Consider the following 57,671-nt stretch of genomic DNA (forward strand, 5'->3'; position numbering starts at 1 on the left):
TTCAGGAAGACTTGCAAATTCATCTTGTGCGGCTTTGTACATCTCGATAATTTTATCGTATTGCTTCCCTACAATTGCCTCAAAAAGTCCCTCTTTGTCGCCAAATCTGGTATAGATTGAACCTGTTGTTGTGTGTGCTTCAGTAGCAATTGTTCGCAGTGAGGCATCGACATAGCCTTTGTTCAGAAATTCTTTTGTGGCACAGGCTATTATGTTTTCGTAAACGCCCTCAATTTGCTTTGCCAAATGAAACACTCCTTAGTTTATCTTAACATTTTGAACATTCCCGGACCATCCCAGTAGCACGGTCTTTGTTCAAATCCAAATTTTTCATAAAAAGCAACAGCTTCTTTAGAACTGATAAGTTCAAGGCTTACTGCCCAATTTTTAGGCATAGAATTGCGTATGTAATCTTCAAGAAATTGCATTAACGCTTTTCCTACACCCTTACTCTGATATTCTGGAATAACGGCATAGTCTTTTATATAGAATGACATACCGCCGTCGCCGATAATTCTAACCATTCCGACAGGTTTGTCACCGTCATATGCAACAAATTTTGCATATGAATTATTTAAGGCGGTTTCGATTTGGTCAATGCAAGGCGACTCCCAACCTACCGACCTGTACAAACTTTCAAAAAGTTTTGGCGTAAGAGTTTCGAATGAAATTGTGTAAGCTGCCTTGTTTTCAGTCACAGTAGTCACCTCTAATTCATAACATTGTTATGTAACGCTGTTATGATTATATAATTAAAATACTCGCTTGTCAACATTTATCAGCAAAAAATAAAAGCACCGCAGAAAAAAATCTACGGTGCAATTTAAAGATTCGGTTAAAAATCAGTTTTCTCTTCCGAGAAGGTAGTCAACAGACACTTCAAGAATATCGGCAAGTGCAACAAGCTCAACATCTGTTACGAAACGAATCTGACCTTCAAGCTTTGAAAGTCCTGATGCGTTCATATCGACGCCGTTAACCTGTAATTGAGCAAGAAGCTCCTTTTGCTTCATACCTTTCTGCTTTCTTACAGCCTCAACCCTGCTTCCTACGAGGTTTCTGTCTCCAAGTTCCTGTTTTCTTAATCTCATTTTTACTCTCTCCCAAATCGTTTTAATTCTTTTTTAAAATTCTTTAAAAACATTGTGATGTTATTATAATACTAAAAAGGAAAAAAAACAAGGGTTTTTTGTAAATAAATTTAAAAAAATGAAATTTTTTCATAAATTTGGTTACAAATTGAAATATAGTAGTTATAATGCACTTATAAATAGGCGTACTTTTAATAATATTATACAATTAGCACAACGCATAATTCCGACTGAGAAAGAATAATTTTCCTTAATTTCCTGAATAGAATTAATATTTATGAAATGGTTCTATATCAGAAATAACAATTACAAAATATTACAAACAAGAAATCTAAGTTTCAAAAAGAAAAAGCCCTTAATAAAAAGAGCGTTTTAATCTTATTTTTAATTTATTTATGCTTTAAAAGTACCGTTTTCAATGTCTGTAATCATTGACACACGGTTTTCGTGTCTGCCGCCTTCATAAGGTGTGTTAAGGAAGATGTCAGCAAATTTAACAGCATCTTCTTCGCTTGTAACTCTGCCGCCCATACAAAGGATATTTGCGTTATTGTGTCTGCGAGTCATTTCAGCACAAAATTCGTTTGAAACAACTGCGGCTCTGATTCCCTTTACCTTGTTTGCGGCAATTGAGATACCGATGCCTGTACCGCAACAGAGAATGCCTGTTGAGCATTCGCCCGAGGTGATTGCAGTTGCTACCTTGTAGGCGTAAACCGGATAATCAACGCTTTCTTCGCTGAAAGTGCCGTACTCTTTGTATTCAAGTCCTTTTTCATCCAGATATTTTTTGATTGCGCAGATAAGGTTATATCCGCCGTGGTCGCATCCGAGTGCTATCATTTTGTTCTACCTCCAAGTTTTTTATTAAGCTCACGCTGTGCCTGAGGCAAGCGGAGATATACCGGCATAAGCTCTTGTGCCGAAACGGTTTTTCCGTTATTAATCATTTTAAATGCTACAAGTGCAGTTGAAGACGCTCTCTGATATTTAAGATTTACGGGAGCAGACTCTGCATTTTTAATTTCATTACCGATGTATTTACAGGTAATATCGGTACCGTCACCTGCTATGATGATTCTTCCGTCAACAGACAGCAGTTCGTTTTTTAAGTCATCAAGCGATAATGCTCTGTCATCACAAAGTCGGGTAACAACTCCGTTTTTAATTTCAAACAGTGCATTGTATACCTGTGAACAGCGTGCGTCCATTACGGCACATACAATACAGTCGGTTGAAAGGAAATTATAAGCCATACTCTCAAGTGTTGAAACCGAAACACACGGTATATTATTTGCAAAAGCAAGACCTTTTACTGCCGCAACACCGATTCTTACTCCCGTGAATGAACCCGGACCTGCGTTGACTGCAATTGCATCAATATCTGATATTTCCGTTTTTGTATTGTTCAAAAGATGTTCAACCATAGGGATGAGCGTCTGACTGTGGGTAAGACTTGTGTTTATGAAAGTTTCACCGATCAGCTTGCCCTCTTCTGAAAGTGCAACAGATGCGGCTGTTGCAGATGTGTCAACAGACAGAATTTTCAAATTTCAACACCTTCAATTTCAAAGATTCTTTCGTCATCGCTCTCCCCTTTTTCAATCGTTATTCTGATTGCATTTTCGGGAAGTGCGCCTTCTATATTTTCACTCCACTCAATTACGAGAATGCCGTTGTCAATGTAGTCAAAAAATCCAGTTGAGTACAAATCATCCCATGAATTAACCCTGTACATATCAAAATGATAGATATTGTACTTTCCGTTGTATTCGTTTACAAGGGCGAAAGTAGGGCTTGACACACCGTCATCAACACCGAGGGCTCTTGCCAGTCCTCTTGTAAAGGCGGTTTTGCCCATACCGAGTCCGCCGAAAAGGGCTATTACTTCTGTACCGTGGAGCTTTTTTGCAATTTTTTCGCCGATTTGCTCAGTTTCATCGGCGCTGTGAGAAATCAATTTAATCATATCAGAAAAGTCCGCTGATTTTGCCGTTTTTGTCAATATTAATTTTTTCTGCGGCAGGAACTTTCGGGAGTCCCGGCATTGTCATAATATTGCCTGTATAAATTACTGCAAAACCTGCACCGTTTGAAATTGTTACATCTCTTACTGTGATTTCAAAATCCTTTGGAGCACCGAGTTTTGTAGGATCATCTGAAAGCGAATACTGTGTTTTTGCCACACATATGGGAAGTTTGTCTCCGCCGAGTGCCGCAACTTCCTTGATTGCTTTTTCTGCGGCTGTTGTGTAGTTTACCTTTGACGCACCGTAGATTTCTTTTGCAATCTTTTCAACTTTTTTCTTGAGTGTGAGGTCGAGTGAATAGAGCGGTTTAAATGCAGACGGCTTTTCACAAGCCTCCACTACCTTATTTGCAAGCTCTACGCCGCCTTCTCCGCCTTTTCCGAATACATTTGAAAGGGCAAAGTCTGCACCTTTTGAAATACAATATTCTTCAATGTATTTGAGTTCTTCATCTGTATCTGTACCGAACTGATTAATCGCTACAACTACAGGAACATTGTACTTTCTCATATTGTCAATGTGAACACCGAGGTTTACAATGCCTTTTTTGAGTGCCTCAATGTTTTCATTTGAAACCTCTGACTTTGGAACGCCGCCGTTGTATTTTAATGCACGGCATGTTGCCACGATCACAATTGCCGACGGAGCAATGCCGGCATATCTGCACTTGATGTCAAGAAACTTCTCAGCACCGAGATCCGAGCCGAAACCTGCCTCTGTAATACAGTAATCGGCAAGCTTTAATGCAAGCTTTGTTGCTCTTATGCTGTTACAGCCGTGAGCGATATTTGCAAAAGGTCCGCCGTGCATAATTGCAGGAGTACCCTCAAGCGTCTGAACAAGGTTAGGTTTGATTGCATCCTTGAGAAGTGCAGTCATTGCTCCCTCTGCTTTCAAATCTTTGGCATAAACGGGTTCACCGCTGTATGTGTATGCAACAAGAATGTTGCCGAGTCTTTCTTTAAGGTCGGAGATATCATTTGCAAGACAGAGAATTGCCATAACTTCCGATGCAACTGTAATGATGAAGTGATCTTCCCTCGGAACACCGTTCACCTTACCGCCAAGACCGATTGTGATATTTCTTAATGCACGGTCATTCATATCAAGACAACGCTTGAAGAGAATTCTTCTCGGATCAATGCCGAGTGTGTTGCCCTGCTGAATGTGGTTGTCAAGCATTGCGCAACAAAGGTTGTTGGCTGCTGTAATTGCGTGCATATCACCTGTGAAATGAAGGTTGATGTCCTCCATCGGAAGAACCTGTGCATAACCGCCGCCTGCGGCACCGCCTTTAATTCCGAATACAGGACCAAGCGACGGTTCACGGAGTGCGATGATTGCCTTTTTACCGATTTTAGCCATTGCCTGACCAAGACCTGCAGAAGTGGTGGTTTTGCCCTCGCCTGCCGGTGTTGGGTTGATTGCTGTCACGAGGATGAGCTTTCCGTCAGGATTGTCCTTTACACGGTCTGCAAGTTCATCAGAAAGTTTTGCTTTGTACTTTCCGTAAAACTCAAGCTCATCAGCAGAAATCCCAAGCTGATTTGCAATTTCTGCAATAGGCTTTAATTCTGCACTCTGAGCAATTTCGATATCAGATAACATAATATACCTCCGAATCAAATTCATGTTTTTATTATTATAACAAAATGCGAAACTTGTATTATTCTGTATTGAAATTATACTTGATATTGAGAGCGTAATTTAATATAATTATAGGGTAAAATTAATTTCAAAGGTTGTTTTGGGTGAAAAAAGTTATTACTAATATTTATGAATATTTCAGACAGTGTGACGCAGTGTTGTGGCTGTTGACCTTGACCGCTGTTGCGTACAGTTTTCTTTTGATTGCGAGTATGCAACGATCGGGCGAATACAGTTATCTAAGAACTCAGATTATCGCTGTGTCTGTCGGCCTTGCGGCATCGGTGTTTATATCAATTGCCGATTACAGATTTCTTATACGAAAATGGTACATTGCCGCAATAGTGGGAATTGTTCTTGCCGGACTTGTGTTTGTGTTCGGAGTTCAGGTTAGCGGAACAGATGATACGGCATGGATTAATCTTCCGGGCGGATTTTCAATTCAGCCGTCTGAGTTTATAAAAATCTGTTTTATCATAACTTTTTCAAAGCATTTGTCGTGGCTGAGAGAAAGGAAAATGATTGAAAAGTTTTCGGGAGTACTTTTCCTTGCACTTCATGCAATGATACCAATGGCAATTATTCATATTCAGGGTGATGACGGTACAGTTCTTATATTTGCACTTATGTTTTTGGTTATGACATTTGCGGCAGGTGTTCAACTGAGATATTTTGTCATTTTCGGAGGATTGCTTGTGTGTGCAATTCCGATTATATGGAATGTGTTTATGAATGAAGAACATCGCAACAGGGTTCTTGCTTTGTTTGACCTTGACGGGAATGCACTTACAAATTACGGTTGGCAACAGTATCAGGGTAAGGTTTCAATTGCAAGCGGCGAAGCTTTCGGAAGCGGACTTTTTAACGGACAGCGTGTTGAACATTCAATCGTCCCCGAACAGGAAAACGATTTTATCTTTACCGTTGCAGGAGAGGAACTCGGATTTGTCGGATGCATGGCGCTTTTGCTGATTTTGTTTTTTATTATATTAAAAGTGATTTTGAATGCAAAAAATTCAAGTGAATTTGAAGGCAAGTATATCTGCTACGGTGTGTTTTCAATGATAGCGTCGCAAACAATTGTAAATATAGGAATGGTGCTTGGATTTCTTCCCGTAGTCGGAATAACCCTTCCCTTGTTCAGTTCGGGAGGTACTTCGGCTTTGAGTACGCTCATTAGTCTTGGTCTTGTACAGAGCGTGAGATATCACAATACTGACGATATGAACAAGGCTTTTGTAAGGCGAGGCAGTTCAAATCGAATCAGAATGTAATTAAATACAAATAAACTAAACCGCAGACATCAAAATGCCTGCGGTTTTTATGGGTTATTTTTCGCTGATTGTGATATTAGCCTTGTAGCTTCCGCTTACCCAACAGGTGTCAGTACCGCTGAGTTTGAAAGTAACAGGCATCTGAACCGAGCCTACTGTTCCGCTCTGATCCGAGGTGTCAATTACGCCTTCAATATCTGAGCTTTTAAGGCTTTTAAGTTCCTTTTCACTGCCGATAACGGTAACATTCATACTTGTCTGTGTTACATCGGCTTTGTATTTTGAAGAAAGACCGCTTACTTTAAATGAATCAACGGTAAAGGTTTTCTTGGACAGACCGCTGAGGTCAAGTACAAGCTTTGCGGAGGTTGAGTTACTGATATTTTTGCAGTCACTCGGAATGTTTATCCCCTGCGTATCGTACTCATAACGCTTGTTTGAAAGTGTTGCAAAATCGATTGACTCAAGCTTTACGCTGTCAGTCTTGTCAAGCACTTCTTTTGGACCTGCAAGCAGAATATTTGAAGGCTCAACCGTAAGCATATCATCGTTTAAATCAAGACCTTTGGGTTTGTTAATAAACTCAGGAATTACATTTACCGTCTTTTCGGGAAGAACGGAAATTGTAGCCTCAACATCCGTAAACTCCATTGTAAGAAGCTCGGTGGAGATTTTATTTCCTGCTTTATCATAAAGCACAATATTTGCGGTCGTTGTGGTCGGCGCATTTAGTGTACTGTCAAGTTCTGCCGATGCCGAAACCTTTGCAATTTTGGCAATCTCTGTTTGAGGTCCTGAGATTGTGATATTCTTTGATGCAAGAGAAGTTGACGCATAGTACCCGTCGGCAACCTTGTAAACAACATTTTCCTGAATCGGAAAACTTGTTTCACGCTGATAATCAACAATTACATTGACATTTGACGGCGTAACGGTTGAGATAATCTGAAAGTTGGCACTCGGGTTGGCTTTTACGGCTGAAAGCGAAAGCTGATAAGTTCCTGCCGAGTCAATTCCGTTTGTAGCACCTGTAACAGTAATATCCTTTGTTCCGATAGAACCGAGAACGGCTCTGCTGCCTGTTACGGTTACCGTGGCAGTCTGCTCCGCATCACGGAATACCTGCAACCCGTTGTTATCGAGCTGGTCAGGCAATTCAATCTGAATGGGAATATTGCTTATTGTTACGGTTGTATCATTTGTTGTACCCATACTCATATAAACCCATGTTATTGTTGAGATTACAAGGGCGAGTATAATCAGAAATTTGTTATTCTGAAACAGTTTGTTGAGAGAGAGTTTTTTCTTTTTCATTTTTCAGCCTTCTCTCTTTTTGAACTTTTCGGGTTCTTCTGAAAAAACTTTTTGGGCGGTTCATCATCGTCATAGCCACGATCATAGATGAGAAACTGTTCAAGCTTTTTGATTAGTTCTTCTCTTGTAAACTCACGGAGCAAAATACCGTTTACCGCAAGAGAAATTACACCTGTTTCTTCACTTACTATAAGGACAACAGCGTCGCTTTGTTCACTGATACCGAGTCCTGCTCTGTGTCGTGTACCGAGATTGATATCTACATTACGGTTTGATGTGAGCGGTAAAATACATCCTGCTGCAAAAAGTTTTCCGTCACGGATAATGCTTGCACCGTCATGCAATGGTGCTTTGTTAAAAAATATATTGCCGAACAGAGCTACTGATGTTTCGGCATCAATAATTGTGCCTGTAGCGGCTATATCGGAAAGCATGGTTTCTCGTTCAAACACAAGCAAAGCACCTGTTTTTGAACGAGAGAAAAGAACTGCTGTGTCAGCCGCATCTACGATTGACTTTTCTACAGCCTTTTTCCATTCATCACCTTTGTGGTGCTTAGTAAATATTTTTATATATTTTTTATAGGTGTTGTTGCGTCCCATCTGTTCAAGAGCCTTTCTGATTTCCGGCTGAAAGATGATAGCAATAACAACAACTGCTGCCTCGAAAAATGTTCGCAACAGGGATGAAAGCATAACAAGACCAAACAGAGATGAAAGAAAATACACTACCAGTAGCATAATTACACCTTTGAGAAGCTGAACTGCTCTTGTTTCCTGAATAAGCTTGAACAGTCCGAAAATCAACAGTGCAATTGCAAGAATATCGACAATATCTCTTAGCTGTATAGTCTTGATAATGGAAAGAATGCTGTTAAATATTTCCAATCTGCTTTCCCCTTCCTTTATTTTTAAATTCCTCGTTATTATTCTAACATACTTTTGTTATTAATTGCAACCTTTTTAAATTGTTTTTTTCTGTTTATTGTTCTTAGAAATACGACTTACGGCATTTGCAAAATATACAACATCATTTTTTGTTGTAAATGCCGATACAACAGCTCTTACGGTTCCTGTATCCTGAGTGCCGAAGCTTTTGTGTGCAAGGGGCGCACAATGGAGTCCTGCTCTTACGGCAATGTTGTAGCTGTCATTAAGAATTTTTGCAACTGTTTCACTTTCGGTATTTTTAATATTAAAGGAAATTACAGGAACGCTGTGACTTTTCTCAGGCATTTTGGTGTATAATATTACATTTTCCGCTTTTTCAAGTCTTTTGTATAGCATTTGTGCAAGACTTAACTCGGAATTATATATTTTGTCTGTTTTTTTGTTCAGGACAAACTTTATTCCTGCATTAAGCCCTGCTATTCCCGGAAGATTCGGTGTTCCGCTTTCGTACTTGTCGGGGAGAATTTCAGGCTGATTGAGGTTTGCGGAATCACTTCCAGTTCCTCCCTGAATAAGACTGTCCGGAGTTGTTTCGCTGTTTATAATAAGCAAGCCTGTTCCCATCGGTCCGTAAAGCCCTTTGTGACCTGCGGTGCAGAGAAAATCAATGCAACTGTCAGAAAGGTTTATATCTGCTGTTCCTGCACTTTGTGCGGCATCTACACAAAAAAGGATGCCGTTTAATCTGCAAAGAGCGCCTATTCTTTCTATCGGAAGTTTGATGCCGAATACATTTGAAGCATGGGTACAGATTACAAGTTTTGTGTTAGATTTGAATTGTTTTCTGAAATTCTCGATTGTTTGTTCATCATCATAAGGGACACATTCGGCAACAGAGTATTCAATCTTATTTTTCTTGAGTGTTTCAAGCGGTCTGACGACAGCATTATGCTCAAGTGATGAAATTACGGCATGGTCGCCCTGTTTTAATATGCCTTTAATAACTGTGTTCAAAGCCGTTGTGCAGTTAAGCGTGAATATTATATTTTCGGGATTTTCCGAGCCAAAAAGTTTTGCGGCATTATCTCGGCAGGAATACATTATTTCAGATGATTTTACCGACATTCTGTGACCGCTTCTTCCCGGATTTGCTCCGTAGTCGGACATAGCTTCGTTAATCGCTTTTCTTACGGATAAGGGTTTCGGAAAGGTGGTTGCACCGTTGTCAAAATATATCATAAGGTATCAACAGCGGCTGTTCCTTTGACAGCAATACCGTTACTCCTGATAATTTCCAATGCCCTTTCAAAATTTCCCGGGACATAAAGGCTGTATCCGCATGATTTTCGATTGAGGTGTATAGGAGTTCTTACAAGCCCTGATTTAATATTGTTTTTTAAAAGTAGGTTACGGCTCTTCATGGCAAGAGTTACCGAGCCGAATATTATTAAATTATTTTCCATAACTTCCACCCTTTGTTAAATCTTTGTGACATCTCAAAACAATATATCACACTACATATTATGAAAGTAGTCAAAGTTTGGACATAAAAGAAAGCACGGCTTTTATGCCGTGCTTAAAGGTGTTGTTTTTCAGTTCATTTTTTCAGAAAGAAGGTTGCCCATGTTGTACATACCTGCTTTCTGATCTTTAAGAAATACTGCCGCATTAACAGCACCGACAGCGAAAACTTCTTTTGACTGAGCCTGATGAGAGATTGTTACAACCTCATCGTGACCTGCAAAGATAACTTCGTGTTCGCCTACAATTGTGCCGCCTCTTACGGAATGAATACCGATTTCGTTCTTTGAACGCTTTCTGCGGTAGCTGTGTCTGTCATAGACATACTGCGGATCTTCGTCAAGCTGTTCCGAAATTCCGTCTGCAATCATAAGAGCTGTTCCGCTCGGAGCGTCGAGCTTGAGATTATGATGCTTTTCAACGATTTCAATATCGAACTGGTTTCCGAGAATTTTTGCAGCCTCTTTTGAAAGCTCAATAAGAAGATTGATGCCGAGTGACATATTACCTGAATAGAAAACAGGAATTGTCTTTGCCACATCTTCGATTTTTGCAATCTGATCTTTAGAAAAGCCTGTTGTGCAGATAACACAAGGTACTTTGTTATCAACTGCATACGAAAGCATACCGTCAAGAGCTGCAGGATTTGAAAAATCAATGATTACATCAGGTGTTTCGGTTGCCTCGTCAAAAGTCTTGAAAACATCAAAATCATAATTACTTTCACCGAATGCGTCAACACCGAACAAAACATTGCAATCCTCACGGCTCTGAACAGCCTGTGCCACAAAGCAGCCCATTTTACCGTTACAACCGACTATTGCTGTATTTACCATTTTTATTCCCCTTTAAACTTCTTAATTTCAAACGAATCAAAGGTTGATTATTTAACCTTCTTGCTTAAAAGGTCATACTTCTCCATGCAATCCTTGAGGTCATGGTAACCCTGAACGCTCATGGGTACGAGCGGAAGTCTGCATTCGCCTGCTTCATAGCCGAAGAGGTTCATGGCAGTCTTTACGGGGATCGGGTTAACATCGCTGAAGAGTATATGCATAAGCTCAAGATAGTGGAAGTTAAGCTTCTGTGCCTCTGCAAAGTCATTGTCAAGACAAAGCTGACAGATGTCATGCATTTCCTTGGGGCAGATGTTTGCGAATACAGAGATAACACCGAGAGCGCCGAGTGACATGAAAGGAACAGTCTGGTCATCGTTACCTGAGTAGATGTCAAGATTGTCACCGCAAAGTGAACGGATGAGAGCAACCTGAGAGATGTCGCCGCTTGCCTCTTTTGCGGCAACGATGTTAGGATGCTTGCAAAGCTCCTGATAAGTCTTTGGCTTGATGTTACAGCCGGTTCTTGAAGGAACATTGTAAAGAATAATCGGAATATCAACCGAATCTGCAACAACGTTGAAGTGTCTTACAAGGCCCTGCTGAGATGTTTTATTGTAGTAAGGAGTTACGCAGAGAAGTGCGTCAACGCCTGTGCTTGCGGCAGATTTTGAGAGCATAACGGCTGTTGAGGTATCGTTACTGCCTGTACCTGCAATAACAGGAATTCTGCCGTTTGTCTTTTCTGCAACGAAAGAAATTGTTTCGCAATGCTCTTTTTCCGAAAGAGTTGCCGCCTCACCTGTTGTACCGCATACAATAATTGCATCAGTACCGTTTTGAACATGAAATTCTACGAGATCGCCGAGAACATCGTAGTTTACGCTTCCGTCAGACTTCATAGGAGTGATAAGTGCAACACCTGAGCCTGTAAAAATGTGGTTAGACATAATTTACCTCCGTAAGTAATCAGTCCATGTAGCCCTCAGCACAAAGGAGCTCTGCAAGAAGAACTGCACCGCCTGCTGCGCCTCTTAATGTGTTGTGTGACATACAAACGAACTTGTAATCATATTGAGTATCAGGTCTTAATCTGCCAACCGATACTGCCATACCGTTCTCAAGATTTCTTTCAGATTTAATCTGCGGACGGTCGGGTTCTGTGAAGTAGTGGAGAAAATGCTTTGGCGCACTCGGAAGATCAAGCTCCTGTGCTCTGCCGCTGTAGTTTGACCAAATGTCAATAATTTCTTCGACAGTAGGTTTCTTTACGCCGTCCTTAAATGACATAAATACAGCTGCTGTGTGACCGTCAGATACGGGAACACGGATGCACTGTGATGTGATTGAAATATCATCGGTTTTAACAATCTTGTCGCCTTCAATCTTACCCCAGATTTTAAGCGGCTCCTGCTCTGACTTCTCTTCCTCACCGCCGATGTAAGGAATAACATTATCTACCATTTCAGGCCATGTCTTAAATGTTTTGCCTGCGCCTGAAATTGCCTGATATGTGCAGGCAAGAACCTTGTCAACACCGAGTGCCTTTAAAGGATGAATTGCAGGAACATAGCTCTGAAGTGAGCAATTGGACTTAACTGCAACAAAGCCTCTTTTTGTGCCGAGACGCTTTCTCTGAGCGTCAATAATCTTAATGTGATCGGCGTTAATTTCAGGAATAACCATAGGAACATCATCTGTAAAACGATGAGCGCTGTTGTTTGATACGATAGGACATTCAGCCTTTGCATATCTGTCTTCGAGATCACGGATTTCATCCTTCTTCATATTAACTGCGCAGAAACAGAAATCAACCTGTGATGCAACCTCTTCAACATTTTCAGCGTCAACAATAACCATATCCTTGTACTTCTCCGGAAGAGGAGTAGTCATATGCCATCTGCCTTCAACTGTTTCACCGTATGTTTTGCCTGCACTTCTCTTACTTGCGGCAAGAACAGTAACCTCAAACCACGGGTGATTCTCAAGAAGAAGTGTAAAACGCTGACCTACCATACCGGTAGCGCCGATAATACCGACTTTATACTTTTTCATAATAATTCCTCCGAATTAAACAAATTTTAAAAAAGCGGTTGCCTTATTCAAACAAATATTATATTATATGAAGAGATGTCTGAAAACACGACTGTTTGTCGATTATGCAAACTGCTCATAATAAGATAATATATCATTTTAAAAGGGTAATGTCAATTATTTTGAGAATTTTACAGGACAAATACTTGTGTTTTACAAAGATTTTTGACAGAACAGCTTTTAAAAAGCAATTTTAGTTCTTGAAAGGAAATAAAATGAAGACGAGTGATTTTTATTACGATTTGCCTAAAGAGCTTATCGCACAGACTCCGCTTGAACCGAGAGACAGTTCAAGATTGCTTGTGCTTGACAGAGAAAAACAAACTCTGGAGCATAAACATTTTTATGACATTATTGATTATCTTAACGAGGGTGACCTTCTTGTTGCCAACGATTCAAGAGTTTTGCCTGCAAGAATTTACGGTATCAAAGACGAAACAGGTGCAAAAGTTGAATTTCTGCTTCTGAAACAAATTGCAAACAATCGTTGGGAAACACTATGCAAACCCGGTAAAAAAGCAAGAGTAGGCACAAAATTTTCGTTTGGTAACGGGATTTTGCGTGCAACAGTTGTTGATGTTAAGGATGACGGCAACAGAATAGTTGATTTTGATTGCGAAGAGAATTTCTTTACCACTCTTGACAAAATCGGTCAAATGCCTCTTCCCCCTTATATTACTGCCGAGCTTAAAGACAAGGAACGCTATCAGACGGTTTACAGCCATGAACTCGGTTCTGCGGCAGCTCCGACGGCAGGACTTCACTTTACAACCGAGCTTATGGACAGAATCAAGGCTAAGGGTGTAAAGATTGCGTATGTTACACTTCATGTGGGACTCGGTACATTCAGACCCGTTAAGGTTGATGATGTTACAAAGCATAAAATGCACAGCGAGCATTATGAAGTCCCCGAAGAAACCGCAAAGCTCATAAATGAAACTAAGAAAAACGGCGGACGGGTTATTGCAGTCGGCACAACATCCTGCAGAACGCTTGAAAGTGTTGCGGCAATGTACGGAGAAATCAAACCCTGTGAGGGATTTACGGATATTTTTATTTATCCCGGATTTGAATTTAAGGTGCTGGACGGGCTTATTACTAACTTTCATCTTCCCGAAAGTACACTCATTATGCTTGTATCCGCTTTTGCGGGATATGATTTTATTATGAATGCATACAAAGAAGCTGTAAAGGAAAAGTACAGATTCTTCTCTTTCGGTGACGCTATGTTCATATCATAGGAGGATTTTACGGATTTATGTTTAAGGTAATTAAAAAGGAAGGCAGCGCAAGACGAGGCGAATTCGTTACGGTTCACGGTACGGTTCAGACTCCTGCCTTTATGAATGTTGCAACATGCGGTGCAATCAAGGGTGCTGTTTCTGCGCTTGATTTAAAGAATATAAAATGTCAGGTTCAGCTTTGCAACACCTATCATCTGCATCTTCGTCCGGGTGATGAAAAGGTTAAGCAAATGGGCGGACTTCACAAATTTACAAGGTGGAATGGTCCTATCCTTACCGACAGCGGCGGATTTCAGGTGTTCTCTCTTGCAAAGTTGAGAAATATTAAAGAAGAAGGCGTTTACTTCAATTCTCACATTGACGGTCGCAAAATTTTTATGGGGCCTGAGGAGAGTATGAGAATTCAGTCAAATCTTGCATCTACAATTGCGATGGCATTTGACGAATGCGTTGAAAACCCTTCTCCATATGAATATACAAAAAACAGCGTTGAAAGAACCACAAGATGGCTTAAAAGATGCGTTACAGAGATGAAAAGGCTCAACAGTCTTGATGATACAATAAATAAAAACCAGATGCTGTTCGGCATAAATCAGGGCGGTATCTATGACGATTTGCGCGTCAATCATATGAAAGAAATTGCAGAGCTTAATCTTGACGGCTATGCAATCGGAGGTCTTGCCGTGGGTGAGCCTGCAGAAACGATGTACCATATCATTGAAGAGGTTGAGCCGTTTGCTCCGAAAGATAAAATCAGATATCTTATGGGAGTCGGAACTCCAGTGAATATTCTTGAAAGCGTTGCAAGAGGTGTTGATCTTTTTGACTGTGTTATGCCGAGCAGAAACGCAAGACACGGTCAGCTCTTCACTTGGGACGGAGTGCGTAACATCAATAATGCAAAATATGAAACAGATGAATCTCCGATTGATGAGCATTGTGACTGCCCTGTTTGCCGAAACTTTTCAAGGGCATACATAAGACATCTTCTCAAGAGCGGTGAGATGCTCGGAATGCGACTTGCTGTTTTGCACAACCTCTATTTTTACAATAATCTTATGGAAGTTATCAGAACTCAGCTTGATAACGGTACATATATGGAATTTTACGAGAAATATCGCAACATTTTAGGCGTGCGTATCTAATATTTTTTCAAAACAGAAAAAATACTTGCAAGATGTGATTAAAACTGATATAATCAATACATTGTATGAAAGGAATGACGAAAATGACAAACTTTTTACCTGTAGTTGCAGAAGCAAGTGCAAGCGGCGGAAGCGGAAATCAGTCATCAAGTATGATTTTTATGGTCCTCTTCTATGTTGCTATTTTTGCAGCTCTCTATTTCTTCCTCATCAGACCTAACTCAAAGAAGAAAAAAGAAGAAGCTCAGCTTCGTAACTCTCTTGAGATCGGTGATGAAATTACAACAATCGGCGGAATTATGGGCAGAGTAGTTGCCATTAAGGACGACGAAGACGCTATCATCATTGAAACAGGCTCTGACAGAGTTAAGATGAAGTTTAAAAAGTGGTGTATTTCTACTGTTGACACAGTTAAGGAACAGTCACAGCAGGCAGGTCAGCCTGAAAAGAAAGGCTTCTTCGGTTTTGGCAAGAAGAAAGATTCTGACGAAACTAAAGCTACAAAAGAATAACTTTTTGAATGAAAGTTCTTTCCCCCGAACCCCCGAATATATTTGTAACAGAATATATTCGGGGGTTGTTTTATGTCTGATAAAAAACTACTTGCAAAGGCTGTTTTGTTTTCATCAGTATGCGGAATACTCATACTGGTAATTTTGATGTGTTTGCTTGCAGCCGTAATGATGTCATCGGGAGTAATTTCAGCAGATATACTTGTTTACTGTACGGTTGGCATGGTCGGTGTTGCAACGCTGATGTCGGGAATAATATCATCAAGAATTACAGGAAGTGCAGGTCTTGCGGTGGGTTCGCTGACAGGATTTTTTATTTTTCTTGTCATAACCTCTATTGCATTGATTTTTAACGGTGAGCCTATAACGATATTAACCCTGCTAAAACTGATGTCATCCGTTCTGGGAGGAGGAATAGGCGGAATTATCGGAGTTAACAAAAAGGAAAAAATAAAAATCAGATAAGATCGAGTAAGATATTTTACTGAAATTATGTTTTCGGCAGTTCGTTTAGGCGGACTGCTGTTTTTATGTCAGATTTAATTACAAATTAGAATTATTTTTTAAAAAATTGAAATATCTATGGTAAAACAGCTCGTAATATGGTACAATAATCCGGAGAATGAGATAGTGAGGGTTAATGACCTTGATTTAGATATAATATGAAAAATAAGGAAATGTTTAAGGAGTGTTAGTATGGCAAAAACGATTAAATTGCCGGCAGATTTAAGGGATTGGAAGGTTACTTCATTTGTTGGGGAAGACAACGGCTGTGAAGTTTACAAGGTATCAAGAAAGATTGATAAAAATACTGCTCAAAATGCGATTCTCAGACACGCATTTGTCGGCAAAAGCAATTATACCGATGAACATGCCGAGTATTTTACCGAAGAGGCTGATTTTATTGAATCGGTTAAGGAGCTTGACGGTGTTTCAAACTATCTGGATGTTTATGTTCAGGATAATCAGAACAAAAAAACCTGTGATTTGTACATATTTACAGAAGAACTCACAAGTCTTGAAGAACTTATGAAAACCAAAACTTTCGCTGAGGATGAAGTTGTTGATTTTGGTATTCAGATGAGTGAAATGCTTGAAACTTTGGAAGCAAAGAATATTTTTCACGGTAATATTTCGCCAAAGAATATTTTTGTAACCGCTGACGGAAGGTATAAAATCGGCGGATTTACAGATTTTGAAGGCAAGATTACGGATACCTCATTTGTTGCGCCTGAGGTTTACAAGCAGGAAAATGTTGACTATACAACCGACATTTATTCTGTCGGAATAATTATGTATGCAATGTGCAACGGCGGTAAAATTCCGTTTGAAAGTGATTCATGCGACAGAAAGAATGCCTGTGAAGAAAGATTTTCGGGCAAGGCTGTTACCGCTCCGTCTGAGGGTGACGAAAAACTCAAGAGTGTTATTGTAATTGCATGTCAGCCGAATAATGCAAACCGCTGGAAGAATGCAAGCAACATTAAAAATGCTCTCACATCTATCAAGACTGAAATAGGTACATCCTCCCCTGTTCCGAATCCCGATGTTGTTGTTCCGGAAAATACGGATTTTGACGGAAATGTATTTGAAGAATATGATTATGATGAATTTGAGGATACAGAGCCGACTGAACCGCAGGATAATTTTGACGATAAGGATGAGGTTCAGACAGTTGAGGACGCTGTTCTTGATAATGAATTTAAAGGTGGCGAACAGCTTGGCATTGCCGAAGTTTTAGCCGGTGAAGAATCACTGCCTGTTGACGGTAATGCTCCTGTAGATTCAGATGAAGTCAGTGAGTCTGATGCTGATGAAAACGGCGGATTTGAGGTTGTTGATGTTACAGACGCAGTTGATGAGCCTGAAAATCCTGAGATTAAAACTGACGAAGTATCAGAAGAAAAACAGCCTGAATTTGAAGATATCAGTTCCGTATCAAGTGAAGATGACAAGAAAGAACAAACTGTTACAGATAAAAAAGCTGAGGAATTTGAAGATGTTTCAAGCAACAGCGAAGTAGCTCCGGAAGTTCTTCCTCCTGTTACAAGCGTTGAAGTGTTTGACGATTACTCCGGTGCAGATCATAAAAATGTTCTTACAAGCAATGAATCAAGCAAGGACTACGGTGATTTCTTTGAGGACGAGCCGTCTGTTAAGCGTACTGACAATAAAGCTGACGATACTAAAAAAATTGAAGAAAAAAACGACTTTGACGATAACAGCTTTGAAGATAATGACAATGAATTCGGATATGCAGATGAAGAAGATAATAAAGAAAATGTAAAGAAAAAGAAGAATAAATTTATCATTATTCTATGTGCCGTTGTAATTGCCGCCGCACTCGGATTTATCGGTTTCTGCGTTTATAACGGTTTGTCAAATTCATCTACTGACAATAAAACTACTACAGCCGAAACTGCAACATCTGCCGAAGTAACCACACAGGCGCCAAGTACGGCGATGCCTACTACAGTTCCTGCTACAACGGAACAGGTTACAACATCTTCTTCATATAACAATGTTGTTCCTGTTGTCGGTTACGGTTACAGTTACGGTAAGAAGCTTCTTGAACAGGCTGGCTTTACCGTTGAAATTTCTGACTATGAATACAGTTATGATTATCCGGAAGGATATATTATCTCCCAGACTCCGGAAGGTGACACAAGCGCAAGTACAGGTACAGTTGTTAAACTTGTTATCTCAAGCGGACAGATTCAGAGAGAAACAGAAGCTCCTGCAACACAGGCTCATCAGTCATCAAATAGTCAGAACAGCTCATCGGGCAATTCAAATGCACAGTCATCAAGCAATACAAACACTCATAATAACGGCGGATTTATCTTCCCTAACAGCGATTCTTCATATCTCAGCAACGCACAGGTAAGCGCTTTGAGTGATAACGACTTACAGCTTGCAATTAATGAGATTTATGCAAGACGAGGCAGAATTTTTAAGGACGCAAGCCTTAATGCATACTTTAACTCACAGTCATGGTATGAGGGCAAATATACAGCCGAAGAATTTGAGAAGAATGTTAAATTTAATACTTACGAACAGAAGAATCTTCAGCTTTTGATTAACGAAAGAAGATCAAGAAAGTGATTTTTAAACAAGAAAGATAATGCAGAGGAGTTATTATGAAAGATAAAATATTAAACGCACTAAAAAGCAAGACCTTCTTTGCTTTGGCAATTAATATTGTTATTATGGCTTTGATTATAGGTGTTACTGCATTTTCCTATGACAGTGCTGACGATTTTTACAATTCTTTATATATCTGTCAGTATCATAACTATTACAATAATGATATTAACTACATTTTTGCGATAATTACCGGTTCATTGCAGTACATTCTTTTGAATTTTAACTGTTTTGTACTTTTTCAAATTCTTCTCTCCTGTGCCGCTTTTTCTTCTGTTACATTTGTTTTTGTCGATAAATTCGGAAAGCACAAGGCTTTCATATTCACTCTTGTGCTAAATATTTTGTTTTCATTTGACCATTATTCAAACATTCTAAGCAGTAAAACTGCAGCGTTGTTGCTTACGGCAGGGTTTCTGATGGCACTTAATGCAATCAGAAATAAAAGGTACTCTCTCCCGTTTTGGATTGGTGTACTTGAAGTTATATTCGGAACATTTTTATGTTTCAAATATTTCTTTGTGGGACTTGCATTTTTTATTACATTCTTCATCGGTGATATGATTGCAAAAAGAAAGTACAAGTTGCCGTTCAGAAAATTCTTCTGGTATTTCAGACCTTTTGTGCTTGTGTTTGTCTTTATTGTTCTTGTCGGCTGCGGTCTTGAATATTATTCATATTCGGTCAATAATGCAAATGCAGAAACTTCGGAGTTGTACAGATACAGCGTCCTTGCCGATAAGACCGATGATAATGCTTTTCCAAACTATTCCGATTACTGTGAGGAGCTTAATTCGGTCGGAATAAATTCGGCAAATGAGTATGAACTTTTTGTTGACGGATATTATGATGAAAACAACGGACTGAATACTGCTGCCCTTGAAAAGGTTGCGGATATTCAAAAACGAGAAAATCCGTATAATTTCTTTGATAATGCGGGTGCATTGTTTTCAGATGCATGGGGACATATTATAAATTTTGATTCATATCTTATTGCTTTTGCGGTAATACTTGCCGTTATGGTTGTTTTTGTTACCGTTCAGAAAAAAAGATTTGCCTTCTTCCCTGCTTTGTATTTTGCGGTGGGATTTGCGGCTTGTATGTATGTTCGTTATGCAATGGATTCTTCGGCATACACAATGTACGGTATTTTGCTGATGATTATTTCGTTTACAATGTATTCGTTTGATTTCGGTCATCTCAGAAAAGACGAATACAGCAATATTACAGATAAAAGCAGAAAAACTGTTCTTATTTCGGTTATTGTACTTGTGATATTAGGTGTGGCAAGCTGTGTATCATATTTCTTCCATATCACTCCTGTTTCATATGACAAAAAGCCGAGTGATCTTTATACTGAGGTTGACAGACATCCCGAAAATTATTATGTTCTCGATCCTGTAACAGCTAAAGAATACATTTCATATACCGATAACTATATTCATCCGCTGTGGGGATTTTCTTCCGATTTTCTCCATAATGTTGATGGTTTCGGCTATCTTCATCGGACAAATCAGCTTGTGAACCGCAACCTCTCAACAAATATTTATGAGGCGGTCGTTGACGGAAGAAATGTATATGTTATTGATAAAAAAATTACTTTTATCAAAGAAAATTATCTTAACCAATATTACGGCAAAAAGGATTCCGTCATTGTTTACAAGGATGAAAAGGAATTCAACGGATTTACAATTTACAGCGTAGACAGAGTTAAATAACATTAAAAGAGGATTGAACAATAAAAAGTTCAATCCTCTTTCTTGTTTATTACAGACTGCATATCTTCGGGAATTTCGGCAGTAACAGTAATGTATTCATTTTTTATCGGATGATAAAATTCAAGTCTTGCACAATGAAGTGCCTGCCTTAAAATTTTATCAAGCTTTCCGCCGTACAAGTCATCTCCCATAAGCGGATGCCCTAAATAAGCCATATGGCAGCGAATCTGATGTGTTCTGCCGGTTTCAAGCCACAATTCAAGCAATGTAAAATCTTTTGTTGCAACAAGCGGTTTGTAGTGCGTAACTGCTTTCATTCCGTCATCACGGACAATTCGCACCATTTTGGAATCATCACGCAAATCCATTGGCTTATCAACTACACCTTCAATATTTATTTCACCCTCGCATAAAGCGTAATAGACTTTATGCGTTTTATTTTTTACGGCATTGGCTGTAAAACGGTTTTTGGCTATGAGAACAAGCCCTGAGGTATCCTTGTCAAGTCGGTTAATTGCCCGAAATACAAACGGCTTGCCGTTTTGACTGCAATAGTACGAAACAATATTTGCAAGCGTATCGCTTTGGTGCTGCTTTACAGGATGAACAGGCATGGAATGCGGTTTGTTTACCACAAGAAAATGTTCATCCTCATATCTTATATCAAGTGTCCCCTTTGTTGGTTCAATTTCACATTTTTCATCGGGAATTGCAATTGAAACGGTTTTTCCGCTTTGCACACAGTCAATTGTTCTTAAAATTTTCCCATCCATCAAAATACCGTCTTTTTCTCTTTTCAGTCGTGTTATCATTCTTGCAGAAAGCCCGCATTTATCACGCAGAAATCTTTGAGCAAGCATATTGTCACATTCGTCAGGTACGGAAAAATACAGTCTGTCAGACATAAATCATCCTCCAAACAAAAAACAGAATTATCAGTTGAATAATAAATATTATCGGTATGCCGAGCATAAATTTAATGTGTCTTGTTTTGTGTCTGATTAATTGCATTGTAATGTACATTGCAACACTTCCTCCGAGTGCGGAGAGAATCAGCAATGTGCTTTCTCGTACTCTCCATTTGCGGTGAATTGCAAAGTATTTGTCACAGACTGTTACAATAATTGATATCAGGCTGATGATGCAAATGTATATGATGAAAATTTCCATGAGAACTCCAAAGGATGATTTGATTGAAAAACAATAAGATTGTTCCGATTATAGTATCTGTAATAGCTATGTTAAGCGTTATCTGCATAAGCTCATTTACAAGAGAAAAACCGCCCAAAAAGCAGAATGATATCAACAACATTGCAGCTTTATCATCAAAGGCAACCGCCGACACACCCGAAAGTGATGAAGAAATGCGTGGTGTGTGGGTATCATATATGGAGCTTTCTATGGAAAATGAAAGCTCAAAAACACAAAAAGCGTTTGAAGATAAATTTACCGAAATAGCACAAAAATGCTGTGAAAGCGGTTTCAACACGCTTATTGTACAGGTACGCCCCTTTTGTGACGCATTATATAAGTCAAGCTATTTTCCGTGGTCACATATTCTCACGAGTACGCAGGGTGAAAATCCTCAATATGACGCACTGCAAATTATGTGTGATATATGCAAAGAAAACAATTTGAAAATTCATGCGTGGATTAATCCATACAGAGTCAGTTCAAATGAAACTCCGAAAAAACTTTCAGACAACAATCCTTACATAAAGAATTCCGAAATAGGTATAAAAACCGATAACGGAATTTTTCTTGATCCGTCAAATGAAACTGCACAACAGCTGATTTGTGACGGTGTAAAGGAAATTGCGGAAAATTATGATGTTGACGGGATACAATTTGACGACTATTTCTACCCTACTGAGGATGAAAGTTTTGATAAAAAGCAGTATGAGGCTTATATTGAAAAATACGGTAAAGAGAACTCTATGAGTCTTGATAATTGGCGAATGCAAAATGTAAATACGCTGATTTGTAAGGTTTACAGAACAATAAAAAGTGTGGATTCGTCAGTTGAGTTCGGCATATCACCGCAAGGCAATATAGGTAACAATGACGGATTGTATGCCGATGTAAAATCGTGGTGTACCTGTAAAGGCTTTGCAGATTACATCTGTCCGCAAATTTACTTTAGCCTTGAAAATCCTGCTCTTAATTTTGAAGATTGCCTTAACAGCTGGACATCTCTTGATTTTGACGAAAATGTAAAACTGTATGTCGGTCTTGGCGGTTATAAGGCAGGTAACGGCGAATATGACGAAGAAACATGGCTTTTAAGTGACAGTATTCTTGCCGATGAATACGATATTTTGCGTAACAACAAATCTGTCAGGGGCTTTATGCTTTACAGCTATAATAGCCTTGAGGATGATACTGCAAAAAAAGAGATTAATAATCTGATTAACGCTTTAAACTAATTCAGCATCGCAGTAGTCATCAAATGATTTTGTAATTTTTACATCAATAATTTTACCGCAAAGACTTGTATCTTCGGAATTAATATGAACAGGCGTGTAGTTCTTTGTGTAACCCTCAAGATAACCGTGACGAAGTCTTTCAACGAGAACAGATTCACAAAGGCCAACCTGATCTTTAAGAAATTCCCTTCTGGTTTCATCGCAGACCTGCTCCATAATTTTGGCTCTCTGCTCTTTAATTTGCGGATCAATTTGATTTGGTGCTTTATCGGCAACAGTGCCTTTACGGCGTGAATACGGGAAGATATGCACCTTTGCAAAGCCGATTGACTTTACAAATTTTAGAGATGCGTTGAAATCTTCCTCTGTTTCACCTGCAAATCCAACCATTACATCGGTTGTCATAGAACTGTTTTCAAAAGCGTTTCTGAGATTTGTAACAATTTCAGCGTATTCTGAACAATTGTAGTGACGGTTCATTGCTTTGAGTGTGTTATCACAACCGCTCTGCAGTGAAAGATGAAACTGCGGACAGAACTTTGGCTGTGCGGCAAGACGGGCAATCATTTCTTTATCCATTCTTTCCGGTTCGATTGACCCGAGTCTTACACGGTCGATTCCGTCAACGGAACAAGCACATTCCACAGCATCTGCAAGATCAAAATCTTCGTCAAGACCGTAGGCGGAAAGGTTAATACCAACGAGAACAACCTCACGGTAACCGTTTGCGGCAACCTGAATAAGCTCTGCCTTTAAATCTTCAAGAGATTTTGAACGCACTCTGCCCCTTGCATACGGAATAATGCAGTAAGAACAAAATCTGTTGCAACCGTCCTCAATTTTAATGAAAGCTCTTGTATGCTCTCCGAGCGACGACACGGAAAGGTTTTCGTATTTTTCGCCTTTTCCGATATGCTCTGTTATATGAACAAATTTCTGTTTTTCTTCGAGAAACTTGTAAATTGAAGGAACGAGTTCGGCTCTCTTTGCATTGCCGAGAACGATATCGCAATTTGAAAAGTTCTCGCTTTCTTCGGGGAAAGCCTGCGGCATACAGCCGGTGAGAATAACAATTCCGTCAGGATTTTCACGGCGGACACGATTGAGAATCTTGCGGTTTTTTGCGTCACTTACGGATGTTACCGTACAGCTGTTAACGATTGTTATGTCTGCCCTGTCCCTGTCATCCGAGAGAAGAAATCCGTTCTTCAGCATATCTTCACGCATTGCCTGTGATTCATACTGATTAACCTTGCAGCCGAGTGTAATTATATTAAAATTCATTCACTAACCATCCTTTTTTGGGTAAATAGTTGAAATTGCAAAAATTCATTAATTCGTTGTTGATTTAGACAAAAATTAATGATAAAATATAAACAAGATGAACAATGGAGGTGAGATCTTGTTTTCTGTACCGGTTTCCGTTAAAAATAAAAAAGAAATGATCGATATGTTTGAAACTCTTGCTCACTTTCCGGATACAGTAATGATGCTAAGAAACGGCGATAATACTGTTGATGCTCATTCGTTGATGGGATTTTTTGCAATTGACGAAAAAATTCCGATTGAACTTCTTCTTGAATCAGAACCTGATGATAATCTCAAACAGGCGATTTCTAAATTTGCTTTTGTTAATGCATAAAAATAATATATACATACTGTTAAGCCCTATGACCAAAGTCATAGGGCCTTTTTGTTTGCGCTTTTAGTTATGAATTTTTGTCAACAACATGGAACTTTTTAAGGTTTCCTGTCTTTTCGCTTCTCTTGTCAAGTTCGGCAAGAACATCTTCAAGCGGAATGCCGAGCTTTACCATCATTACAGTAAGATGATAGATAAGGTCTGCAATTTCATAAACAGTTTCGCTGTTATCATCATTTTTTGCCGCAATGATTGTTTCACTGCACTCCTCGCCTACTTTTTTAAGAATCTTGTCAATTCCTTTATCAAGAAGGTAGCAAGTGTATGAACCCTCTTTTGGATTATCTCGTCTGTTTTCTACTGTAGCATAAAGTGCTTCAAGAACTTCTCTGTCGTTCATATTAAAATTCTCCTCATTTTAATTTTTTAAAAAAGCAGGAATGATTTCCCGTGTGGCAGGCCGCACCTGTCTGTTCAACTGTGATGAGCAATGTATCGTCGTCGCAGTCGGCATATATTTCAATTACCTTTTGTAGATGACCTGATGTTGCACCCTTGTTCCAAAGCTCCTGACGGCTTCTTGACCAGAACCATGTGTAACCGGTTTCAAAAGTTTTTTGCATACTTTCACGGTTCATATATGCAAGCATAAGCACCTCACCCGTTGACTTTTCCTGAATAATTGCGGGAATAAGTTCGGATTTTACAAAATATTTATCAAGATCCATAATTACCTCAGATTTTATTTGTTACTTCAATCGCCTGTTTCAAATTGAGCGAACCTGTGTAGATAGCCTTACCGCAGATTGCACCGTAGACATCGAGTTCTGCAAGATTAATGATATCTTTGAGAACTGCAACACCGCCGCTTGCGATAATATTACAGCTGACTTCGTGAACAAGGTCATTAAGCTGTTTAAGGTTAGGACCTGCAAGAGTTCCGTCCTGATCAATGTCTGTGAACACAATAGTCTTTACTCCGACATCTTCCATACGCTTTGCAAGCTCAATATAGTTGATTTCCGAATTGTCAATCCAACCTTCTGCACGAACCATGCCGTCCTTTGCATCAATGCCAACTACAATTCTCTCACCGTATTCTTTTACGGCATCAATAACAAGCTGCTGATTTTTAACTGCGGCTGAACCGAGAATAACACGGTTTATTCCTCTTGAAAGATAATATTCAACCGCTTTCATATCACGGATTCCTCCGCCGACCTCAACAGAAAGTCCCGAGGCTTTTGCAACATCCGCAATAAGGTCGGCATTAACAAGCTTTGCATCTTTTGCACCGTCAAGGTCAACCATATGCATCCACTCTGCACCTGCGTCAGCAAAGCCCTGAGCAGCAATATACGGGGACTCTGCTACCTTCTGAACGGTTGCATAATCGCCCTTGAAAAGACGGACACAATTGCCGTCTTTTATGTCAATAGCGGGTAAAATAATCATTATAACACTCCTTTAGTAGAAAGAAGTACATTTGAAGAATTTTGCTTTACTGCAAGGCGGAGTGCGTGTGCGCAAGCCTTGTACAAAGCCTCTGTGATATGGTGAGAGTTGTCACCGTAAACAGATTTGAGGTGAAGTGTGATTTGTGCGTTAAATGCAAATGCACGCATAAATTCTACTGTCATTGAACAGTCGTAGCCGCCGCATCTTTCCTGCGGAAAATCAGCGTCGAATACAAGATAAGGTCTGCCGCTGATGTCAACAGATGCAAACGCAAGCGCTTCGTCCATAGGAACATAAAAACTGCCAAATCTCTCAATTGACTCTTTGGTTGAAAGAGCCTCTGCAAATGCTTTGCCGAGAACTATACCTGTGTCTTCAACGGTGTGGTGCTCGTCAACATAGAGGTCACCTTTTACCGAAACCTCAAGTCCGAATCTGCCGTGAGTGGCAAACGAATTGAGCATATGGTCAAAAAAGCCTATGCCTGTATCAATTTTAATATCGCCGCCGTCAAGATTTAGTTTTAGCTTTATGTCGGTTTCCTTCGTTTTACGCTCAACATATGCACTGCGCATATAATCACCTCGATAAATAAGTTTTAATGCAACTTATCAGTTCTTCGTTTTCTTCTTCTGTGCCAACGGAAATTCTGATGTAATCGCCCATAAAACGGATTACAATTGAATTGTCCTTGAGATAGTTCCACAAGTCTTTGCCGAATGATGTTTTAACAAAAACAAAGTTTGCACAACTGTTGTAAACCTTAAAATCATCGGAAAGAGCGGACAACTCCAATAAGTCATTATACAGCTTTTCTCTGTTTCTGACAATTGTTTTCTGCCTGTTTTTGAGATAATCTTTATTTTTATATATTATACTGCCGACAACCTGAGAAAATGTGTTCACATTGTACGGAGATTTTACCGCTTTTACAGCTCTTGAAATTGTTTCATTGGCAACGGCAAAACCGAGTCTGAGTGCCGCAGAGCCTACTGCCTTTGATGCGGTTCTGAAAATAATGAGATTTGAATACTTTTCAACCTCATTTATTAGACTCTGATCCCAGAAATCCATATATGCTTCGTCAAGAATTACAAGTGCATTTACGCTTGTAACAAGTCTGCGTGCATCTTCGGCGGTCATACCCTGCCCTGTCGGATTGCATGGGTTTGAAAAGAGTAGAAGTTTGATATTGTCACGATTTACCTTTTCAATAAGTGCATCCGTATCAATTGAAAGGTCGTCGGATTTGATAAATGTGTCACATTCAACCTCACAGATTGATGAATAGAATTTGTACATTGAAAAATCGGGAGCAACGCAAAGCATCCTGTCCCCTTTTTCCATAAATGCGGCTTCAATCAAAAAGATAAGTTCATCTGAGCCGTTGCCTGCGGTTACATATTTTGGATTGATTCCGTAATAATCCGCAAAAGCCGTAACAACCTTTTCCGCAAGCGGATCGGGATAGCGGTTGAAATCAATTGTATCAATTGCATTTTTGATTTCTTCTTTGATGAAATCAGGATAATTTTCGGGACATTCGTTTGCATCAAGTCGAATTTTATATGTACCGCTGATTGGTTCATACGGTTCAAGTTCACGGATTTTTTTGTTTAATTCATAAGACATTGCATAACTTCCATTCTTATTTCATATCAAAACGCACTTTAATTGAATTTGCGTGTGCTGTAAGTCCTTCTGTTTCTGCAAAGCGAACTACATCTTCGGCGTCTTTTCTCAAAGCGTCTTCCGTATAGTAAATAAAGCTTGATTTCTTTACAAAGCTGTCTACCGAAAGAGGTGAGAAAAATCTTGCCGTGCCGCTTGTCGGAAGAACATGATTAGGACCGGCAAAATAGTCGCCCAGAGGTTCGGGACTGTAGTTGCCGAGAAATACAGAGCCGGCATTATCAAGCTTGCCGACATACTCCATTGGGTTTTCACAACAAACCTCAAGATGTTCGGGAGCAAGCTCGTTAGCAAATTCAATTGCCTGTGACATATCACTGCATACAATAACTGCACCGAAATTGTCAACCGATGAACGGATAATATCTTTTCTTGAAAGAGCGGTCATCTGCTTTTCAAGCTCTGTTTCAGTTTCTTTGGCGAGTTCTTCGCAGTCGGTAAGCAGAATTGCAGACGCAAGCCGGTCATGCTCTGCCTGACTCATAAGGTCTGCGGCAAGGAATTTTGGATTTGCAGACTTATCGGCAATGATGAGTATTTCACTCGGACCGGCAATCATATCAATGTCAACTGTTCCGTAAAGAAGTTTTTTTGCTGTTGCAACAAAGATGTTGCCGGGTCCTACGATTTTGTCAACCTTTGGTACGGATTCTGTACCGTATGCAAGTGCGGCTACTGCCTGTGCACCGCCCATAAGGAAGATTCTGTCAACACCTGCTACCTTTGCGGCGGCGATGATATTCGGATTTGGTGTACCGTCCTTCTGAGGAGGTGTACACATAATAATTTCCTCAACACCTGCAATTTTAGCGGGAACTGCGTTCATAAGAACTGATGAGGGATATGCTGCAGTGCCGCCCGGAACATAGATACCTACTCTTTTAAGGCCTCTGATTCTCTGTCCCATCATTACGCCGTTATTCTTTGTTGTGAGCCAGCTTTGCTGAACCTGTCTTTTATGGAAGTCTGCAATATTTGCGGCTGCCTTTTTGATTGTTTCGAGATAATCCTTATCGCATTTTTCAATAAGGCTGTCGATTTCATCGGAAGTGATTTCTACCTTTTCAGGTGCTTTTCCGTCAAATTTAACGGTATATTCCTTTACGGCTTTATCACCGTTTTCTGCAACATTTTCGATGATTTCCGAAACAATCGGAACTACATTTTTATCTGAATTCTGCGCTCTCTTTTTGAGCAAATCAATAAATTCATATTCGTTTTTTCCGTCTGCTACAACAGTTGTAATCATTTTGTGACAGCCTCCAGTTTCTTCTGCAATTCTTCAATTTCAGCCTTGCGCAGTTTAAGACTTGCCGTATTGGCAATAAGTCTTGCTGAAATATCACATACCCATTCAATTACTTCAAGTCCGTTGGCCTTGAGCGTTGAACCTGTTTCTACTATATCTACAATACCGTCTGCAAGACCTACAAGAGGAGCGAGTTCAACCGAGCCCTCAATCTTAATGATTCTTACATCCATATTTTTATCGTCAAAAAATGCCCTGGTTACATTGGGATACTTTGACGCAATTGTCTTTGTTTTGTAACCGCCGTAAAAATCGGAGTCCTTTTTTGTAGCAAGAGCAAAACGGCACTTACCGAATCCTAAGTCGAGAAGTTCATAAAAAGATGAACCGTTTTCAAGAATTGTATCCTTGCCAACGACACCAAGGTCACACACACCGTGCTCAACATATGTAATTACATCTGCGGCTTTCGCAAGCACCACTTCAAAATCATTGTTGCCGATCGGAAGAATAAGCCTTCTTCCCTTGTTTTTCACTTCATCACAATTATATCCGATTTTTTCAAGAAGTTCAATTGTGGTCTTTTCAAGTCTGCCCTTTGTCAGAGCAATTCTTAATGGTTTCATATTTAATCCTTTCCGACAGCTTGATTATATACTTTCAACTTTTGCAATTCCTCTTGATTTTGCAAACTGTTCTGTTTCTTCAAGAGTTTCAAGTACGCTGAACTGTGCATTTATTCCCTTTTCGTTAAGCTCGTCAACATATCTGAGAGCCTTCATTTCATGTCCGTTTTCTGCAAAAACGAGAACATCGGGATTATCTGAATAATTTACATCATCATCGGAAAGATGTTTCATTGTAATTGCATCTGTATCAATCGCAAAGCCTGCCGCACCCATAGGAGCGTCAAATTCGCTGAGAAGATCGTCATATCTTCCTCCCGAAATAACAGCGTCACCGATTCCGTTAATATACCCTGAAAATACGATTCCCGTATAGTAATCGTTTCTCTGAACAAGTCCGAGGTCAATGATAAGCTTGTTGCCGAGTTCAAGCACGGAAAGTTCTTTATAGATTGAGTGGAGATAATCAAGAGCGTTTTCGGCGCCTGTACCTTTGCAGATGTCATATGCCTCATCAAACACTTCTTCACCGCCGAAAAGTGACGGGAGCAAACGGATTGCGGAAACAGTCTTGCAAGGCTTGAGTTTGTCAAGAAGATTGTTAAGCGCCGAGTAGTTTTTACTTTCGATTGATACTCTGATTTTTTCTTTGTAATCGTTATCAATATCGAGTTCTTTTGACAGAGCATTGAATACTTCGGCGTGTCCGAGTTCAATTCTGAAATCATCAGCAACGGCTGAAATGCTTTTTATTGCCGAGGTGAGAATTTCAAGGTCGGCTCTCTTTCCTTTTGCCCCGAGAAGTTCAACACCCATCTGAAGAAATTCGTTTCTTCTTCCTGCAAGTGACGGATTGTTGCGATATACTGCCTGCTTGTAGTAAAGTCGAACAGGAAGTGTATTGTTTTTAAGTCTTGTAGAAACCATTCTTGCAATCGGCAGAGTGGAGTCAGGACGGGCAACAAGAAGTCTGCCTTTGTTATCGGTTGTCTTGAACATTGATTCCTGCGAGATTCCACTTGACGGAATTGAGAACACATCATAGAATTCAAGGGCAGGAGTTATTACCCGTTTAAATCCGCCTTTGACAAATACCTTTTCAATGCTTGTGCAGATATAATCCATAGCGGAACATTCGGCGAACAGAAAGTCCTTTGTTCCCTCGGGAGTCATTTTTAAATTCTTTTTCATAATTACCTCTCAACGCTTTAGTGTGTTAATACGGTAATATACTAACACACTAAACTTGATTTGTCAACACTATTAAGATGAAACGAAAATTTTACGATTATTCATTTGTATTTTCTGAGGATTCGTCTTCATCATTTGTTTTGTTACGGTTGATGAATTTCATAAGTTTTTCTCTATGCTGCATTTCTTTTTCTTCACGAAGTTTTTTCTGCTCTGCGGCAATTTTGGTATAGTTAAGCACCTCAAAATCAAGAGCCTCCTGAGCAATTCTTCCCTTTGAGTCAATTTTGTTTTTAACTCTCTTGCCGACAAGAGCATAGATTACAGCATAGATTGGTGTGCCGAGAATAAGACCGAGCACACCGAACATTCCTCCGCCGACAATTACGCTGAACAGTACCCAGAAGCTTGAAAGACCGACCTGACTGCCGATAATCTTCGGCTTGAAAAGATTGCCGTCAAGCTGCTGAATTATAACTATAATGATTATGAAAATAATCATGTAAATAGGATCAATAAGCAAGAGGATAAAAGCACTCGGAATTGCACCGATGAACGGTCCAAAGAACGGAATAATATTCGTTACACCGATAAGAACCGCAATAAGCGGTGCGTACGGTAATTGACAAATTGACATTGTAATGAATGTGAGAACACCGAGAAAAGCCGCATCAATGATATCGCCAACGAGAAAACGACCGCATTTTGTATCTGTAATATCAACAATTTCATAAATCTTAGGAAGATACTTTATCGGAATAAAAGCAACAGCAAGCTTTTTTATCTGACGGCAAAGTGTTTCCTTTGCGGCAAGGAAGTAAACTGAAATAACGATTCCGAGCAGGAAGTTATACACACCGTTACACGTAGACATAATTGCGCTGAATACGGCATTTGTAGAGTTGCCGAGAAAACTGGTGATATTGCCTGCCGAAATAAAGTTTGTAATATACTTGAAGAAGTTGTTTATTACTTCACTTGCGTCAATTTCCATACTGAATGTATGGTTAATCCAATGCACCACTGTTTTTGTCATGTCAGAAAGTACGCCTGCATACTGCGGCAGGCTGTTAATAAGACTGAACAGGCTGGCTGCAATCTGCGGAACTACAATTGAGATTATAACGACAAAAATTGCTACGACAATTGCATAGGTTATAATAAGCGCAAGGGGTTTTCTGAAGTTAGCAAGGAATTTTCGCTTTCGCCCCATTCTGCCGAAAACTTTGGAGTAGAAAAATTTGTAAGGATAGTTAAGGATGTAAGCAAAAAGAAATCCGATTGCAAACGGAGTGATTATGCCTGTTATCCAACCGATTGCCGACCACACAACATTCATATTATCTTTTACAAGTAAAAGAAATACTGTAAATGAAATGCAAATCAGCAAAGTTTTTAGCGAAAGCAGTTTTTTCATTTAGACAACTCCTTAAAATAATGACATCTGTGAGCTTTCAGGCAAATCCTTGAGGACTCCGACATCTTTCAGTGTTTCAATAACAGCCTTAGTAACCTTTGTTTTTATCTGCATATCTTCAATTGAAAGATATTCTGTGTGCTTGCCCGTTTCTGCGAGTGAATCTGCTGCGGCGCCGCCTACACCGGGTAAGGATGAAAACGGAAGTCTGATTTTTCCGTCCTCTACCTTGAACATTTTAGCCTCAGATTTGTAGATGTCAACAGGAAGAAATTCAATTTTTCTTGCCATCATTTCGTTTACAATCTGCAAAGTCTGGAACTCTGCTTCATCCTTGGCTGTGGCTTCGTGAACACTCTGTTTTTGTTTTATGTTGTTCATCTTGTCACGGACAGCCTGATGTCCCTGCATGGCAATTGCACCGTCAAGATTTTCACTTCGTACGGTAAAGTATGCCGCATAATATTCAACGGCCTTGTGAACCTTGTACCAACCGAGTCTGAGCGTTGCAATCATATAGGCTGCGGCATGGGCTTTCGGGAACATATACTTAATTTTCATGCATGAATCAATATACCATTCGGGAACATTGTGTTCACGCATAGCCTTGAAGTGTTCTTCCGTAAGAAGTTTTGTTGCGTTACCTTTACGGACAATCTCCATTATTTTGAATGCCATGCCCGGTTCAAGACCTTTGTGCATAAGATAAGTCATAATCGAGTCACGAGTACCGATTACTTCCGAAATTGTACAGGTTCCGTTATGAATAAGTTCCTGAGCGTTTCCGAGCCATACATCGGTACCGTGCGAAAGACCTGCAATCTGCAAAAGGTCGGTAAATGTCTTTGGCTGTGCCTCAATGAGCATTCCTCTTACGAAAGACGTACCGCATTCAGGAAGGCTGAATGTACCGGTTTTTGAGTCGATATCCTCCTCAGTAACTCCGAGTGCTTTCGGAGAAGTAAACAGCGACATAACCTCGGGATCGCTCATTGAAACCTTCATTACGGGGATACCTGTGTAGAGTTCAAGATAATGATAGATTGTCGGAACATCGTGTCCAAGCTCATCAAGTTTTGTGATTGTATCATGAATTGAATGGAAGTCGAAGTGGGTTGTAATGTTATCTGAGTTCACATCATTTGCAGGATGTTGAACAGGGCAGAAATCGTAAACATCGTTTGTTCTCGGCACAACAACCATACCGCCGGGGTGCTGACCTGTGGTTCTCTTAACACCCGTACAACCGATTGCAAGACGCTTTTCCTCAGCCTTGTGCATTACAAGACCTCGCTCCTGTGCAAACTTCTTAACGAAGCCGAGTGCTGTTTTTTCGGCTACGGTAGAAATTGTTCCCGCTTTGAACACATTATTCTTACCGAAGAGCTCTTCCGTGTAACGGTGAGATTTTGACTGATACTCACCGCTGAAGTTAAGGTCGATATCAGGCACTTTGTCACCCTTAAAGCCAAGAAATGTTTCAAACGGAATTTCGTGGCCGTCCTGATCCATAAGAGTACCGCATTCGGGACAGTTTTTTGGGGGCATATCAAAGCCTGAGCCGTAACTGCCGTCTGTGATGAACTCGCTGTGTTTGCAGTTTGGACATACATAGTGCGGACAAAGCGGATTAACCTCCGAAATACCGGACATAGTAGCTACAAAAGAAGAACCTACCGATCCTCGAGAACCGACAAGATATCCGTGTGCCTCACTGTCTGCAACAAGCTTTTGAGCAGTCATATAAAGTACAGAGAATCCGTAGGTTGTGATTGAATTAAGTTCCTTGTCAAGTCTTGCCTTTACGATTTCAGGCAATGGATCACCGTATTTCTCTTTTGCTCTTTTCCATGTAATATCAATAAGCTGTTCCTGTGCGCCCTCAATGTTAGGCGGGAATGTACCCTTTGGAATAGGTCTGATATATTCGCACATATCAGCGATTTTATTGGGATTTTCTACTACATACTCATAGGCTTTATCCTTGCCGAGCCATTCAAATTCCTTGAGCATTTCAGCAGTTGTTCTGAAATAAAGCGGAGCTTGCTGTTCGGCATCTTTAAAGCCCTGACCAGCCATAAGAATTTTTCTGAATTCGGAATCTGTCGGATCCATAAAGTGGACATCGCAGGTTGCGCATACAGGCTTGCCTAGTTCTTTTGCAAGCTTAATTATTGTACGGTCAATTTCATGAAGTTCGTCAACAGAATTAAATCTGCCGTCACGAATCATAAAGCTGTTGTTGCCTGCAGGCTGAATTTCAAGATAATCATAGAATGATGCAATCTGTTTGAGTTCGCCCCACGGTTTACCCTCAAGAATTGCCATATAAAGCTGACCGGCACAACAAGCTGAACCGATTATGAGTCCTTCTCTGTACTTCACAAGCTCGCTTTTCGGAATTCTCGGCTTTTTATAGAAATAATTAAGATGACTGTAAGAAATAAGTCTGTAAAGATTTTTAAGACCTGTTTTATTCTTTACAAGAATAATCTGATGATAGGTCGGAAGCTTTTTAAAATCTCCGCCTGCTATCTTTGTATTAATGTCGTTTGTTTTTGTTATACCGTAATCATCTGTAAGTCGCTGACAGAGATTTATAAAAATTCTCGCAAGCATTTCGGCATCATCGGTTGCTCTGTGATGATTGAAGTCACCGAGCCTTAAAAATTTTGCAACCGTATCAAGCTTGCAGTTCTTGATATCTGTAAGAATCGCTCTTGAAATTGCAACCGTGTCGATTGAAGTATAGTTATATTCCCTGCCCATATCTTCACAGGCTTTTGCAATGAAGGATGTGTCAAATGGAGCATTGTGAGCAACAAGCACATTGTCACCGGCAAATTCAAGAAATGCACCAACCGCCTCGCTCTGTGACGGAGCATCCTTTACCATATCATCGGTAATGCCTGTAAGCTGAGTAATTTTCTGCGGAATCGGCATTTCGGGATTTGCAAAGGTTGAAAAAGTATCGGTGATGACACCGTTTTCAACCTTGACTGCGCCGATTTCGGTAATCTTGTCACGGGCGGCTGAAAGACCTGTTGTTTCAATATCAAAGCAGATGAATGTGCCGTCAAAACCTGTGTCGGCATCACCTTTTACAGACTCAACAAGGTCATCCATAAAGTATGCCTCAACACCGTAGATGATTTTAATTTTCTCTTCGTCTTTGTTGATTTTATCTGCGGCTTTCATTGCATCGGGAAAAGCCTGTGCGACACCGTGGTCAGTAATTGCAACGGCTTTGTGTCCCCACTGATAAGCACGGTTTACAAGGTCACCTGCCGATGTTACGGCATCCATCTGCGACATATTTGTATGCATATGAAGTTCAACACGCTTTTTCTCGGCATTATCAACTACTTTTACTTTTTGAGCCGTACCGATTGAACGGGCATTTACAACAAGTTCGCCTGCATATTTATCGTACTCAACATCACCCTGAACAACGATTGTATCGCCTTTTTTAATATTATCAATTACGGCTGATTCCTTGATTGAATTGAATACTTTGGCTGTTGTTGAGCCCGTATAATCGGTTATGTCTATAGTGAAAATATTTTTGTCACCGCTTTTAGTGACTTTCTTTTCAATATCAAACACATCGCCCCATACCACAATTCTTCCCGAATCACCTGAGATTGAAGAAATGGGAATCATTTTTCCCCTGATTGAACGACCGTATAACGGACGGATTGAGGACTGAATAATCTGCGGTGTTGCAAACTTGCCCTCTCGAACTTCAATTTCCACAGTAGTGTTTTCAGCGTGTTTTTCTTCTCTCTTTTCTGCTGTTTCAACCTCTTCCTGATAGAATTCAGCGGCTTTCTGAAGATTTTCTCGGTTGATTTTCTCCTGAGCGTCCTGAATAGCGGCTTTGTATTCTTCGCTGTTTTCTTCAACCTCAAAGGTTCCGGTATAATTAACGGAAATGTAAAGATTGAATTCTTCCGAAACGAGTTTTATAAGTGCTTTGTCAAAGCCTTTACTGTCAAGGAGAGTTTTTCCGCCGTTAAGAAGATTTATCGTAAGCGTATTGTTTTCAAACCTAACCTCAGCATTGTTGAGAGTTCCGTTAATACTCGGAATATCTCGCCTTACGGCTGCGTATAGCTGAGGAAAATAATCAGCAGAAAACAACTCTGTCGGAAAATGCGGTTTTATTACAGTATGATACGCAAGTGTCTTGGTAATCAGCTTTTCCGTGTCAAAAAGCGTATTACGCTCAACGAGCCCGTTGAATTTTACTGCTAAAGTAATCAAACGGGCTTGTTTGTTAATATTAAGTTGTGTCAGTTCTCCCTGTGAAATCTGTTGCGACAGTTTAATGTCGAATTGGGAGTCAAAGACTTCTCCTAATGTTTTCATATATGTCCTTCTGTCATATTACAGCAAATGTATTTTGACTGCTGATAGAGTTATAATTTTTCTACTTCTTCCAAAAGTGCGTCAACGAGTTTATCTTCCGGAACTTTGCGAAGAATTTCGCCTTTTTTGAATACAAGACCGCAACCGTCACCGCCTGCGATGCCGATATCAGCTTCTCTTGCTTCTCCCGGACCGTTTACAACGCAACCCATTACCGCTACTTTGATATTCTTTTTGCAGTTTCTGAGCTTATCTTCAACCTCGTTTGCAATCTTAACAAGGTCAATTCTTGTTCTTCCGCAAGTCGGACATGAAACAAATTGAACTCCGTCTTTCTCAATGTCAAGAGCCTTGAGAATATCGTGAGCGGCATAAACTTCCTTTACAGGATCGGCTGTGAGAGAAACTCTGATTGTATCACCGATACCATGGAGGAGCAATGCACCGATTCCGGCAGAAGATTTGATAATACCCATTCTTTCTGTTCCTGCCTCTGTAACACCGAGGTGAAGCGGATAGTCACACCTTTCTGCGGCAAGCTCATAGGCTTTAATCATTGTGGAAACAGTTGAACTTTTCATTGAAAGAACAATATCGTTGAAATCAAATTTTTCAAGAAGTGAAGCATGATACAAGGCACTGTCGCAGAGAGCCTCGGGCGTGGGATGACCGTATTTCGCAAGGATTTCCTTTTCAAGCGAGCCTGAATTAACACCGATTCTAATCGGAATGCCACGCTGTCTGCAAGCGTCTGCCACAGCCTTTACCCTATCATCTGATCCGATGTTACCCGGATTAATGCGGATTTTGTCGATGCCTGCCGCACATGCCTCAAGCGCAAGCTTATAGTCAAAATGGATATCGGCTACAATCGGGACGCTTACAGCCTCTTTGAGGGCAGGAATAAGCTTTACTGCATCTTTATTAGGAATAGCTGCACGAATAATTTCGCAACCGCCCTCTTCAAGCTCTTTTGCCTGTCTTACAGAACCCTCAATATCGGTTGAGGGAATGTTGAGCATTGACTGAACGCTTACTTTAGCACCGCCGCCAATTTTTACATTGCCGGCAGTTACCTGAATTTTACTTCCCATAAAATTTCCTCCGTTTGTCTACATTCCGGGGAATGTTCCCGTTACAAGCTGGAACACATCTTTCACCGAAATAATAAGCATAAATGCAAGCAACAGAACAAGACCGACTGTATTCACAATCTGTTCTGCCTTTCTCGGAATCGGCTTTTTGAATATCCATTCAATCAGCAAAAATAAGAATCTTCCGCCGTCAAGCGCTGGGAACGGCAGCATATTTACAATTCCGAGGTTTACCGTAATGAGAATCATTACGAAAAGAATGTTATTGACTGCATCTCCGAAGCCTGTTTGAAGTCCCATTGATGCAACCTGAGTGACAGCTGTAGCAATACCAACAGGACCTGACATATCGTTGAATGTAAATCTGCCCTGAACAAGCCACACCAGAGATGTCCACACGGTTTTTGCCATTGAACAGGTCTGTGTGAATGTTTCACCAAGAACAGTACCGACATTTTTCTCTATCGGTTCAACTGCAAAGTCAAACGCAACAGTAGGTTTGTTTTCCTTTTCGGCATCTTCATCAGCGTAATAGGTGAAAAACTGTACATTTTCAAGTGTTATTTCTTTGCCGTCACGAACAACTTTTACATCACCCATAAATCTCGGTCTTGATGTAGTTGTGTCTATTTCGGGTGTTTTATACTTTGACATATCATATGATTTGTCAAGTGCATAAATTGACTTGCAAGTTTCGTCAAGAAGTTCTTTAGCCTCGTCTTTGCTTGCAGCCTTATTTATTTTTGAACAACCCTCAGAAAGAGCATTGTAGTATTTTTGAAGTTCATCCTTTGAAAGAGACTCGTCTTTTGCATACTTATTATATACACCGCAAGCGGCAGATGTTGCTCTTTCTTTGTATACCTCAAGTGTATTGCCTTCTACTGTTTCATATGGAAGAGTTGAGATTGCAAACTGCAAATCTCGTGAATTCCAAATCGAATAACCGTTCACTTCAACAATTTTATCCCCTGTTTGTAAACCTGTGTTTGCAGTAAATGCATTGGGTTGAAACTGAGATATTGTAGTTGAACTGTAGCTGTCAGCCTGAACGGTAAAGGCAAACATCATAATAAAGCCGAGAAGAATATTCATAACCGCACCTGCGATTATGATAATCATTCTCTTCCAAACTTTTGCGTTATTAAAAGCACCTTTTTCTTCACTGTCTTCATCCTCTCCTTCCATGGCACAATAACCGCCTATAGGAAAAAGACGAAGCGAGTACCTTGTTTCGCCTTTAACAAAACTGATTATTTTCGGTCCCATTCCGAGCGCAAATTCATTTACCTTTACACCCGAAAGCTTTGCGGTAATAAAATGGCCGAATTCGTGAGAAAAAATTATAAGCTCAAAAAGTAATATTCCTATCACTATAAGAGCCGCAACTGTTAAAATTTGCATTAAAATAAATCAACTCCAAAATATTCATTGCCGTCGCAAAGACAGCAGTGGAAAATATTACCGCAAATTATAGCTTAGAGAGTACATACTCTCTTGCAAGTTTGTCTGCCTTTAACACATCATCAACGCATAAAGGCTCAAAATTGTCTATGTTATCAATTGCACCCATAACAAGGTCACCGATTTCAAGAAAAGTGACTTTACCTTCTCTGAAAAGACGGTTAGCCTCCTCATTAGCACCGTTGGCAATCGCTGTTGCAACGCCTCCGAGTGAAAGAGCTTTTTTACAGGCTCTCAGACATTTGAAAGTATCATAATCAGGTTCAAAGAAAGTCATTTTGCCGATTTGAGCAAGACTTAATTCGCCGACAGGTGACTCATATCTTTCCGGGTATGTAATTGCGTACTGTATCGGAATCCTCATATCGGGAAGTCCGAGCTGTGCAATTACGGAATTATCTACATATTCTATGAGAGAATGTATGATACTTTCACGATGAACAACAACATCAATGTTTTCGGGCTGAACATCAAAAAGCCATCTCGCCTCAATGATTTCAAGACCTTTGTTCATCATTGTAGCAGAGTCGATGGTTATTTTTGCACCCATACTCCAATTTGGATGATTGAGAGCCTCATTAACTGTTACATTTTTTAAGTCTTCGACTGTTTTGCCAAAGAACGGGCCGCCGGATGCTGTAAGAATGAGCTTTTTAAGCATTTTCTTTTCTGGCATTCCCTGCAGGCATTGGAAAATAGCGGAATGTTCACTGTCAACGGGAAGAAGCTTTACACCGTTCTTCTTTACCGCATCACATACAAGCTTACCGCCTGTTACAAGCGTTTCCTTGTTTGCAAAAGCAATATCTTTTTTAGCGTTTGCCGCTGCAAGTGTAGGCTTTAAGCCGACCATTCCGACAACCGAATTTACAACAAGGTCGGCATTCTCAAGCGTTGCCGCCTCAATAAGTCCGTCCATACCGCTTAAAACACGGGTGTTTGTATCTTTTATATTATCTTTGAATTCTTTGGCTTTTTCTTCGTTAAAAACTACTGCAAGTTCAGGTTTGTATTTTCTTACCTGTTCTTCAAGCAGCTTTATATTTGTTGACGCCGTGAGTGCGGAAACTTTTAAATTAAGTTTATCTGCAACATCAAGCGTCTGAGTTCCGATTGAACCCGTTGATCCGAGAATTGAAAGTGAATTTACCATTTTAGTTTACCCCACTGTTATGAAAGGTATGAATTGATTGATTGCCACAAGAACAGGGGCAGTAAATATTATGCTGTCAAACCTGTCAAGCATTCCGCCGTGACCGGGAAAAATTGAACCGTAGTCCTTGATTCCGTAATTTCTTTTGATAAGTGAAAAGCTTAAATCACCGAGAATTGAAACAGGAGCGTCAATTACACCGAGAAGAATCAATGCCCAGAAATTAATGTTAGCATCAGGCATAACACAAAAATGAAATATAAGGCCTATAATTACTGCTGTGAGGTCGCAGAAAAGTATTCCGCCGATTGCGCCCTCAACAGTCTTCTTAGGGCTGATTTTCGGGCAAAGTTTGTGCTTGCCGAACGATGCTCCGATAAAAAAGCCGCCTGCGTCTGCCATCCACGGTAATGCGAAAATACATATATAGCAGAAAGTAATTGATACAGATGATGCACAGGCAATCGGTACGGCACTCATTCCAAAAGAAATTAAAAAAGTTCCGAACACTGAATATGCAACATCGGCATAGTTTGTCTTTTCGTGTTTAAAAATCATTACGGCAAAGACTGTCAGTATAAAAGCAAAAATCAAAACATACAGATACTTTGTCGTAACTAAAACCGAAAGCAGAAAAGTAAACAGCATACAAGGTATTGAAAGGTGAAATTTATAAAGCATCTTTCTTGCATGAAGGTACTCACCTGTCATAAATGCCGATAATACTCCTATGACTATGCCTACAAATGGGTGCCAAAGTTCCGAAACAAACAGAACGATCAGCAGTATTGGTATTCCTATTACGGCTGTCAGCAGCCGTGGCTTGAGGGATTTCATTTTATATCAACTCTCATCAGACTCCACCGTATCTTCTGTTTCTGGAGGAGTATATTTTTAACGCTTCGTCAAGGTCCGATTTCTGAAAATCAGGCCAAAGCTTGTTCATTATAACAAATTCCGTGTAGGCTGACTGCCACAAAAGGAAATTTGAAATTCTATATTCACCGCTCGGCCTGATAATAAGGTCGGGATCGGGCTGACCTGCGGTATAAAGATAATTTGAAAAAAGATTTTCTGTTATGTCATCGGAAGAAATTTTTCCGTTTCTGACATCTTCGGAAATGTTTCTGACGGCTCTGACAATTTCGTCACGACTGCCGTAATTCATAGCTATATTGAGAACCATACCGTCACGGTCTTTTGAACTCTCCTCGTTTTCAATCATAAGCTCACGAAGCTCGTCATTAAAACCCGACTTGTCACCGATGAATTTTACCACAATACTGTCATCCTTAAAATCTTCAAGTGCTTCATTAAGATATGATTTAAAGAGCGACATAAGCGCGTCAACTTCCTCCTGCGGTCTTTTCCAGTTTTCGGTTGAAAAAGCATATACGGTAAGGTACTTTATTCCGATATCGGAACAGTATCTTGTTATTGTTCTGAAAGTTTTAGCACCCTGACGGTGACCAGCTTTTCTCGGAAGTCCTCTTTTCTTTGCCCAACGGCCGTTGCCGTCCATAATAATTCCGATATGTGAAGGCAGATTGAGGTCTGTAACCTCAATCTGCTCATCTTTTTTCTTTGAGAAAAAAGCCATATTACATCTCCAAAATTTCTTTCTGCTTAACTGCAGAAACGCTCTCAACTTCTTTGACATACTTATCTGTAAGATCCTGAGCTTTCTTTTCTCCCTGCTTGAGATCGTCCTCTGTAAGCTCGCCGTCCTTCTTCATAGCTTTAAGCTTGTCGATAAGTTCACGGCGGACATTACGAATCTGAATCTTTGTTTCCTCAGCAATCTTCTGAACATCTTTTACGATTTCTTTTCTTCTGTCCTCTGTGAGAGGCGGGAAAATAAGACGAATAATCTTACCGTCATTCTGTGGGTTGATGCCGATATCGGAAGTCTGGATAGCCTTTTCAATCTGTCTTAATACAGACGCATCCCATGGCTGAATGGTAAGAGTTCTTGCCTCTGTAACAGATACTGCGGCAAGCTGGTTTACGGGTGTGGGTGCGCCGTAATAGTCAACCTTTACCTTATCAAGAACTGCGGGATTTGCTCTGCCTGCTCTGATTTCTGAAAATTCCGTGCGCATATGCTCAAGTCGTCTGTCCATACTTTCGCCGGCTTTTTTTAACTGTGTCTGCATATTTATGCCTCCTGTGTAATAATTATTGTTAAAAAGTCAGTAAAAAATTCAAATTAATTGTTGGCTGTTACGATTGTACCGATGTTTTCACCGCATACAGCTTTGTAGATATTTTCGGGATCTTCAATACTGAATACAAGAATCGGAAGATTGTTGTCCTTGCAAAGCGATGCCGCTGTGCTGTCCATAACAGCGAGATCCTTGTTGAGAACATCATGGAAAGAAATTGTATCGTATTTCTTTGCATTCGGGTTTTTCTTGGGATCGCTGTCATATACACCGTCAACCATAGTAGCCTTCATTACGATATCAGCCTCAATTTCTGCCGCACGAAGAGCCGCTGCTGTGTCTGTGCTGAAGAACGGGTTGCCTGTTCCGCAACCGAATACTACTACTCTGCCCTTCTGAAGGTGAAGAACTGCTTTATTTCTGATGTACGGCTCTGCAATCTGATGCATAGCGATAGCTGTCTGAACACGAACATTAACTCCAAGCTGTTCGAGTGCATCACAAACACCGAGTGCATTGATTGTTGTTGCAAGCATACCCATATGGTCGGCTCTTGTTCTGTCCATTTCACCTGAGCTTCTGCCACGCCAGAAGTTGCCGCCGCCTACTACGATGCCGACTTCTACGCCTGCGTCAACACATTCTTTAATAGGCTTGCAGATTTTGAGAACAGTTTCAAAATCAATTCCGTGTTTCATTTCGCCTGCAAGTGATTCGCCTGAAAGTTTTAATAATACTCTTTTATATTTCGGTTTCATACATAACACCCCATGGTAATTTATAATTACTAATATAATACAATATCTTGTAGGGTTTGTAAAGGTTTAGTGGCAGTTTTTTGAATAAATAACCGAAAGCTGAATGGTTATGTCATATGAAATGCTAAAAAATTATTAAAAATGACCGTAAATGCACTGTATGTGCTAACTCTTCACTGTAAATCCGTTGACAACAAATCTTGCCATACGATACAATTATATATATGAAAAACAACACCTTTTATTAAGAAAAACAGGTCAAAAAAATAACGCTGAACCTAAAATAAAGTTCAGCGTTTGTGGCGGAGAGAAGGGGATTCGAACCCCTGATACGGTGTTCACCGTATACATGATTTCCAATCATGCTCCTTCGGCCAGCTCGGACATCTCTCCAAACGACCTGTTTATTATATCAAATGAAATCAGAAAAATCAAGTGAGATTTTGAAATATTTTAATTTTATGTGGCGAACTATGAAAAAACTATTTTCTATTATTTTAATTTTGGTAGCTTTATTGCAAATATCTTTAACAAGTGCATTTGCAACCGCAAGCGTAAGTTTTGAAATGCAGAATGCAGATATGAAGCCAAACAGACTGTTCAGTGTTGCACTTTCCGCAAATTCCGCCAATCGACTTTCTGCCGCAACATTTGAATTTACATATGACCCCGATTATATCGAATTCAGAAAGGTTAAAGCAGTGAATAACGGCTCAAAAATTCAGGTCAACAAGAAAAGCGGCAAGGTTAAAGTTGTTTTTCTTAATTCTGAAGGACAAAATATTTCGGGCGGAAGTGATGTCTTAACGCTTGATTTCAAAACAATAAAAGAAGGTACTGCGTATATTGACTACACGGTGAATCAATGTGTTGATTCCGATGTGAACTTTATGGATGTTGGAAGTTGCACTGCATCGTGTATCAGAATATATAAAAATGCATCGGGAACGGTTAGCGGCGGAAGTTCCTCGTCAAGCAATAAAAACAGCACGCAAGCTACAGGAAAGGGCGGTAAAAGTAAACACCCGACCGAGCCTACAACTGTTAATGCCTCAAATGACGAATATATTGATTACAATCCCATTAAAGATAAGCAAATAAAATTTTTCCTTGCCGGCATGGGCATAACTGCGGGATGCTTAGCTATATTAGCTGTTGCATATGCAATCGGTAAAAAATCAGCTCAGAAGAAAGCTGAAAAAGAGAAAAATCACAACGACAATACTCTTGAAAACAAGACTTCCGATGATTGATTCGGAAGTCTTTTACTTTGCCTTTCTTCCCTGCGTGATATTACGCTTTGCAAATTCACGGTTGATTGAGTTTAAAACACGCTTTTTGTCGGCACTCCACATGGGTGCAACGAGCAGTTTTTTATCCCCGTCACCTGTTAAACGGTGAATTACAACATTTTCAGGCAACACTTCAACGCAATCGCAAAGAATATCAGTATAATCTTCCATTGAAAGCACATCAAATTTTCCACTTTGATAGTCATCACACAAGTCTGTGTTTTTTAAAACATGCAACAATTGCAGTTTGATTCCATCGGTTTTACTGCCTGCATATTTTACAGATTCAAGCATCATTTCTTTAGATTCGTTCGGAAGTCCCAAAATAATGTGTGTAATTACATTGATTCCGATTTTATGAAGATTTTCTGTAGCTGAGTCATAAACGGAGAGCGGATACATTCTTCTTATATAATCTGCCGATTTTTCATGAATGGTCTGCAATCCGAGTTCTACCCAGACAGGTTTTATCTTGTTCAGTTTTTCAAGAAGACCTAACACATTATTTCCCAGGCAATCGGGACGGGTTGCAATTGAAAGGGCAACAATGTCGGGTTCTGAAATTGCATCTGTAAATATTTTTTCAAGATATTCAACAGGCGCATAGGTATTTGTGAACGGCTGAAAGTATGCAATAAACTTTTTACAGTCGGATTTCTTTTTTATTCGCAGTTTAGCCTGATCGATTTGTCCGTGAACAGGAAGAAGTGCATCGGAGGCAAATTCTCCGGAGCCTCCCCTGCTGCAAAAAATACAACCCCTTGTTCCGAGGGTTCCGTCACGATTCGGACAGGTCATATTACCGTTCAGCGAAATTTTGTACACCTTTTCACCGAATGTATTTTTGAGATACTTATTAAGGGAGTAGTAATTCATAATAAAACACCTGATAAATTAAAAAGGTCGGCAGAAAAGCCGACCTTTGTGTCTTTCGACATATTAGAGAGGAAATCTATGAAAAGTTCTTGTAAGCATTATCTATGTGAAGTTAAAGTGTTTTTTGTTTATCTTTAACTTACAAGCATATAATAACTGTCTTATGTGACAGAAAATTGAACGCTTGTGTAAAGTAATGTGAAAGTTTAAAAAGATTATGAGAACTTTTTGATATATTCAAGAAACTTTGCATAGAGCTTGTCCTCAAGCTCTTCAAGAGTATCATCTATACCGCCGTTAAAAAACAGTTTATTGTGCTTTGAAAGTGAAAGGTATGCACCAATCATACTCTTTCTGACTTCATCCTGCAAATCCTCTCCGAGTTCATTGCCGCAGGAAAGTCCGAGAAAGATATTGCCGTCAACAAGCTGTGACGCAACAGCTGCATTTTTCAATTCAAAAGAATTGAATTTGCCAAGTCCGGTTGCAAATTCACGGAGCGAGAACTCCTCTTCACCTTTATTGTATTCTTTTTGTTTTTCTGAAATTTCATTTTCACATACTTCAAGCGAAAAGTTTCCGCCGGTAATATATTCGTGCATATAATCCGGATTTGTAGCAAGGACATTGTAAAGTCGCATTGAGTTCACGGCTGTTTCAAGACAGGAAAATGATGCAAACTGCATATTGCTGTCATTCAGCTTGATGAAGCTGTACATATTTTGAAAAACAGACTTGTTGACTACAAGCAAAACAAGTCTTTCGCTTTCACGCACATCTGACAAAAGAGGACTCGTTAGATACGACATGGTAAATTTATACGACTTATTTACATAGTCACTCAATAAATCCAAAAATCCGTTTAAAAAATCATTTTCTCGTATTGTAAATTCAAACATATATTCACCTATCTAAACAATTCCATATCTGCGTTATAGAGGTCATTTCTTGTGATGTCGATATCACAGGAAACCAAAAAACGGTTTTCAAAAGCCGATATAAGCAGATTCGGATTCACATTATCGGAGCTGCCTGCCGACAAAACAACATCAAGTTCTGCAAAGTCGAACTTCTCGGTTACTTCAAAGCTCTTTATACCCTGTTTTATGTCAACGGTTTTTATGCCTTTTTTAGATTTCTTTTCAACTTCAATACTTTCGCTTGTCAGCAGTTCATTGAGTTGCTCGCATACTGTACGGGAGTTTTCACCGTCACAGGAAATCTTGATTGTAAACGATGCAAAGGCAATCTTTCCGGCTTTCATAACGGGTTCCGTTACATCAAACACACGAAGTCCTCTGGGCAGACAACCGTTAAGCCTTGAGATGATTTCTTCAAACGGAAAGCTTTCATCCTCAAGCTTGACATCCATACATTCGTTTACACCTCGGAAACCAAGCGAAAGCGGCAACGGAAATGTTGCAAACGGATGCGGGTTAAATCCTTCTGTATGCCAGATAGGGATTTTGCTCTTGTGCAATGCACGGAGCATACATCGATTGAGATCAAGGTGCGAAATATAGCGACATTCAAAATCTTTTTTAAACCATATTCTTACGCTTTTCAAAACACACACCCTTTCCGTATTTAGCCGCACCGCAGTTGTTGCATTTCAGTCTGCAATGCGGTGTTGTTGTATCTGCGTACGCTTTTTTACATTCTCTGATAAGGAAATCCTTAGTTACACCGTAGTCAATATGATCCCACGGAAGAATTTCATCAAAACTTCTGTGTCTGTTTGCATAAAATGACGGATCAACACCGCATTCATCAAAGAGTTCAAGCCACTTTTCAAGGCTGAAACAATCATTCCAACCGTCAAAATGAAAGCCTCTTTCACATGCAAGCTCCATAACCTTACAAAGTTTTCTGTCACCCCTTGCAAATACTGCCTCAAGGTAGCTTGTATCGGCATCGTGATAGTTAAACTGAATTTTTCTTGTTGTAATACTGTCCTTGATGTGCTGTTGCTTTTCATGAAGAACAGGGATTGTATCCTGCGGTTCCCATTGAAACGGTGTGAACGGTTTTGGTACAAAAGAGGATGCAGACACGGTTACACGCACCGACTTGCCCTTTGGCTTTTCGGGACATTTGTAATATGCATCAACTACAGACTGACCAAGGCCGGCAATTGCGGCTACATCATCCATTGTTTCGGTAGGCAGACCAATCATAAAATAGAGTTTTACCGTAGTCCAGCCGCCTGCAAAAGCAGTTGTGCAAGTCTGCAAAAGTTCATCTTCACGAACATTTTTATTGATAACATCACGCATACGCTGACTGCCTGCCTCCGGAGCAAAGGTAAGTCCGCTCTTGCGTACGGTTTTAATCTTATTCATAATGTCATCTGTAAAGCCGTCAACACGCAGTGAGGGAAGTGAAATGCTGACTTTTTCGTCTTTGCTCCACTCATTTAGCTTGTCAAGCAACGGTACAATCTGACTGTAGTCACTTGAACTGAGTGAAGATAACGAAACTTCATCGTAACCCGTGTTATCACATAATGCTCTGCATTGTTTATTTATAGTTTCGGGAGATTTTTCACGGACGGGACGGTAAATCATGCCCGCCTGACAGAAACGACAGCCTCTTATACAGCCACGGAAAATTTCCTGAACCGCTCTGTCATGAACTATCTCAACGAGCGGAACTACAAAATTATCAGGATAGAACGACTTGTCCATATCAAGCATAATACGCTTGTGGATTTTAGCGGGAGCATCTCCTTTTGGAGTGAATGACTTGATTGTGCCATCCTCGTTATATGTTACATCATAAAGTGCAGGAACATATACACCCTCAATTTTAGATGAGAGTTCAAGAAACTCCTGTTTTGATTTACCCTCGGCTCTGCACTTCCTGAAAAGCTCAATAACCTCAAGGTCAACCTCTTCACCCTCACCGATAAAGAAAATATCGACAAAGTCTGCAATCGGCTCGGGGTTGCAGGCACACGGTCCGCCTGCAACTACTATGTTTTTAAGTTCTTTTCTGTCACAGCTTTTAATCGGCACACCCGAAAGCCTGAGCATATTGAGCATATTTGTAAAGCTGAGTTCATACTGGAGAGTGAAACCGATAAAGTCAAAATCGGACACGGGATCTCCGCTTTCAAGCGCATAAAGCGGAATATTGTGTTTTATCATCTCTTCTTCCATATCAACCCATGGGGCAAAAACTCTTTCGCACCAAATGTACGGCACAGCGTTCATAAGACTGTAAAGAATTTTCATTCCGAGATGTGACATACCTACTTCATAGGTATCGGGAAAGCAGAAGGCAAATCTGCAATCTACTTTCTTTTTATCCTTGATTACTTCGTTGAGCTCACCGCCGACATATCTTCCCGGCTTTTGAACTTTCAGAAGTAATTTTTCAACTTCTTTGCTGACCATAGAAATCCTCCGTCAGTAGTACCTGTTGTTTTTACATAAAAGTGACGCAATGAGATACGCACACACAAACAACAGCGAAAAATTATATTTTGAATTTAGCAAAACCATAAAGCCGAGTACCGTCAGCGGAAAAAGAATTATAACAGCAGTTATATTTATGATTCTTTCGGCTGATTTTTCCGAGAATTTTCTGCACAGAATAACATACATAAGCTGTCCGCCGTCAAGCGACATAACCGGCAGCATATTAAAAAGTCCCGTGCAAAGGTTCGCCATGGCAATCGGCAATAAAAATTCACTATTACATAAGTATAACAGATAAAACAGAATAAAACAAATGAAATTGACTAAAGGTCCGAAAAAAATTATAAAAATGTTCTGACGGGTTGTGTTTAACTGTCTTGAAGAGTTGGTAATCTTGATTTCAAACAGCGAAATTTTGATTTTATCAGGCGGAGATTTGCAAATGAGCATTGCAAAAAGATGACCACATTCATGAATAATCACAGCCATAACGCAACATAGAAATCCTAAAAATATATTCAGTATCACACATATTGCTCCAAGACAAACGAGTGAATACGAAACCGTAAAATCAATGTTCAGCAGACGAAACTTCATCGCTTGTTGCAGTAAACAGGTTTGATAAATCTATTTTATTATCGCCCGTATCAAAAACAACGGATTTTTCAAGGTTTGAATAGTACCATTCCCGTGTTGCGGCATAGACCTCACCGCCGAATAAATTAAGCAAAAAAGCCGCAAGAGCTATAAGAATACAACACACAAGCTGAATCGTTATCACAAGCTGTTTCGGAGAATTTTTCTTTTCATCACTATTTTCAGCCGATAAAGAGTTCACATCCTCCTCATCTGAATTAAGCTCCTCCGATACCTTCGGATATTCCGAATATGAAACAGATTTCCAGTCATCGTCATATGTAATGGTATTTCTGTTATCATTATTTTCTGTCAAAAAAATCACCTCAATGCAATATATGCAATGAGGTGAACAAATTTAACTGCGTCATTCAATCTTTTGGTCAAGGCTTTTGAAATCGCCTTTTGTAAGGTTGACAAAAAATGCAATTGCAAGCATTAACGAGAAAAATTCCGCAATCGGGAAAGCATACCATACGGCTGTATAATCAAACACCATAGAAAGCACCCACGCAATCGGGAGAATGAGTACAAGCTGACGGCAGAATGACATAATAAGACTGCGCAATCCCTTTCCGACTGCCTGAAAAAGTGTTGTAAAGATAATGCCGGCAGCAGCAGGAATAAAGCAAAGGCTGATGATTCTGAATGCAGGGACACCGATATCCATAATATCCTGTGTGCCGCCAAACATAGCAATAAGCTGTTCGGGGATTGTCCACATAAGAATTGTGCCGACCGCCATAATAATTACGCCAATGATGATGCCGCGCTTTAAAGCGGAATACATTCTCTTTTTCTTTCTTGCACCGTAGTTATAACCGATAATCGGCATTACGCCCTGATTGAGTCCGAAACAAGGCATGAATACAAAGCTCTGTAATTTATAATAGATACCGAGAACAGTAACGGCAGCCTCCGAAACAGCAAGAATTGCATTGAGTCCGATAATCATAACGGAACCTATTGACTGCATAATTACAGACGGAAAGCCTACAACATAGATAGATTTCAATGTGGAACCATTCAATTTGAAATGTTTGAACGAAACTTTAACTTCGTTATTCTTGAAGAAAAGAATGCAAAGGCAGAAAACCATACCGCAGAATTGACCGAATACAGTAGCAATTGCCGCACCGAGAACGCCCATTTCAGGGAAAATTCCTATACCGAAAATCAGGAGCGGGTCAAAAATAATATTTACAATTGCACCGAAAAGCTGGGATAACATCGGGAATATCATATTGCCTGTTGCCTGAAGTGTTTTTTCAACCATAATCTGTACAATTGAAAAGAACGAGAAGCAAAGTACAACCGTCAGATACTGGATTCCGTAATTGAGAATAGCCTCATTCTGCGTGTACATTGCCATAAACGGGCGAACCGCAAAAAGTCCGAGCAATAAAAATATTACATAATTAAAAATACAGGTTACAAGACCGTGCGTTGCTCCGTCGTTTGCCTGAACAAAATTTTTCTCACCTAATTTTCTTGAAACAAACGAGTTTACACCGACTGCCGTACCGACTGCAAACGCAATCAAAAGCATTTGCAGAGGATACGCAAGCGAAGTTGCGGTCAGTCCGTCTGCGTCATAGTTGCCGATAAAAATACTGTCAACAACATTATACATTGCCTGAATTGTCATTGAAAAAATTGCAGGCAGACTCATTGTCAGAATGAGCCTTGTCATCGGCATAGTTCCCATTTTATTTTCATGGGGCTTTACTGAATTTTCCATATTTTCCATACTGATTCCCTTCTTATTCGCATACATATAGTTAGTTGATCTTTCGTATCTTCCTGTAAATCCAAAATGCAACAAGCATTACAGCCGTACCGAGCAACACACCGAAAAAGTCAATCCACATATCGCTCACCTGTCCCGATCTTCCCTCAACCCCAAGTTGGATTGTTTCATCAACAAAACAGGTAAACAGTCCGATTGAAACGATGTAGGGTACAAATTTTATCGGCTTGATTCTGTCAAATGAATAGGCACATGAACAGAGCAATGCTCCCAGAACGGTATATTCCGTAAAATGAGCAAGCTTTCTGATTATGTGGTCCGAAAGATTCGGCTCAATTCCGAATAATTTTAAAATTACTGTGACAAAATCAAGGACGCTTTCACTCTCTTGTGCCGACTCAACTAACGGCATTGAAGAATGAATAAACGCAAATGCAATCACTGACGCGGTCAAAACAAACATAATTATTCTGAATCGCATTGAACAGGAATTCGTTTTCATTAAATCACTCCACAATATATTTTACAGATTATTCAGTCAATGTCAACTTTTGAATAATTATTTATCATAATGTATAAATAAATCAAATTTTAAGGCTTTATTATGGAAGATTTTATCTTGCTCAAATATTGAAAAAAACTTTTAAATCTGTTATACTTATCAGGTATTGGCAAAATATAATTTCTAAGGAGCAAATATGTGGTATTTAATAGTATTTTTTATTTCAATGGTTCCGATAGTAGAAATCAGAGGTGCTGTGCCTGTTGCGGTTGCAAATGACTTAAATCTTTTTTGGACATATGTAATCTGCATTTTAGGCAATATGCTCCCGGTTCCAATTATCTACCTCTTTGCAAGAAAGGTTCTTGTTTGGGGTTCTGACAAGAAGTTTATCGGCAGATTCTTTTCTTTCTGTCTTGAAAAAGGCGAAAAAGGCGGCAGAAAACTTGAGGCAAAAGCAGGCAACGGAATGTTTATTGCACTTATGCTTTTCGTAGGCATTCCTCTTCCCGGCACAGGCGCATGGACAGGAACACTTGCGGCAAGTATTCTTGACCTCGGATTTAAGAAAAGCGTTATAGCCGTTATGTGCGGTGTTGTTATCGCAGGTATTATAATGGGTATCGGTTCGGTACTTGTTGCAAACGGAATCAACTTTATTTTTGCTCCGTAAATAATTTTGGGCAGCACATCGCTGCCCTTATTTTTTGGTGAATTTATAAAATGGAAAAGAAAAATATATATGATGCAATTATAATCGGCGGCGGTGCATCGGGACTTATGTGTGCAATCACAGCAAGGAAACATGACCGTTCAAAGAAAATTGCAATAATAGAAAAAAATGACAGATTAGGCAAAAAGCTGATGTCAACAGGCAACGGCAGATGTAATCTGACAAATCACTGTATATCTCCCGATAAATATGTCGGTTCTTTCAAAAAGCAGAGTAAAAAAATTTTTGAAAGATTCAGCGGTGATGAGATGGCGAATATTTTTAAAAACTTCGGTCTTTTAAGTTTTTACGATAACGAGGGCAGATATTACCCGATAAGCAAACACGCCGCATCTGTTCTGGATGTTCTGCGCTTACAGGTTGAAACACTCGGAATAGATGTTTTCACAAAACAGAATGTCAATTCTATAAAAAAAGTTTCAAACGGTTTTAAAATTTCGTCTGATGACAGCGAAAAAAAGTACGATTTCATATGTAACAAGCTTGTGATTGCAAACGGTTCAAAAGCCGCACCTAAGCTTGGCGGAAATGCAAGTGCAATTGATTATCTTAAAAATTTCGGTCATAAGGTTGTTTCGTTCTCCCCTGCTTTATGCCCTGTTAAGGTTAAAAGCAATGTTCTGAAAATATTAAAAGGTCTGAGAGTTACGGGCAAGGCACAGTTATACGGTGAACACGGTCGATTAATCAAGGAAGAAACAGGCGAAATTCAATTTACCGAGAATTCGTTGTCGGGAATTTGCGTATTCAATCTTTCATTATTTGCTAAACCGAACGACAAAATAGTGCTTGATTTATTGCCCGATTATTCGGAAAATGAGCTGATTAAAATAATCAAACAACATATATCATTGTTTTCTGATTTGCCGTGTGAACAGCTTTTGACAGGAATTTTTCAGAAGAGAATCGGACAGGCAATTCTGAAAATCAGCCGAGTTGATTTGTCAAAGATTTGTTCCAAGCTTTCAAAAGACGAAGTATCGGGAATTTGCAAAACAATAAAATCGATGTCATTTACAGTAAGCGGAAAAGAGGATTTCTCACACGCACAATGTGCTTTGGGCGGTGTTTTAGGCAAAGAGATTGACGAAAACACTATGATGAGTAAAATTGTGAAAAATCTTTTTATATGTGGTGAGGCAATTGACCTTTGCGGTGAATGCGGAGGATTTAATCTTCATTTTGCATTTGCCGGAGGAATTATTGCAGGAGAAAATTTATGATCAGAGTGAACAATATACATTTAAGCCTTGACTACGATGATAAATCGGTTCGCAAGGCAGTTGCCCAACAGCTGAGGATTGAAGAAAAATCCATAAAAAGCTGTAAGATTTTTCGCAGATCGGTTGACGCAAGAAAAAAGGATAATATCTACTTTCTTACAACCGTTGACGCTGAACTTAATATCAACGAGGAAAAGGTATGCAAAAAGTGCGGTAACGCTCAAATTGCGAGAAAGTATGAATATAATCAAATGAAATTTGGCAATGCACCCTCCCCCATTGTTGTCGGAGCAGGTCCGGCTGGATTGTTTGCGGCACTTATTCTGGCAAGAAGCGGTGCAAAGCCAATTCTTATTGAAAGAGGTCGTGACGTTGACAGGCGAACTGCCGATGTGAACAGGTTCTGGACAAGCGGTAAGCTTGACATAACTTCAAATGTTCAGTTTGGTGAAGGCGGTGCGGGAACATTTTCTGACGGCAAACTGAATTCAGGTACAAAAGATATAAGACAACGCAAGGTGCTTGAAGAATTTGTAAGCCACGGCGCACCTGATGAAATTCTCTATAACGCAAAGCCGCATATCGGAACGGATATGCTAAAAGGAACAATAAAAAATATCCGCAACGAGATTATTGAACTCGGCGGAATGGTTATGTTTGAAACGAAGCTTGTTTCAATGGCTTTTAGTGATAACAAGCTAAAATCTATAACCGTTGAAACGGCTAACGGCGATGAAATTATAGAAACAGACAATGTTATTCTTGCAATCGGTCACAGTGCAAGGGATACTTTTGAGATGCTTTATGATTTAAAGTTGCCGATTGAGGCAAAGCCTTTCTCGGTAGGAGCAAGAATCGAACATCTTCGTGAAAAAGTTGACAAGGCACAATACGGCAGGTTTGCGGGCAATAAAAAACTCGGCTCGGCAAATTATAAGCTAAGTACGCACCTTGATAACGGACGGGGTGTGTATACATTTTGTATGTGTCCCGGTGGCAAGGTCGTCAATGCATCAAGCGAAGAAAACAGACTTTGCACCAACGGTATGAGTGAATTTGCTCGAGATGCCGATAATTCAAATTCAGCGTTGCTTGTAGGAATAAACCCGGATGATTATGAATCCGACCATCCGCTTGCCGGAATGTATTTGCAGAGAAAGCTTGAATCAAAAGCATTCGTTGCCGGCGGTGAAAATTATAATGCACCCATACAAAGAGTTGACGATTTTCTTAATAACAGAAAATCAACTCACCTTGGTGATGTAAAGCCGAGTATCGGTCCGAATTATGAGTTTTCAAATCTGAACGAGATTTTGCCTGAATATGTCAGCACTTCAATGGCTCAGGGCATTGTGAAAATGGGCAGAATGTTACACGGATTTGATGACGGTGACGCTGTTTTGACCGGCGTTGAGAGCAGAAGCTCTTCTCCCGTCAGAATAATGAGAAAAACAGATACACTCGAAAGTGTACTTATTGAAGGACTGTATCCGTGCGGTGAAGGTGCAGGTTATGCAGGCGGAATTATCTCCGCCGCAGTTGACGGCATTAAATGTGCCGAAAAAATTATAGAAAAATCGGATAAATAAACCTCCGAAATCAATCGGATTGTGAAACGCCCCCTAAAGGTCAGAGCAAAAAACTGACTTTTAGGGGGCATATCATTGTTTAGAGGCGGTTTATTTTGTATTGTGATTTAAACAAATAACAGTACCGCCCCGACAGTAAAAATCAAAACAGCAAAATGCGCTTGATTGTGCGGGGCGGCTCTTAGATAAACTTGTTAAATTTTACTTGGAGTATTTACTCCACTGTCCGTTTGAGTAAATCATATTTACATCGGGGATTTTTAAGTCACCTGTCTGTGCTGAACCGTTATTGAATATAGCATATTCTGCACCATTCGGAAGTTCAAATCTGTAGGTGTTATTACCTATACTTTCCATAGCCTTGCCGGGCCAGCTCATATAAGTCGAATCTGTTGAACTCCATGCATAGACATTTACTGTTGACCAGTTTTCCGTATTATTGAAATAAACATAATTCTTCGTCTGAATTGAAGTCGGTTCGGTTGTTGGCTCTGTGACATTTGTTGTAGGCTGGGTGGGTGCAACATTTTCTGTGTAAGTACCGCAGTATGAGTCTTCAACAATAAGCTTAACGATATAAGCCTGAATCATAGTTGCGTCTTTTACAGAAATAACAGAATCCTTGTTTACATCAGCCGCAATGAGAGCCTCATCGCTTAAAGTCGATATGCAAGCAATGTATCTTTGAACCTCTGTTGAATCACAGACTGTAATTGTTCCGTTTAAATCAACATCACCGATAAGAATTCTGTTTGAAGGCTCTGTTACCGGCTGAGTTGTAGACGGCTGTGTTGTAGCAGGCTGAGTTGTGGTAGGCTGTGATGTGGTAGACTGAGTTGCGATTGTAGTAGGACGGACTGTCGTGGAAGGAGCTGTTGTCGGCTGAGTGGGTTTTACAGTCGAATAGTTCTGCCAAGAACCGTTGCTGTAAATTTTATTACCGTCTGCAATCCTGAGGTCATCTGTCTGACTGTCACCGTTGTTGAAGATTACATATTTTGCACCGTCAGGCACTTCAATATCAAAAATATTATTACCCTTGTCGGTCATTTTCTTGCCCGGCCACGATGTCATTTCTTTATTATCATCACTCCAGAAATATGCATTGACCTTAGACCACTTGGTTGATGAGTTATCATAAGCAACAACCTTTACGGCATTCGGGTCTACCTTTGTGTATGTATATGTTTCCGGATCGGATGTTGTCTTGCCGTCGCTTGCTTTTACTGTTACTGTGGTTACAGTATCGTAAGCAAGGTTTGTACCGATTGTAATTTGCTGACCGTTTGTGTAGTTTACAAATGCACCGTCATCAATTGAATACTGAGCATTTTTTGCATTCTTGCAATTGAGCGTAAGTGTGAGCTCATCTGTATTGTAGTTTGTTGAACCAGGATTTACTGACGCTGAAGGTCCTTCGGGTTCGGCATCATAGACTACTGCTATACCTGATGAACCTATTGTACCTGAAATGGTGCTTGATGTAATTGTAAATGTATTGCCTGAAACAGCGTCCGTATATGTACCGGGTTTTGCGTAACCGCCGCCGTTTTCTACCGATACCTCGCCGCTTCCGCTGCCTTTTACGATAACAGCACCGCCGTCTTTACGGGTAATTACAGAACAACCGTCTGACACGGTGTAGTAATCGGCTTTGCCGTCCATTGCATTATGGAACTTATTAATTTGGGCAACCTCACTGCTGGTGAAATGAGTTGAGCCTTTTTCTCCCATTTTGATACTTTCTTTGTTAGTTGAAGAAGGACGGGAAAAATAAAGAGCAGTAACTTTATTACGGCTTGCCGCAACCGCATATGCACGGTCAATAACATTCTGACTCATTTCATTTGAAAAGCCCCAGTCTTTGTTGTTTGACCATGTATCATGGCTTTCACCCCAATAAAGAAGCTTATCGTTTGAAATGCCTTTTTCACTCCAGTTTCCGCTTGAAGTAGGAGCTTTGCCCGAATTAAACGAATCACGGAGTTCTTTACCGTAGTTACTGTCTGTGACAGAAATATAATCGGTATACTCTTTCATAATGTCTTCATTGCCTGTCGAACGGTCATCGGGACCACCGAGAATTTCGCCGTAGTTATAAAGGCCGTACTGTGTTACCGATTTCCAGAAATCGTCGCCCTCACTCGGAACGCCAATGTGTTTTGCAGCGTCCCAACGAAGTCCGTCAACACCTACCGACTTGAGTTCCTGAACATAGTTGCAGACTTTTTGCTGAACATATGGATTTTCGGTTGCAATGTCCGGCATACCAATCGAGCCGTGTGTTACCTGCCAACGGTTTTTCCAGTCAATACCTCCGCCGAAGGTATGCCAATACTCGGATGGCTTTAAATCGTTGTCTATGTTGTTGTGATCGCCTCTCAAATGGTTAGCGACAACATCGACAATAATCTTAATCCCGTACTTTTCTGCCTCATCACAAAGCGACTGAAGTTCAGCCTTTGTGCCGACACCATTTGTT

At 40.0% G+C, this 57,671-nt stretch carries 56 protein-coding genes and 1 tRNA gene (2 of these 57 running past the window's edge); 13 read left to right on the forward strand and 44 right to left on the reverse strand.

Annotation, left to right across the window (positions count from 1 at the left end):
• The 7 genes from WMO31_RS03290 to WMO31_RS03320 form a co-directional block, all read right to left on the reverse strand.
• A protein-coding gene (locus tag WMO31_RS03290; RefSeq protein WP_295183098.1) for a TetR/AcrR family transcriptional regulator crosses the window boundary here: on the reverse strand, positions 1 to 246 show its start. Its footprint begins 375 nt before the window's first position; only the first 246 of its 621 coding nucleotides appear in the window; it begins with the start codon at positions 244 to 246; the stop codon falls past the left edge of the window.
• 17 nt (positions 247 to 263) lie between these two features.
• Entirely contained in the window at positions 264 to 698 is a 435-nt protein-coding gene (locus WMO31_RS03295; protein ID WP_242956434.1) for a GNAT family N-acetyltransferase, read from the reverse strand.
• A 144-nt stretch (positions 699 to 842) separates the two neighbouring features.
• Complete coding sequence (locus WMO31_RS03300; protein WP_015523855.1) at positions 843 to 1,091, reverse strand: helix-turn-helix domain-containing protein; 249 nt, start codon at positions 1,089 to 1,091, stop codon at positions 843 to 845.
• A 393-nt stretch (positions 1,092 to 1,484) separates the two neighbouring features.
• Positions 1,485 to 1,934: a ribose 5-phosphate isomerase B gene (rpiB, locus tag WMO31_RS03305; RefSeq protein WP_021882811.1), complete on the reverse strand. Its 450-nt coding sequence runs from the start codon at positions 1,932 to 1,934 to the stop codon at positions 1,485 to 1,487.
• Positions 1,931 to 2,641 (reverse strand): tRNA (adenosine(37)-N6)-threonylcarbamoyltransferase complex dimerization subunit type 1 TsaB, encoded by a 711-nt coding sequence (gene tsaB, locus WMO31_RS03310; RefSeq protein WP_367999193.1) that lies wholly within the window; start codon positions 2,639 to 2,641, stop codon positions 1,931 to 1,933. The genes rpiB and tsaB overlap by 4 nt, the downstream gene beginning before the upstream one ends.
• Positions 2,638 to 3,060 carry a tRNA (adenosine(37)-N6)-threonylcarbamoyltransferase complex ATPase subunit type 1 TsaE gene (gene tsaE, locus WMO31_RS03315; RefSeq protein ID WP_367999194.1) on the reverse strand — a complete coding sequence of 141 codons (423 nt, stop codon included), beginning with the start codon at positions 3,058 to 3,060 and terminating at the stop codon, positions 2,638 to 2,640. The genes tsaB and tsaE overlap by 4 nt, the downstream gene beginning before the upstream one ends.
• Before the next feature lies 1 nt (position 3,061).
• Positions 3,062 to 4,729, reverse strand: a complete 1,668-nt coding sequence (locus WMO31_RS03320; protein ID WP_367999195.1) for a formate--tetrahydrofolate ligase — start codon at positions 4,727 to 4,729, stop codon at positions 3,062 to 3,064.
• Between the two features lie 143 nt (positions 4,730 to 4,872).
• On the opposite strand from WMO31_RS03320, the gene WMO31_RS03325 reads away from it, so the two are divergent.
• Complete coding sequence (locus tag WMO31_RS03325; protein ID WP_117949691.1) at positions 4,873 to 6,042, forward strand: FtsW/RodA/SpoVE family cell cycle protein; 1,170 nt, start codon at positions 4,873 to 4,875, stop codon at positions 6,040 to 6,042.
• A gap of 54 nt (positions 6,043 to 6,096) precedes the next feature.
• Here the strand turns inward: WMO31_RS03325 and WMO31_RS03330 are convergent, their stop codons facing one another.
• The 7 genes from WMO31_RS03330 to asd form a co-directional block, all read right to left on the reverse strand.
• The gene (locus WMO31_RS03330; RefSeq protein ID WP_117949689.1) at positions 6,097 to 7,356 is read right to left on the reverse strand and encodes a CdaR family protein; all 1,260 of its coding nucleotides are present in this window, start codon (positions 7,354 to 7,356) and stop codon (positions 6,097 to 6,099) included.
• Positions 7,353 to 8,243 (reverse strand): diadenylate cyclase CdaA, encoded by an 891-nt coding sequence (gene cdaA, locus WMO31_RS03335; RefSeq protein ID WP_181979472.1) that lies wholly within the window; start codon positions 8,241 to 8,243, stop codon positions 7,353 to 7,355. The genes WMO31_RS03330 and cdaA overlap by 4 nt, the downstream gene beginning before the upstream one ends.
• A 75-nt stretch (positions 8,244 to 8,318) precedes the next feature.
• The gene (locus WMO31_RS03340) at positions 8,319 to 9,485 is read right to left on the reverse strand and encodes an aminotransferase class V-fold PLP-dependent enzyme (RefSeq protein WP_117949687.1); all 1,167 of its coding nucleotides are present in this window, start codon (positions 9,483 to 9,485) and stop codon (positions 8,319 to 8,321) included.
• Positions 9,482 to 9,709, reverse strand: a complete 228-nt coding sequence (locus WMO31_RS03345) for a putative Se/S carrier protein (protein WP_021882819.1) — start codon at positions 9,707 to 9,709, stop codon at positions 9,482 to 9,484. Before WMO31_RS03345 ends, WMO31_RS03340 begins: the two co-directional genes overlap by 4 nt.
• 129 nt (positions 9,710 to 9,838) lie before the next feature.
• Entirely contained in the window at positions 9,839 to 10,603 is a 765-nt protein-coding gene (gene dapB / locus WMO31_RS03350; protein ID WP_117949685.1) for a 4-hydroxy-tetrahydrodipicolinate reductase, read from the reverse strand.
• Positions 10,604 to 10,650: 47 nt separating this feature from the next.
• Positions 10,651 to 11,553 carry a 4-hydroxy-tetrahydrodipicolinate synthase gene (gene dapA, locus WMO31_RS03355; protein ID WP_015523863.1) on the reverse strand — a complete coding sequence of 301 codons (903 nt, stop codon included), beginning with the start codon at positions 11,551 to 11,553 and terminating at the stop codon, positions 10,651 to 10,653.
• Positions 11,554 to 11,572: 19 nt separating this feature from the next.
• Positions 11,573 to 12,658, reverse strand: coding sequence for an aspartate-semialdehyde dehydrogenase (gene asd, locus WMO31_RS03360; RefSeq protein ID WP_021882821.1), 1,086 nt, complete (start codon positions 12,656 to 12,658; stop codon positions 11,573 to 11,575).
• Positions 12,659 to 12,912: 254 nt separating this feature from the next.
• On the opposite strand from asd, the gene queA reads away from it, so the two are divergent.
• The 6 genes from queA to WMO31_RS03390 all read left to right on the forward strand — a co-directional run bounded on the left by queA (position 12,913) and on the right by WMO31_RS03390 (position 20,460).
• On the forward strand, positions 12,913 to 13,938 hold the full coding sequence (queA, locus tag WMO31_RS03365) for a tRNA preQ1(34) S-adenosylmethionine ribosyltransferase-isomerase QueA (RefSeq protein WP_303676129.1): 1,026 nt from the start codon (positions 12,913 to 12,915) through the stop codon (positions 13,936 to 13,938).
• A 17-nt stretch (positions 13,939 to 13,955) separates the two neighbouring features.
• Positions 13,956 to 15,086: a tRNA guanosine(34) transglycosylase Tgt gene (gene tgt, locus WMO31_RS03370; RefSeq protein WP_015523866.1), complete on the forward strand. Its 1,131-nt coding sequence runs from the start codon at positions 13,956 to 13,958 to the stop codon at positions 15,084 to 15,086.
• Positions 15,087 to 15,169: 83 nt separating this feature from the next.
• Positions 15,170 to 15,598, forward strand: coding sequence for a preprotein translocase subunit YajC (gene yajC / locus WMO31_RS03375; RefSeq protein WP_367999196.1), 429 nt, complete (start codon positions 15,170 to 15,172; stop codon positions 15,596 to 15,598).
• A gap of 72 nt (positions 15,599 to 15,670) precedes the next feature.
• Complete coding sequence (locus WMO31_RS03380) at positions 15,671 to 16,063, forward strand: TIGR04086 family membrane protein (RefSeq protein WP_367999197.1); 393 nt, start codon at positions 15,671 to 15,673, stop codon at positions 16,061 to 16,063.
• Between the two features lie 231 nt (positions 16,064 to 16,294).
• On the forward strand, positions 16,295 to 18,703 hold the full coding sequence (locus WMO31_RS03385) for a YARHG domain-containing protein (protein ID WP_367999198.1): 2,409 nt from the start codon (positions 16,295 to 16,297) through the stop codon (positions 18,701 to 18,703).
• Between the two features lie 35 nt (positions 18,704 to 18,738).
• Positions 18,739 to 20,460, forward strand: coding sequence for a hypothetical protein (locus tag WMO31_RS03390; protein WP_367999199.1), 1,722 nt, complete (start codon positions 18,739 to 18,741; stop codon positions 20,458 to 20,460).
• Positions 20,461 to 20,489: 29 nt separating this feature from the next.
• On the opposite strand, the gene WMO31_RS03395 is transcribed toward WMO31_RS03390, so the two are convergent.
• Complete coding sequence (locus WMO31_RS03395) at positions 20,490 to 21,365, reverse strand: RluA family pseudouridine synthase (RefSeq protein WP_367999200.1); 876 nt, start codon at positions 21,363 to 21,365, stop codon at positions 20,490 to 20,492.
• Positions 21,358 to 21,630 carry a DUF1294 domain-containing protein gene (locus tag WMO31_RS03400; protein ID WP_015523875.1) on the reverse strand — a complete coding sequence of 91 codons (273 nt, stop codon included), beginning with the start codon at positions 21,628 to 21,630 and terminating at the stop codon, positions 21,358 to 21,360. Before WMO31_RS03400 ends, WMO31_RS03395 begins: the two co-directional genes overlap by 8 nt.
• A gap of 23 nt (positions 21,631 to 21,653) precedes the next feature.
• Here WMO31_RS03400 and WMO31_RS03405 point away from each other — a divergent pair, with 23 nt between their 5' ends.
• Entirely contained in the window at positions 21,654 to 22,886 is a 1,233-nt protein-coding gene (locus tag WMO31_RS03405; protein ID WP_367999201.1) for a glycoside hydrolase family 10-like protein, read from the forward strand.
• Here the strand turns inward: WMO31_RS03405 and mtaB are convergent.
• Positions 22,878 to 24,170 carry a tRNA (N(6)-L-threonylcarbamoyladenosine(37)-C(2))-methylthiotransferase MtaB gene (gene mtaB, locus WMO31_RS03410; RefSeq protein WP_155131156.1) on the reverse strand — a complete coding sequence of 431 codons (1,293 nt, stop codon included), beginning with the start codon at positions 24,168 to 24,170 and terminating at the stop codon, positions 22,878 to 22,880. The genes WMO31_RS03405 and mtaB overlap by 9 nt on opposite strands.
• Positions 24,171 to 24,288: 118 nt before the next feature.
• On the opposite strand from mtaB, the gene WMO31_RS03415 reads away from it, so the two are divergent.
• The gene (locus WMO31_RS03415) at positions 24,289 to 24,528 is read left to right on the forward strand and encodes a hypothetical protein (protein WP_021883058.1); all 240 of its coding nucleotides are present in this window, start codon (positions 24,289 to 24,291) and stop codon (positions 24,526 to 24,528) included.
• A 67-nt stretch (positions 24,529 to 24,595) separates the two neighbouring features.
• On the opposite strand, the gene hisE is transcribed toward WMO31_RS03415, so the two are convergent.
• The 18 genes from hisE to WMO31_RS03505 form a co-directional block, all read right to left on the reverse strand.
• The gene (gene hisE / locus WMO31_RS03420; RefSeq protein WP_046432104.1) at positions 24,596 to 24,928 is read right to left on the reverse strand and encodes a phosphoribosyl-ATP diphosphatase; all 333 of its coding nucleotides are present in this window, start codon (positions 24,926 to 24,928) and stop codon (positions 24,596 to 24,598) included.
• A 13-nt stretch (positions 24,929 to 24,941) separates the two neighbouring features.
• Positions 24,942 to 25,256: a phosphoribosyl-AMP cyclohydrolase gene (gene hisI, locus WMO31_RS03425; protein WP_278475693.1), complete on the reverse strand. Its 315-nt coding sequence runs from the start codon at positions 25,254 to 25,256 to the stop codon at positions 24,942 to 24,944.
• 7 nt (positions 25,257 to 25,263) lie between these two features.
• Positions 25,264 to 25,983 carry a 1-(5-phosphoribosyl)-5-[(5-phosphoribosylamino)methylideneamino]imidazole-4-carboxamide isomerase gene (hisA, locus tag WMO31_RS03430; RefSeq protein ID WP_367999202.1) on the reverse strand — a complete coding sequence of 240 codons (720 nt, stop codon included), beginning with the start codon at positions 25,981 to 25,983 and terminating at the stop codon, positions 25,264 to 25,266.
• Positions 25,983 to 26,561, reverse strand: a complete 579-nt coding sequence (gene hisB / locus WMO31_RS03435) for an imidazoleglycerol-phosphate dehydratase HisB (protein WP_021883055.1) — start codon at positions 26,559 to 26,561, stop codon at positions 25,983 to 25,985. The genes hisA and hisB overlap by 1 nt, the downstream gene beginning before the upstream one ends.
• A 4-nt stretch (positions 26,562 to 26,565) precedes the next feature.
• On the reverse strand, positions 26,566 to 27,618 hold the full coding sequence (hisC, locus tag WMO31_RS03440; RefSeq protein ID WP_117968005.1) for a histidinol-phosphate transaminase: 1,053 nt from the start codon (positions 27,616 to 27,618) through the stop codon (positions 26,566 to 26,568).
• A 16-nt stretch (positions 27,619 to 27,634) separates the two neighbouring features.
• A complete protein-coding gene (gene hisD, locus WMO31_RS03445) occupies positions 27,635 to 28,927 on the reverse strand; it encodes a histidinol dehydrogenase (protein ID WP_101069578.1) in 1,293 nt (430 codons plus the stop codon).
• Positions 28,924 to 29,553, reverse strand: a complete 630-nt coding sequence (gene hisG, locus WMO31_RS03450) for an ATP phosphoribosyltransferase (RefSeq protein ID WP_021883052.1) — start codon at positions 29,551 to 29,553, stop codon at positions 28,924 to 28,926. The genes hisD and hisG overlap by 4 nt, the downstream gene beginning before the upstream one ends.
• Before the next feature lie 24 nt (positions 29,554 to 29,577).
• The gene (hisZ, locus tag WMO31_RS03455; RefSeq protein ID WP_367999203.1) at positions 29,578 to 30,744 is read right to left on the reverse strand and encodes an ATP phosphoribosyltransferase regulatory subunit; all 1,167 of its coding nucleotides are present in this window, start codon (positions 30,742 to 30,744) and stop codon (positions 29,578 to 29,580) included.
• A gap of 97 nt (positions 30,745 to 30,841) precedes the next feature.
• On the reverse strand, positions 30,842 to 32,161 hold the full coding sequence (locus WMO31_RS03460) for an AI-2E family transporter (RefSeq protein ID WP_293639736.1): 1,320 nt from the start codon (positions 32,159 to 32,161) through the stop codon (positions 30,842 to 30,844).
• 12 nt (positions 32,162 to 32,173) lie between these two features.
• A complete protein-coding gene (locus tag WMO31_RS03465; protein ID WP_367999204.1) occupies positions 32,174 to 36,532 on the reverse strand; it encodes a PolC-type DNA polymerase III in 4,359 nt (1,452 codons plus the stop codon).
• Positions 36,533 to 36,582: 50 nt separating this feature from the next.
• Positions 36,583 to 37,626 carry a flavodoxin-dependent (E)-4-hydroxy-3-methylbut-2-enyl-diphosphate synthase gene (gene ispG / locus WMO31_RS03470; RefSeq protein WP_367999205.1) on the reverse strand — a complete coding sequence of 348 codons (1,044 nt, stop codon included), beginning with the start codon at positions 37,624 to 37,626 and terminating at the stop codon, positions 36,583 to 36,585.
• 18 nt (positions 37,627 to 37,644) lie between these two features.
• Positions 37,645 to 39,030 (reverse strand): RIP metalloprotease RseP, encoded by a 1,386-nt coding sequence (rseP, locus tag WMO31_RS03475; RefSeq protein ID WP_367999206.1) that lies wholly within the window; start codon positions 39,028 to 39,030, stop codon positions 37,645 to 37,647.
• Positions 39,031 to 39,097: 67 nt separating this feature from the next.
• Positions 39,098 to 40,243, reverse strand: a complete 1,146-nt coding sequence (locus tag WMO31_RS03480) for a 1-deoxy-D-xylulose-5-phosphate reductoisomerase (RefSeq protein ID WP_367999207.1) — start codon at positions 40,241 to 40,243, stop codon at positions 39,098 to 39,100.
• Between the two features lie 6 nt (positions 40,244 to 40,249).
• Positions 40,250 to 41,080, reverse strand: coding sequence for a phosphatidate cytidylyltransferase (locus WMO31_RS03485; protein ID WP_367999208.1), 831 nt, complete (start codon positions 41,078 to 41,080; stop codon positions 40,250 to 40,252).
• Positions 41,081 to 41,096: 16 nt separating this feature from the next.
• Positions 41,097 to 41,843 (reverse strand): undecaprenyl pyrophosphate synthase, encoded by a 747-nt coding sequence (gene uppS / locus WMO31_RS03490; protein ID WP_015523890.1) that lies wholly within the window; start codon positions 41,841 to 41,843, stop codon positions 41,097 to 41,099.
• A 1-nt stretch (position 41,844) separates the two neighbouring features.
• Positions 41,845 to 42,399 (reverse strand): ribosome recycling factor, encoded by a 555-nt coding sequence (gene frr, locus WMO31_RS03495; protein ID WP_015523891.1) that lies wholly within the window; start codon positions 42,397 to 42,399, stop codon positions 41,845 to 41,847.
• A 53-nt stretch (positions 42,400 to 42,452) separates the two neighbouring features.
• On the reverse strand, positions 42,453 to 43,166 hold the full coding sequence (pyrH, locus tag WMO31_RS03500) for a UMP kinase (protein WP_015523892.1): 714 nt from the start codon (positions 43,164 to 43,166) through the stop codon (positions 42,453 to 42,455).
• Between the two features lie 300 nt (positions 43,167 to 43,466).
• Positions 43,467 to 43,559 (reverse strand) — tRNA-Ser (locus WMO31_RS03505).
• 80 nt (positions 43,560 to 43,639) lie between these two features.
• Between WMO31_RS03505 and WMO31_RS03510 the strand changes: the two genes are divergently transcribed.
• On the forward strand, positions 43,640 to 44,419 hold the full coding sequence (locus tag WMO31_RS03510) for a cohesin domain-containing protein (RefSeq protein WP_367999209.1): 780 nt from the start codon (positions 43,640 to 43,642) through the stop codon (positions 44,417 to 44,419).
• A 12-nt stretch (positions 44,420 to 44,431) separates the two neighbouring features.
• On the opposite strand, the gene mnmL is transcribed toward WMO31_RS03510, so the two are convergent.
• The 8 genes from mnmL to WMO31_RS03550 form a co-directional block, all read right to left on the reverse strand.
• Complete coding sequence (gene mnmL / locus WMO31_RS03515; protein ID WP_367999210.1) at positions 44,432 to 45,334, reverse strand: tRNA modification radical SAM protein MnmL/YtqA; 903 nt, start codon at positions 45,332 to 45,334, stop codon at positions 44,432 to 44,434.
• Between the two features lie 215 nt (positions 45,335 to 45,549).
• Entirely contained in the window at positions 45,550 to 46,233 is a 684-nt protein-coding gene (locus tag WMO31_RS03520; protein ID WP_367999211.1) for a hypothetical protein, read from the reverse strand.
• A gap of 8 nt (positions 46,234 to 46,241) precedes the next feature.
• Positions 46,242 to 46,901: a TIGR03936 family radical SAM-associated protein gene (locus tag WMO31_RS03525; RefSeq protein ID WP_293637126.1), complete on the reverse strand. Its 660-nt coding sequence runs from the start codon at positions 46,899 to 46,901 to the stop codon at positions 46,242 to 46,244.
• Positions 46,876 to 48,732, reverse strand: a complete 1,857-nt coding sequence (locus WMO31_RS03530) for a TIGR03960 family B12-binding radical SAM protein (protein ID WP_117911221.1) — start codon at positions 48,730 to 48,732, stop codon at positions 46,876 to 46,878. The genes WMO31_RS03525 and WMO31_RS03530 overlap by 26 nt, the downstream gene beginning before the upstream one ends.
• A 12-nt stretch (positions 48,733 to 48,744) precedes the next feature.
• Positions 48,745 to 49,284: a site-2 protease family protein gene (locus WMO31_RS03535; protein WP_181315152.1), complete on the reverse strand. Its 540-nt coding sequence runs from the start codon at positions 49,282 to 49,284 to the stop codon at positions 48,745 to 48,747.
• Between the two features lie 43 nt (positions 49,285 to 49,327).
• Entirely contained in the window at positions 49,328 to 49,708 is a 381-nt protein-coding gene (locus WMO31_RS03540; RefSeq protein ID WP_303829960.1) for a hypothetical protein, read from the reverse strand.
• A 51-nt stretch (positions 49,709 to 49,759) separates the two neighbouring features.
• Positions 49,760 to 51,142 carry an MATE family efflux transporter gene (locus tag WMO31_RS03545; protein ID WP_303829958.1) on the reverse strand — a complete coding sequence of 461 codons (1,383 nt, stop codon included), beginning with the start codon at positions 51,140 to 51,142 and terminating at the stop codon, positions 49,760 to 49,762.
• 31 nt (positions 51,143 to 51,173) lie between these two features.
• Positions 51,174 to 51,644, reverse strand: coding sequence for a VanZ family protein (locus tag WMO31_RS03550; protein ID WP_367999212.1), 471 nt, complete (start codon positions 51,642 to 51,644; stop codon positions 51,174 to 51,176).
• A 196-nt stretch (positions 51,645 to 51,840) separates the two neighbouring features.
• On the opposite strand from WMO31_RS03550, the gene WMO31_RS03555 reads away from it, so the two are divergent.
• From WMO31_RS03555 to WMO31_RS03565, 3 genes are read left to right on the forward strand one after another with little or no spacing between them, the layout of a single operon-like run.
• Positions 51,841 to 52,317: a COG2426 family protein gene (locus WMO31_RS03555; protein ID WP_303829954.1), complete on the forward strand. Its 477-nt coding sequence runs from the start codon at positions 51,841 to 51,843 to the stop codon at positions 52,315 to 52,317.
• 50 nt (positions 52,318 to 52,367) lie between these two features.
• A complete protein-coding gene (locus tag WMO31_RS03560; RefSeq protein ID WP_303829952.1) occupies positions 52,368 to 53,600 on the forward strand; it encodes an aminoacetone oxidase family FAD-binding enzyme in 1,233 nt (410 codons plus the stop codon).
• Positions 53,597 to 55,189 carry an NAD(P)/FAD-dependent oxidoreductase gene (locus tag WMO31_RS03565; protein WP_303829950.1) on the forward strand — a complete coding sequence of 531 codons (1,593 nt, stop codon included), beginning with the start codon at positions 53,597 to 53,599 and terminating at the stop codon, positions 55,187 to 55,189. Before WMO31_RS03560 ends, WMO31_RS03565 begins: the two co-directional genes overlap by 4 nt.
• Positions 55,190 to 55,390: 201 nt before the next feature.
• Here WMO31_RS03565 and WMO31_RS03570 read toward each other — a convergent pair whose 3' ends face one another.
• Positions 55,391 to 57,671, reverse strand: partial view of a starch-binding protein gene (locus tag WMO31_RS03570; protein WP_367999213.1) — the 3' portion only. 320 nt of this gene lie beyond the right edge of the window; only the last 2,281 of its 2,601 coding nucleotides appear in the window; the start codon falls outside the window, past its right edge; it ends in the stop codon at positions 55,391 to 55,393.

The sequence above is a fragment of the Ruminococcoides intestinale genome (assembly GCF_040095935.1).
Classification (GTDB): Bacteria; Bacillota; Clostridia; order Oscillospirales; family Acutalibacteraceae; genus Ruminococcoides; species Ruminococcoides intestinale.

Excerpts from the sequence above, each read along its gene's own strand:
- WMO31_RS03545 (WP_303829958.1), bottom strand. The coding sequence starts at position 51,142 with ATGGAAAATATGGAAAATTCAGTAAAGCCCCATGAAAATAAAATGGGA.
- WMO31_RS03520 (WP_367999211.1), bottom strand. The coding sequence starts at position 46,233 with ATGTTTGAATTTACAATACGAGAAAATGATTTTTTAAACGGATTTTTG.
- WMO31_RS03565 (WP_303829950.1), top strand. The coding sequence starts at position 53,597 with ATGATCAGAGTGAACAATATACATTTAAGCCTTGACTACGATGATAAA.
- WMO31_RS03460 (WP_293639736.1), bottom strand. The coding sequence starts at position 32,161 with ATGAAAAAACTGCTTTCGCTAAAAACTTTGCTGATTTGCATTTCATTT.
- WMO31_RS03340 (WP_117949687.1), bottom strand. The coding sequence starts at position 9,485 with ATGATATATTTTGACAACGGTGCAACCACCTTTCCGAAACCCTTATCC.
- hisZ (WP_367999203.1), bottom strand. The coding sequence starts at position 30,744 with ATGAAAAAGAATTTAAAAATGACTCCCGAGGGAACAAAGGACTTTCTG.
- asd (WP_021882821.1), bottom strand. The coding sequence starts at position 12,658 with ATGAAAAAGTATAAAGTCGGTATTATCGGCGCTACCGGTATGGTAGGT.
- mtaB (WP_155131156.1), bottom strand. The coding sequence starts at position 24,170 with ATGAATTTTAATATAATTACACTCGGCTGCAAGGTTAATCAGTATGAA.
- WMO31_RS03465 (WP_367999204.1), bottom strand. The coding sequence starts at position 36,532 with ATGAAAACATTAGGAGAAGTCTTTGACTCCCAATTCGACATTAAACTG.
- WMO31_RS03385 (WP_367999198.1), top strand. The coding sequence starts at position 16,295 with ATGGCAAAAACGATTAAATTGCCGGCAGATTTAAGGGATTGGAAGGTT.
- WMO31_RS03560 (WP_303829952.1), top strand. The coding sequence starts at position 52,368 with ATGGAAAAGAAAAATATATATGATGCAATTATAATCGGCGGCGGTGCA.
- WMO31_RS03550 (WP_367999212.1), bottom strand. The coding sequence starts at position 51,644 with ATGAAAACGAATTCCTGTTCAATGCGATTCAGAATAATTATGTTTGTT.
- yajC (WP_367999196.1), top strand. The coding sequence starts at position 15,170 with ATGACAAACTTTTTACCTGTAGTTGCAGAAGCAAGTGCAAGCGGCGGA.
- hisE (WP_046432104.1), bottom strand. The coding sequence starts at position 24,928 with ATGAACGACAGAGAAGTTCTTGAAGCACTTTATGCTACAGTAGAAAAC.
- WMO31_RS03330 (WP_117949689.1), bottom strand. The coding sequence starts at position 7,356 with ATGAAAAAGAAAAAACTCTCTCTCAACAAACTGTTTCAGAATAACAAA.
- WMO31_RS03510 (WP_367999209.1), top strand. The coding sequence starts at position 43,640 with ATGAAAAAACTATTTTCTATTATTTTAATTTTGGTAGCTTTATTGCAA.
- queA (WP_303676129.1), top strand. The coding sequence starts at position 12,913 with ATGAAGACGAGTGATTTTTATTACGATTTGCCTAAAGAGCTTATCGCA.
- WMO31_RS03300 (WP_015523855.1), bottom strand. The coding sequence starts at position 1,091 with ATGAGATTAAGAAAACAGGAACTTGGAGACAGAAACCTCGTAGGAAGC.
- ispG (WP_367999205.1), bottom strand. The coding sequence starts at position 37,626 with ATGGGAAGTAAAATTCAGGTAACTGCCGGCAATGTAAAAATTGGCGGC.
- dapB (WP_117949685.1), bottom strand. The coding sequence starts at position 10,603 with ATGGTAAATACAGCAATAGTCGGTTGTAACGGTAAAATGGGCTGCTTT.
- mnmL (WP_367999210.1), bottom strand. The coding sequence starts at position 45,334 with ATGAATTACTACTCCCTTAATAAGTATCTCAAAAATACATTCGGTGAA.
- hisI (WP_278475693.1), bottom strand. The coding sequence starts at position 25,256 with ATGGATCTTGATAAATATTTTGTAAAATCCGAACTTATTCCCGCAATT.
- WMO31_RS03400 (WP_015523875.1), bottom strand. The coding sequence starts at position 21,630 with ATGGAAATTTTCATCATATACATTTGCATCATCAGCCTGATATCAATT.
- hisG (WP_021883052.1), bottom strand. The coding sequence starts at position 29,553 with ATGAAACCATTAAGAATTGCTCTGACAAAGGGCAGACTTGAAAAGACC.
- frr (WP_015523891.1), bottom strand. The coding sequence starts at position 42,399 with ATGCAGACACAGTTAAAAAAAGCCGGCGAAAGTATGGACAGACGACTT.
- WMO31_RS03380 (WP_367999197.1), top strand. The coding sequence starts at position 15,671 with ATGTCTGATAAAAAACTACTTGCAAAGGCTGTTTTGTTTTCATCAGTA.
- uppS (WP_015523890.1), bottom strand. The coding sequence starts at position 41,843 with ATGGCTTTTTTCTCAAAGAAAAAAGATGAGCAGATTGAGGTTACAGAC.
- WMO31_RS03320 (WP_367999195.1), bottom strand. The coding sequence starts at position 4,729 with ATGTTATCTGATATCGAAATTGCTCAGAGTGCAGAATTAAAGCCTATT.
- tsaE (WP_367999194.1), bottom strand. The coding sequence starts at position 3,060 with ATGATTAAATTGATTTCTCACAGCGCCGATGAAACTGAGCAAATCGGC.
- WMO31_RS03480 (WP_367999207.1), bottom strand. The coding sequence starts at position 40,243 with ATGGTAAATTCACTTTCAATTCTCGGATCAACGGGTTCAATCGGAACT.
- hisD (WP_101069578.1), bottom strand. The coding sequence starts at position 28,927 with ATGATTACAACTGTTGTAGCAGACGGAAAAAACGAATATGAATTTATT.
- hisC (WP_117968005.1), bottom strand. The coding sequence starts at position 27,618 with ATGTCTTATGAATTAAACAAAAAAATCCGTGAACTTGAACCGTATGAA.
- dapA (WP_015523863.1), bottom strand. The coding sequence starts at position 11,553 with ATGTCTAACCACATTTTTACAGGCTCAGGTGTTGCACTTATCACTCCT.
- WMO31_RS03395 (WP_367999200.1), bottom strand. The coding sequence starts at position 21,365 with ATGTCTGACAGACTGTATTTTTCCGTACCTGACGAATGTGACAATATG.
- WMO31_RS03390 (WP_367999199.1), top strand. The coding sequence starts at position 18,739 with ATGAAAGATAAAATATTAAACGCACTAAAAAGCAAGACCTTCTTTGCT.
- WMO31_RS03345 (WP_021882819.1), bottom strand. The coding sequence starts at position 9,709 with ATGGAAAATAATTTAATAATATTCGGCTCGGTAACTCTTGCCATGAAG.
- hisA (WP_367999202.1), bottom strand. The coding sequence starts at position 25,983 with ATGATTATTTTACCCGCTATTGACATAAAAGACGGCAATTGTGTCCGT.
- tgt (WP_015523866.1), top strand. The coding sequence starts at position 13,956 with ATGTTTAAGGTAATTAAAAAGGAAGGCAGCGCAAGACGAGGCGAATTC.
- WMO31_RS03485 (WP_367999208.1), bottom strand. The coding sequence starts at position 41,080 with ATGAAATCCCTCAAGCCACGGCTGCTGACAGCCGTAATAGGAATACCA.
- hisB (WP_021883055.1), bottom strand. The coding sequence starts at position 26,561 with ATGCGCAGTGCATATGTTGAGCGTAAAACGAAGGAAACCGACATAAAG.
- rpiB (WP_021882811.1), bottom strand. The coding sequence starts at position 1,934 with ATGATAGCACTCGGATGCGACCACGGCGGATATAACCTTATCTGCGCA.
- pyrH (WP_015523892.1), bottom strand. The coding sequence starts at position 43,166 with ATGAAACCGAAATATAAAAGAGTATTATTAAAACTTTCAGGCGAATCA.
- WMO31_RS03555 (WP_303829954.1), top strand. The coding sequence starts at position 51,841 with ATGTGGTATTTAATAGTATTTTTTATTTCAATGGTTCCGATAGTAGAA.
- rseP (WP_367999206.1), bottom strand. The coding sequence starts at position 39,030 with ATGCAAATTTTAACAGTTGCGGCTCTTATAGTGATAGGAATATTACTT.
- WMO31_RS03530 (WP_117911221.1), bottom strand. The coding sequence starts at position 48,732 with ATGGTCAGCAAAGAAGTTGAAAAATTACTTCTGAAAGTTCAAAAGCCG.